Below are 55,327 nucleotides of genomic sequence, written 5' to 3'. Positions count from 1 at the left end.
TCTGGTGGACGCTATTGAAGGCGAGGACTTCGCCCCGCTTGAATGGGACTCCCTTAGCAAGTTTGCGGCCAATCGGGTGAGGAGCTTGAAAATCAAGGGTTTGGCGCAGGTTTCGGCGCAGTTGCCGCGAATGGACTGTAGTGAAATCGCTACAGTCTGGGCGGCCGAAAAAAGCGCAACGGGATCAAAGTCTTGTCAGAATTGGGACGGCAGTCGTTGTAGCGAAATCGTTCCGCTGTATCGCTTTCAGTACAGATGAGTGTCGCTTCTGGAGTGGTCGCAGGGGATGGTTGTTCCCGGAGGTCGGCCGCTGGCCGCCTGCTGGTGTACCCCGCGGGTCGGTTTGCAGCCAGGGATAGGGTTGCGGTTCAGGGCTTGCCGGGAATCCCGTACTTGCGCAGGCGATGGGCAATCGCCGTGTGGGAGGTCTGCAGGCGGTTGGCCAACTGGCGGGTCGATGGGTATTGGGCGTAGAGCTTTTCCAGCAGGTTGCGCTCGAAATCCTCGACCGCCTGTTCCAGGCTTTCGATTTCGCCGTCGCTCTCGCGTGCCACGGAGGTGCCGGCGATGTCCAGGTCGCCGATATCCACCAGGCTGCCCTCGCAGATCGCCGCCGCGCGGAAGATCACGTTCTGCAACTGGCGGACGTTGCCCGGCCAGCGGTTGCCCAGCAGCGCCGGGTAGGTGCCGGGGGCGAGCCGGCACACCGGGCGCTGGATCTGCGTGCAGGCCTGCTGCATGAAGTAGCGCGCCAGCAGCAGGATATCCTGGCCGCGTTCGCGCAGCGGCGGCACCTCGACGTTGAGGACGTTGAGGCGGTAGAACAGGTCTTCGCGGAAGTTGCCTTCGCTGACCATCTTCTCCAGGTCGCGGTGGGTGGCGCTGATGATCCGCACATTGACCTTGATCTCGCGATCGCCCCCCACCCGGCGAAAGCTGCCGTCATTGAGAAAACGCAGCAGCTTGGCCTGCAGGTACGGCGACATCTCGCCGATTTCGTCGAGAAATACCGTGCCCTGGTTGGCCAGTTCCATCAGCCCCGGCTTGCCGCCGCGCTGGGCGCCGGTGAAGGCGCCGGGGGCATAGCCGAACAGTTCGCTCTCGGCGAGGCTTTCCGGGAGTGCCGCACAGTTCAGGGCGAGAAACGGCGCACCATGACGGGCGCTGATGGCATGGCAGGCACGGGCCACCAGTTCCTTGCCGGTACCGGTTTCGCCCTGGATCAGCAGGGGGGCATCGAGGGCCGCGACCCGCTGGGCCCGGGCCTTGAGGGTACGGATCGGCGCCGACTCGCCGAGCAGCGAGTCGAAGCCTTCGGCATGATCGTGATGCAGCGCGGACAGGCGTTCACCGATCCGGCTGGGCTGGTACAGCGTCAGCAGGGCACCGGCATCGGTGATCGGCGTGGCATCGAGCAGCAGCGTCTGGCCATTGACGGTGATTTCCCGCAGCGGCAGGCGAAAGCCGTTCTCCAGCAGGGCATCCAGCAGGCCGGGGTCGGCGAACAGCCCGGCGACGCTTTCCCCCGCCGGCTCGCGGCCGTACAGGGCGACCATGGCCGGGTTGGCCAGCAGCACCACGCCCTGGCTGTCCAGCGCCAGCACCGGATCGGTCATGGCCGCGAGCAGGGCGTCGAGCTGCAGGTGCCGGCGTTGTCCGGGCAGGATGTCCACCACCGTGACCGCCTGAACGCCACGCACACTGAACAGGGCATCGCGCAGCTCTTCCAGCACTTGCGGGCTGAGGGTCGGTGCGTCGATATAGACGTTGGGTGGCACCATCTCCACCGCATCCAGGTTCAGGTTGCGCCCACCGAGCAGCGCCAGGACCTCCTGGGTGATGCCGACGCGGTCGATGAAGCTGACGTGGATACGCATGGGACGGGATACGGTTCCTGGCGAGAAGGGCGCAATTATGCCATCTCCGCCGCAGGCTTCCCACGCGCAATGCTCCGCACCAGCCGCGCGGGCTACTCGAGGTGTTCGGGCTTCATCGGATCGCCGGACTTCACATGCAGTTGCGCGCGCACATCCTCGAACATCTCGTCGTAGTACCGGTGCAGCGCGATGATGTTGGCGCTCTTGGGCATGCCGTGCTGCTGGGCGAGGCGGGTGGCGTGGCGGGCGAAGTCGAAGGCCTGGTCCTTGGCCAGGAAGAACGACTCGTCGAGCGGCTTGTCTTCGATGGTGCCGTGCAGCCGGAACTGCATGCCCTGGCCCTCGCGCGGATCCTGGGCGAGTTCGTAGTCGATGCACAGGTTGTAGCTGAAGTCATCCCTGTTCAGCGCGTGTCGCTCGATATGCAGGTGACCGGGCTCGAACTTGGCCATGGTGATGTCTCCTTACAAGGCGTGAGTAGGGCAGACCATGGCCTGCCCCGAAGGTTCTCATGAATAGACGATGCCGGGTTGGGCGGTACTGACCCGGGTGCCCGCTTTACCTTGGACGATAGCCTCGATATCCGCCAGCGAGCCGATCACCGCAACCTTGCCGGTCTGCCGGGCGAACTCGCAGGCGGCCTCGACTTTCGGGCCCATGGAGCCGGCGGCGAAGCCGAGTTTTTCCAGGTCGTCGGGGTGCGCCTGGGCGATCGCCTTCCGGGTCGGCTTGCCCCAGTCGACGAAGGCCGCGCTGACGTCGGTGGCGATCACCAGCAGGTCGCATTCCAGCTGCCGGGCCAGCAGCGCCGAACACAGGTCCTTGTCGATCACCGCCTCGATGCCTTGCAGCTTGCGGTTTTCGTCGTACATCGTCGGAATCCCGCCGCCGCCGGCGCAGATCACGATGCTGCCGTTTTCCAGCAGCCACTTGATCGGACGGATCTCGAAGATGCGCTTGGGTTTCGGGCTGGCGACCACCCGGCGGAACCGGTCGCCGTCGGGGGCGATGCTCCAGCCTTTTTCCGCGGCCAGCCGTTCGGCCTCTTCCCTGGTATAGACCGGGCCGATGGGTTTGCTCGGCTGCTGGAAGGCCGGGTCGCCGGGGTCGACCTCGACCTGGGTCAGCAGGGTGGCGAAGGGCACTTCGAAATCCAGCAGGTTGCCCAGTTCCTGTTCGATGATGTAGCCGATCATGCCCTCGGTTTCCGCGCCGAGGACATCCAGCGGGTAGGGCGAAACCTGGGTGTAGGCGGCTGCCTGCAATGACAGCAGACCGACCTGCGGCCCGTTGCCGTGGGCGATCACCAGTTGGTTGCCAGGGTGGATTTTCGCGATCTGTTCGGCAGCGATGCGGATGTTGGCGCGTTGGTTGTCCGCGGTCATGGGTTCACCACGGCGCAGAAGGGCGTTGCCGCCCAGGGCTACGACGATACGCATGGTGCAGTCCTTCTTTGAGAGTCGTGTGGCCGGTTTTGGGGGAGTGGGCTTGGCCGCCAAGGGCTTCGCGGCGGTACGGCGTCCCGACAAGCCCGCTCCTGCAGGGTCAGATATCCGCCAACGCCGCCACCAGGATCGCCTTGATGGTGTGCATGCGGTTTTCCGCCTGTTCGAAGGCGATGTTGGCCGACGACTCGAACACCTCCTCGGTGACCTCCACGCCATTGGCCAGGTGCGGGTAACGGGCGGCGATGTCCTTGCCGACCTTGGTCTCGCTGTTGTGGAACGCCGGCAGGCAGTGCATGAATTTGACCCGTGGATTGCCTGCGGCCTTCATCAGCCGGCTGTTGACCTGGTACGGCAGCAACTGCTCGATGCGTTCATCCCAGGCCTCCACCGGCTCGCCCATGGAGACCCACACGTCGGTGTGGATGAAATCCACGCCCTTGACCGCCGCCACGGGGTCCTCGGTGAGGGTGATGCGTGCGCCGCTGTCCTCGGCGAACGCCTGGCACTGGGCGATGAAGTCGGCATGGGGCCACAGCGCCTTCGGCGCGGCGATTCGCACGTCCATGCCGAGCTTGGCGCCGATCATCAGCAGTGAGTTGCCCATGTTGTAGCGGGCATCGCCCAGGTAGGCGTAGCTGATGTCATGCAGCGGCTTGTCGCTGTGCTCGCGCATGGTCAGCACGTCGGCGATCATCTGGGTCGGGTGGAACTCGGCGGTCAGGCCGTTGAACACCGGCACGCCGGCGAACCGGGCCAGTTCCTCGACGATCTCCTGTTCGAAGCCGCGGTACTCGATGGCGTCGAACATCCGTCCGAGGACGCGGGCCGTATCCTTCATGCTTTCCTTGTGGCCGATCTGCGATGACACCGGGTCGATGTAGGTGACGTGGGCGCCCTGATCATGGGCCGCGACCTCGAAGGCGCAGCGGGTGCGGGTCGAGGTCTTCTCGAAGATCAGCGCGATGTTCTTGCCCTTGAGGTGCGGCCGCTCGGTGCCGGTGTACTTGGCACGCTTGAGGTCGCGGGACAGGTCGAGCAGGTAGTGCAGCTCGCGGTTGGTGTGGTGCATCAAGCTCAGCAGGCTGCGGTTGCGCATGTTGAAAGCCATGTTGGGTATCTCCCTGGATATATCGGTTGTCGCCACGATCGGCCGGCCTTTCTCGCCCTTCTTGTAGGAGCAGGGCTTGCCCGCGAATAGGCCCTCAAGCCTGGCGCTGCCTAAACGGACGCCTTCGCGGGCAAGCCCTGCTCCTACAAGGGCCGGTGCCCTGGGGAACCGTGGCGGGTTGTCGGTCAGTAGTCGATGGGGTCGCGGATGATCGGGCAGGTCATGCAATGACCGCCGCCACGGCCGCGGCCGAGTTCGCCGGCACTGATGGTGATGACCTCGACGCCGGCCTTGCGCAGCAGGGTGTTGGTGTAGGTGTTGCGGTCGTAACCGATCACCACGCCCGGCTCCACGGCGACCACGTTGTTGCCGTCATCCCACTGCTCCCGTTCGGCGGCGAAGCTGTTGCCGCCGGTCTCCACCACGCGCAGGGCCTTGAGGCCGAGGGCCTTGGCGACGGTGTCGAGGAAGCTGGTTTCCTCGCGGCGTACATCGATGCCGCCCGGCTTGCTCTCGTCGGGCCGCAGGCTGAAGGCGACGATCTGGTTCACCACTTCCGGGAAGACGGTCACCAGGTCGCGGTCGCAGAAGCTGAACACGGTGTCCAGGTGCATGGCCGCGCGGGACTTCGGCAGGCCGGCGACGATCACCCGTTCCACCGCCTTGTTCTTGAACAGGTTCAGCGCCAACTGGCCGATGGCCTGGCGCGAGGAACGCTCGCCCATGCCGATCAGGACCACGCCGTTGCCGATCGGCATCACGTCGCCGCCCTCTAGGGTGGCGTTACCGTGCTCCTGGTCCGGGTCGCCGTACCAGACCTGGAAGTCGGCGTTGACGAATTCCGGGTGGAATTTATAGATGGCCGTGGCCAGCAGGGTTTCCTGGCGGCGTGCCGGCCAGTACATCGGGTTGAGGGTGACCCCGCCGTAGATCCAGCAGGTGGTGTCCCGGGTGAACTGGGTATTGGGCAGTGGCGGCAGGATGAAGCTGGAGTGGCCGAGGAAGTCACGGAACATCTGGATGGTCTTGCCGCCGAAGCTGTCGGGCAAGTCGTCGGCCGATATCCCGCCGATGAGGAACTCGGCGGCCTTGCGGGGTTCCAGGCTGCGCAGCCAGGAGCCGACTTCGTTGACCAGGCCGATTCCGACCTGGTTGGCGGTGAGCTTGCGTTCGAGAATCCAGTCCAGGGCTTCCGTCTGGCCGACGATGTCGGTCAGCAGATTGTGCATTTCCAGCACGTCGATATCGCGTTCGCGCATCTTGGTGACGAAGTCGAAGTGATCGCGCTTGGCCTGGGCAACCCAGAGCACATCGTCGAACAGCAGTTCGTCGCAGTTGTTCGGGGTCAGCCGCTGGTGGGCCAGGCCGGGGGAGCACACCATCACCTTGCGCAGTTTGCCGGCTTCGGAGTGGACGCCGTACTTCACTTTTTCCGTGGTCATTGCAGATCCTCCAGAGGGAACGAACAGGGGGTTACAGCGTCAGGAAGCCGTCGTAGAGGCCGTAGGCGGCCAGCAGGGCGCCAGCGACCACTGCGGTGAAAATCAGCTTCTCGACGGGGGTGAAAATGGGTTTGCCCAGCTCGTGCTTGGCCTTGGCGAACAGGATCGCGCCCGGGGCGTAGAGCAGGGCGGACAGCAGCAGGTACTTCACCCCACCGGCGTACAGCAGCCAGATCGCGTAGAGCAGGGCGATGGCCGCGATCCACAGGTCCTTGCGGCGTTCGGCCAGGGCGTTTTCATAGGTTTCGCCACGTACCGCCAGCAGCACCGCATAGGCCGCCGACCACAGATAGGGCACCAGGATCATCGAGGTGGCGAGGTAGATCAGCGACAGGTAGGTACTGGCGGAGAACAGCGTGATGACCAGGAATATCTGCACCATGGCGTTGGTCAGCCAGAGGGCGTTGGCCGGCACGTGATTGGCGTTCTCGCGGCGCAGGAACGCCGGCATGGTGTGGTCGCGGGCGGCGGCGAACATGATCTCGGCGCACAGCAGCACCCACGACAACAGGGCCCCGAGCAGCGAGATGATCAGGCCGACGCTGATCAGCAGCGCGCCCCAGTGCCCGACCACGTGCTCGAGCACGGCGGCCATGGACGGGTTCTGCAGCCTGGCCAGTTCTGGCTGGGTCATGATCCCCAGTGACAGCACGTTGACCAGCACCAGCAACAGCAGCACGGTGATGAAACCGATGACCGTGGCCTTGCCCACGTCCGAGCGTTTTTCCGCACGGGAGGAGAAGATGCTCGCGCCCTCGATGCCGATGAACACCCAGACGGTGACCAGCATCATGTTGCGCACCTGGTTCATCACACTGCCCAGGTCCGGGTTTTTCACCCCCCAGATGTCGGCGGTGAAAATGTCCAGCTTGAAGGCGAACAGGGCGATCAGCACGAACAGCAGCAGTGGCACCACCTTGGCGACGGTGGTCACCAGGTTGATGAAGGCCGCCTCGCGGATACCGCGCAATACCAGAAAGTGCACCGCCCACAACAGCAGTGAGGCTCCGACCACCGCCGTGACGGTATTGCCTTCACCGAAGACCGGGAAGAAGTAGCCCAGGGTGCTGAACAGCAGGACGAAGTAGCCGACGTTGCCCAGCCAGGCGCTGATCCAGTAACCCCAGGCCGAGGAGAAACCCATGTAGTCGCCGAAACCGGCCTTGGCATAGGCGTAGACCCCGCCGTCCAGGTCCGGCTTGCGATTGGCCAGGGTCTGGAACACGAAGGCCAGGGTCAACATGCCCACGGCGGTAATCGCCCAGCCGATCAGGACGGCGCCGACATCGGCGCTGGCGGCCATGTTTTGTGGCAGGGAAAAGATTCCACCGCCGATCATCGAACCCACTACCAGGGCAACCAGGGCGCCCAAGCGTAGTTTTCCGGGAGACTCAGCCATTGCATGACTCCAGTTCAGGAGAAGTGAGGCTCCAGAGTAGGGATGCAGGTTGAGGCGGGAACTGATTCAGATCAGGTTATGGGTGTATCGGATCTTGAATGTCCAACTGCATTTAATTGCGCGGCTATTTATTTTAAGTAATTGATTTTTATTGATTTTTTTATGTTTTTTATGGGCTTGCCGGTCAGGCTTTGTCGCTAATTTGAAAGTTTGTGGCGCCATGAGTTGGAACAGGGTTAATGGTGTAGGACCTACATGTTTCTCAGCGACTGAAATAACTGGAAATAAAAAGGCTGGCCATATAATGGCCAGCCCTCGAAGTCACCACTGGGGTGGGTGCTTGCCCAATTTCGTGGCCGGCAACCGCCAATGCAACGGCGTGCCCTCGATGTTCAGTGGCGGGATCAGGCGATGCGCCGGCCCCCAGGCGGTGTACTCGACCCAGGTGCTACGGTCTCTGGAGGTTTCCCGACGCAGGGGCTGCGGGTCATGGGCCGTCCCCTGCTCCAGCAGCAGTTTCGCCGTGCGTGCCAGCGACAGCCTGGCCGAGCCGCCACGTCCGCTGTGCAGCCGTTCGGTCAACGCGCGGATCGCCGTGGCCGCCATCAGGTAGCCGGTGCCATGGTCCAGTGCTTGCACAGGCAGTGGCGTCGGCACCTGCGCCGGCTTCCAGTGCATGCCGGCCTGGGCGATGCCGCAGCTCATCTGCACCAGGCTGTCGAAGCCGCGGCGGTTGCGCCACGGCCCGCTCCAGCCATAGGCATTGAGGCTGACATCGATCAACCCGGGCGACAGTTGCCGACGGTGCTGCGCAGCGTAGCCCAGCCGTTCCAGTGCGTCGGCCCGATAGCCATGCAGCAGGATATCGGCCTCGCCCAGCAAGCGGTCGAACACCCGTCGGTCGGCGCTGTCGTGCAAGTCCAGGCGGGCGCAGCGTTTGCCCCGGGTGACTTCCGGGACCAGGCTCGGCTCCTCCCAATGGGGCGGATCGATTCGCAACACCTCGGCGCCGAGCCCGGCCAGCATGCGACTGGCGACGGGGCCGGCGAGGATGCGGGTCAGGTCGAGGACCCTGACTCCGGCCAGCGGCTGCGTGGTCGAGCCGCTCCAGGCCCGGGGGTGCGGATCGTCGTCGGTACTGCGCTGGATCAGTGCCTCGGCGTTGACCGCCAGTCCCTGGGGGTGGTTTTTCCAGTCGTCCCAGGTGCGCATTTCGGCAGCGCAGCCTCCGCTGTCGACGATCGCCTGCTCAAGCTCGCCCTTGTTCCAGCGGGCGACGAGCTCGGCCATCACCGCGCGGTCGCCGGCCGGCCCGAGTACCCGCTCGGCGGCGGCCCGATGATGCGGCGCGTTGGTGTGCAGGCGAATCCAGCCATCGGCGGTGGCGTAGTCGCCGGCAATCGGGTCCCAGGGCTCTGGCAGGTTCCAGCCGATGGGGCGCAGGGAGCTGGCGAACCAGAACGAGGCCAGGCGCCGGTCGACGCTGACTCCCGGGTTTTGTCCGGTCTGTTGCCGGAGCAGTTCGGCCACCGCTTCGCCCACGGCCGCCAGGCTGGCGCTGGCCAACTCGGTGACGGCAAAGGCCGAGGGCAGGGCACCGGATTCGGTGAAGTCTGGAGTCGAGGCGGGTAGCTCGAGTGCGGCTTGAATGGATGTCAGCAGATCGGTCATCGAAAGGCCCTCCATGAGTAGAATCATTGCAGCGCAAATATTCGCGGCTGTCGATTTTTGCAGGTCCCTTCCGACGATTGTGCGCTGGACGCGATGGCTGAATCGGATACTTCGCAGAATTGGCTGGGGGCTTGAGGGCCCATTCGCGGGCAAGCCCTGCTTCTACAGGAAGGCGGGGCGTACATCAGTGCGGGGCTTCGCTGCCTTTCAGGGCAGCTCGATGACCGGCAGGCGTTCGGGGCGGGACCAGATCCACAGGTTGCCGAGGGTCATGCCGGCAATGGCCAGGTACACCGGCCAGTGGTGTTCGAGCATCACCAGCATCAGCGTCGCGCACAGCAGCATGCTGACGGTGGCGCTGACCTTGGCCCGACGGGCGATGATCTTGCCGTTGCGCCAGTTGCTCAGGATCGGGCCGAACAGCCGGTGGTTCTCCAGCCAGGCGCTGAGCCGCGGCGAACTGCGGGTGGCGGCCCAGGCGGCCAGCAGGATGAACTCGGTGGTGGGCAGGCCGGGCACGACGATGGCGATCAGGCCGATGCCGAGGCTGACATAGGCAAGCACGCCGAACAGGAGGCGGCTGAGCTTGGAGGACGAGGGTGTTTTGCTGGTCATGGTCTCAATTGTGGTGCGCCGGGCGGCTTGGCTCAAGCCTGGTGTTTCATTCACGTCGGGGCCCTTCGCGGGCAAGCCCTGCTCCTACAGATGTACGCCGTATCCTGGAAGGATGTACGACTTATCTCTGTAGGAGCAGGGCTTGCCTGCGAAGAGGCCTTCGAAACCACCGAAGGTCTTGCAGGCAGACCCGTATTCAGGCCAGCTCAGGCGCCGATTCGTAGGCTTGTTCCAGCAGCACGGTAAAGCGTACGAACGCATCGATGGCTCCTTTCTCCACCGCCGCTTCCTCCTCGGCGCTGAACTCCAGGCCGTCCAGGGTCCTGATGAAGCTCTTCCAGCCCTCGGCACGGCCACCAGCCGGCTCGCCCAGGTGACGGGCACCGAAGGTTTCGCTCAGGCCCAGGCCTACGGCACGCTTGATCAGGAACGCGGCACCGAGCTTGGAACCTTCGGAGACGAAGATCCAGCCCAGGGCTTCGGCCTTGCTCGGGTGCTTCAGGGCACCGGCCACCGGCTCCGGGACTTCGGTATCCAGGTCCGCCAGGTCGGCCTTGGCCGCTTCGGCACGGCAGCGCGCCGGCAGGTCGGGGACGATGGCGATCAGTTCCGGGTCGTTGTACAGCGCCACCAGTTCCGACTGGAACAGATACTGGGCGACCACGAAACGGGCGAAATTGGCCTGGTTCTCGAACGGTGCGTGGGCCTTCACCAGTTGATCGAGCTTGCTGTGTGGCTCGTGGGTGATCTGGTTCAGACGCTGGGAGCGCAGGCTTGGGCGTTGGGTATTGTCCTGGGAGGTCATTGGGGAGTCCTTGGGAATGAGAGGCGCTTTCAGTTACTAGACGAACAAGGAGACGCGCCACAGTAAAAAAACCTCACCCCGCCGTCTGGCAGTGTGGCGGGGGAGGCGGCGGTCGGTCAGATATCCCAGATCAGGTTGACCGAGAAGTTGCGGCCCGGAGCGGTCAGACGGTCGAGGTTGGCCGGGCTGAGCACACCGGCTTCGCCCACGCCGTCGTAGCCACGTACGTCATCCCAGTTCCAGTACTTCTTGTCGGTCAGGTTGTACAGGCCGGCATTGACCGTCACGTCGTCGGTGACCTTGTAGAAGCCGGTCAGGTCGAATACGCCATAGCCCGGGGTCTTGAACTGCTTGCTGCTGGTCAGGCCGTCTGGCGCGTTGAAGGTGCTGTCGTCGACCCGGTCCTTGCGCTTGACCAGGGTCCAGCTCAGCAGTGCCCCGTACTTGTCCTGGTCGTAGCCCAGGCCGAACACGCCGGTGAGCGGGTTGACGCTGTTGATCGGTTCGCCACTGTCATCGTTGCGACCGTAGGCGTAGGACACCGAGCCCTGGGTGTAGAGCCCTTGCGGTGCGCCGAAGTGGTCCAGGTTCAGCCGTCCCTTGACCTCCGCGCCCTTGATGGTGGCGTGCTTGATGTTGTTGGTCTGGAACGTCAGCTCGCTGTAGCCGGGAGCGACCGCGTCTTCGTTGATGAAATCGCGATACTTGTTGTAGAACACCGCCACGTCGAAGGAGCCGGCCTCGAATCGACCGCGCAGGCCGGTTTCGTAGCTTTTGCTTTTTTCCGGCTCCAGGTTCGGGTTGGGTTCGACGTTATAGCCGGTGGTACCGTTCTGGAAGCGACCGTACAGGGCCTTGGCGGACGGGGTGCGGAAACCTTCGGCGTACTGGCCGTACCAGGTGTACTGGTCGGTCAGGGCGTAGGTCAGGCCGAACTTGGGCGAGACGCGGTGCCAGGTCTTTTTCGAGCCGTCGATGTCGCCACCGCCTGCGGCGGTGATGGTATTGATGAATGCCTGGGTGATGTGCGGCTTGAGCTGGGTGTAGTCATAGCGCAGGCCGGGCAGGAAGGTCCACTGGTTCCAGCTGATCTGGTCCTGGGCGAACAGCGAGTAGGTGTCGATGGTCGGATCGGGGAAGTCGCTGGATTTCACCAGGCGATCCAGTGGGCTGTTGCCGCCGACCGCGGTGCAACCCTGGCCGGGTACGGTGCTCACCGCCAGACAGGTGCCACTGCCGCTACGCGAGCCGGTGACCTTTTGCTGCTTGATGGTGCTGCCGTAGGTCAGCAGGTGATCGGTTTCACCGAGGTTGAAGGCCTTGTCCGCCTGGGCGTCGAGTACCCATTGCTGCTCCTTGTAGACCGTGTCCCGGCTGCGCAGCACACGACGCACGAAGGGGAAGTAGTCTTCCAGGGTGCTTTCATCGGTCTTGGCGGTTTGATAATTCAGGCTCAGCTTGACGTGATCGGCCACGGCGCTGTCCAGACCGAAACTGTTCTCGATGCCAAAGCGTTCGCGGGTGACGGTATCGTTGCCGGTACGCGAACGGTACATGCCCACTCCCGTACCATTGCTGAACGGCCCACCCACGGCGCTGCGCTGGTTGGTGTCGATATCGCTCTTGTAGCGCTCGTAGGTCAGGCCCAGGCGCGAGTCATCGTTGTAGTTCCAGCCCAGCTTGGCCAGCACGTTGGTGGTGCGGTTGGTTTCCGGGTTGGCTTCGGTGCGTTTCAGGCCGGTGCCGCCGGTGTCGCCGTAGGACTCGGTTTCGCGGCCGTTGCGCTGGCTCAGGTGCAGCAGGCCATCGAAGTCGCCGGTACGGCCGGCGACGGTGCCGGAGGTCAGCCAGCTGTTGTCGGAGGAGCTGTAGCCGCTCTTAAGGCGGGCGCCGACGTCCTCGCCGGGCTTGATGATGTCGCTCGGATCGAGGGTGTAATAGCTGACTGCGCCACCGATGGCGTTGCTGCCGTAGAGCACCGACGCCGGGCCGCGGAGGATTTCCACGCGCTTGACGATTTCCGGGTCGACGTAGTTGCGGTGGGTCTGTGCATAGGGGCCATTGAAGAAACTGTCGGGAATCTCGACACCATCGACCTGGGTCAGGATGCGGTCGCCATCGATACCGCGGATGTTGTAGCCGCTGATACCGCCGCCGCGCAGGCCCGCGCCGCTGACGGAAACGCCCGGCTCATAGCGCACCAGTTGCTTGATGGTGTTGACGTTCTGCCGGTCGAGCTGCTGGCGGTCCTGCACAGTCACGGTGCTGGGGACCGAGGACACGTCCTGCTCCTGGCGGGTGGCGCTGATGGTCACCTGTTGCAGATTGAGCGTGGTGCCATTGGCCCGCTTTTCCAGGACGACGTTGTTGTCGCCGAGCTTGCGGTAGCTCAGGTTGGTGCCGGTCAGCAACTGCTCCAGGGCCTTTTCCGGGGGCAACGCACCGTGTACGCCAGGCGATGCCACGCCCTGGCCGAGCTCGGCGGGCAAGCCGACCTGCCAACCGGTCACCGCGGTGAACGCATTCAGCGCCGAAACCAGCGGCTGCTGGGCGATGGCGAAATTGTAGTTGGCGAGGCTGCGCGCCGGTTGCGTGGCGCCGCTGGCCGCCAGTACGGGTGTCGCCTGGGCGCCGGCGAGCAGCATGGCGGCGGTAAGCAGGGACAGGGTGCACTGTTGCAGGCCGCCACTGCGGGCCTTGGAGGTGAAACGAGTGGGCATCGATAGCGCTCCGATCTTCGAAACTTATAGTTGCGATGCGATTCGTTATGAGAATCACTTTCATTGGCTATGACGAGACGAATGATCGAGTGCTATCGAGTAAAAAAACTTTCGGTCAGTTGAGAATGACCAGCGCTGGGTACTCCGAGACCCTTGCGGAAGTGATGTGGGCCAGTGAGCGGAGCACGTCCAGCGGCTTGTCCAGGCGGTAGTTGCCGGTCACGGCGACCTTGTCCAACTGCTCGTTGTTGTTGACGATCCAGCCCGGGTAGTAGCGTCGCAGTTCGGCCAGCACCTGGCCCATCGGGCAATTCTCGAACACCAGGCGGCCCTGGATCCACGCCAGGTCCTTCTGTGCATCGAGTTTTTCCGGAGGCCCGAAACCATGCGGGCCGACCCGCACACTGCTGCCGGCGGACAGGCGCAGGCGGGCACTGTCGTCGCGGGTACGCAGGTCGACATCGCCGCGCTGTACCTGCACCTGCGCCTCACCGTCCAGGTAGCGCACGGCGAAGGCGGTATCCTGTACGCTGGCCTGGACCGGCCCGGCATCGATCTCCAGCGGATGTTCGCGCTGGCCGGATACCTCGAAGAACGCCTCGCCCTTGTACAGTCGGGCCAGGTGTTGCTGGTCGGTGAAACGGCTGGAGAACGCCGAGTTGGTGTTGAGCAGGACCTTCGAGCCGTCTTCCAGTTGCAGGTGCTGGCGCTCGCCGGCCACGGTCAGGTGATCGGCCTGCAGGCGCAGGGCCAGGTTGCCGTAGGTGCCGATGGCGATCAGCAGCACGGCGGCGGTTGCCAGCGGTTTCCAGTGTGGGCGCAGGCGCCGCAGCAGGGACGGTCGCCGGCGGGTGGTTGCCTGCAGCGCCTGGGCGGCGGCGATCACCGCTTGTGCGTTCCAGGCGCCACTGGCCCGGGCATAGGCCTGGGCATGGGCCGGATCGGCGGCAAGCCAGGCGTCGAATTCGGCGCGTTGCCCGGCTGTCGGGCATTCCATCACGATCAGCCAGTCCAGTGCCTGATCCATGGCGTCGTCTGGCAACACTGGCCGAGCGGCTGCGGGAGGTGGCTGGTTGGGGCTGTCCGTCACGGGTGTTCCTCGGCAATCGTTGTCACGGTTTGGTTCGGTGATCCGCCTCCCGTGGGCTGGCGGATCTTGTAGGTCTTGGCGCTGAGGGCAAGCTTAAGGGCGATCCAGGCGTTCGGCCACCCCGACACAGATGGCCATGATCAGTTTCAGGTCCTTCTGCACGGTGCTCAGGGACACTTCGAGGCGTTCGGCGATCTCCTGGTAACTGCAGCCATGCAGGCGGCTGAGAATGAAGATCTGCTGTTGGCGGGCAGTCAGTTGACCCAGGCTCACGCTCAGGCGCTCCAGCAATTGTTCGGCATGGGTGGCATCTTCTGGAGTACTCAAGGGGGCGACGACACTTTCCACCACCTCCAGCGGCACATCCTCCATCAGTGTGCGGGCCTGGATACGCCGTGCACGCAGGTGGTCGAGCGCGAGGTTGCGAGCGGTCTGGAACACGAAGGGTTCAAGATGATCGATGGAGCGTTCGCTCAGGGCACGGGTGACCCGCAGGTAGGTCTCCTGCAGCAGGTCCTCGGCGGTGCTGGGGTTCTGCACCATGCGTTGCAGCGTACGCAGCAACGTAAGCCGCTGGGTGAGGAAGACCTGGTTGAACTGGGATTGCGTCACGACGGCACCTGACGGGGTTATGCTAATGATAATAATTAGCATTTGACCTTTCGGTCAAGGGGCCGGTTTCCCGGTCCTCAGTTTGGAAGAGTCGCTGTCTTGCCCAAGTTGCATGAGCCTGCGTGGCGTGAGGTAGCTGAATATCTGAGTGCTGTTTTCTATACTAAGGATTGGTTTTGAGTATCGAGGTTTTTACCCGTGGAAAGTTTTCGGAGGGAGCCGGGTGACGAAGGCGTTACTTATTTTTGAGCGTTTTCGGGGTTCATTCCGACCTTCCGGAGCTGCGGAAGTTCTTTTTTGCTGGCTTGGCTGTGTAAGCCTTTACTTACGTGTTGCGTAAGCGATCGAGGATGAACACGGCAGCAGATTGCCGAGAAATCTGTTTAATTGATTGAAATATAAGTGCTTTTTAAAACTTCCAATGGATCCGAAAACTCTCTGTGTGCTTCTGGATCCACTTGCGGGCGATCTGAAAGTCATTAATATCAGCCCTGTGTCGACGGATAGACACGGCGATCATGGAAGATCGCTAAGAGGAACATCGCGGGATGCGATTCATCAGGATGATGAAAGGGAAAAAAGGGACTAGGGAAAAAATGTGGGCGGGTTACACCGCCCCTTTTTTTTGCCTGTAGAAAAGTGCTGGCCCTGGCCCAACAACGCAAAAAGGCCCGCAAGGGGCCTTTTCGGGAGTACGCAGGACTCAGCGTTCGAGATACTGCAACTTGTCCTTTTCGCCATCCCACTTCTCGGCGTCCGGCAGCGAATCCTTCTTCTCGGTGATGTTCGGCCAGATCTCGGCCAACTCGAGGTTCAATTCAATGAAGGTTTTCATTTCCTCCGGGACTTCATCTTCGGAGAAGATGGCCACGGCCGGGCATTCTGGCTCGCACAGTGCGCAATCGATGCACTCATCCGGGTGAATCACCAGGAAGTTCGGGCCTTCGTAAAAGCAGTCCACCGGACAGACTTCTACGCAGTCGGTGTACTTGCACTTGATGCAGTTGTCGGTGACGACGAAGGTCATTTCTAATTCTCTCCTCAGGCGGCGGCGGCGAAAACCCTATCAGGACGGGCTCGCTGGGCTTGGGAACGGCTCTGCGAACCAGGCTAATAGCCCGCAGCTTCCCAAGCCGCGCGAGATTCTAGCAGCTTGCGGCCGTCTGCGTTAGATCCGTGTCTTCAATGTGTAAAGCATTTCCAGCGCACGGCGTGGTGTCAGGTCGTCCAGGTCGAGCTTGGCCAGTTCGTCGAGCACCGGGTGCGGCAGGCTGGCGAACAGGTCGCTCTGCTGCGGCACCGCCGGCTTGCCGGGCTTGGCCACCGGCGCCTCGTGGGGCAGGCTGGTGGTCTCCAGGCGGCTCAGGTGTTCGCGGGCACGGCGGATCACGTCGCCGGGTACGCCGGCCAGTTGCGCCACCGCCAGGCCGTAGCTCTGGCTGGCCGGACCGGGGAGCACGTGGTGCAGGAAGACGATCCGTTCGTTGTGCTCGGTAGCATTCAGATGCACGTTGGCCACCAGCGGTTCGCTCTCCGGCAGCACCGTCAGTTCGAAGTAGTGGGTGGCGAACAGCGTATAGGCCCGCAGGTGCGCCAGGCGCTCGGCGGCGGCCCAGGCCAGGGACAGGCCGTCGAAGGTACTGGTGCCGCGACCGACCTCGTCCATCAGCACCAGGCTGCGCTCGGTGGCGTTGTGCAGGATATTGGCGGTTTCGCTCATTTCCACCATGAAGGTCGAACGACCACCGGCCAGGTCGTCGCTGGAGCCGATCCGGGTGAAGATCCGGTCCACCGGCGACAACTCGCAACTGGCGGCAGGCACATAGCTGCCGATGTGGGCCAGCAACACGATCAGGGCGGTCTGGCGCATGTAGGTGGATTTACCGCCCATGTTCGGACCGGTGATCACCAGCATGCGGGTGTTGTCGTCGAGGGCCAGGTCGTTGGCCACGAACGGCGTGGTCAGCACCTGCTCGACCACCGGGTGGCGACCCTGGCTGATGCGCATGCACGGCTCGTCGACGAAACGCGGGCAGTTCAGGTCGAGGTTCAGCGCGCGTTCGGCAAGGTTGCTCAGCACATCCAGTTCAGCCAGCGCGGCAGCGGTGTCCTGCAGCGGTGGCAACTCGCCGATCAGGGTTTCCAGCAGCGCCTCGTAGAGCATCTTCTCCCGTGCCAGGGCGCGGCTCTTGGCCGACAGTGCCTTGTCTTCGAATTCCTTGAGTTCCGGGGTGATGAAGCGCTCGGCGCCCTTGAGTGTCTGGCGCCGGATGTAGTCGGCCGGGGCCGATTCGGCCTGCTTGCTCGGCAGTTCGATGAAGTAGCCGTGCACGCGGTTGTAGCCGACCTTGAGGTTGGCCAGGCCCGTGCGCGCCTTTTCCCGGGCTTCCAGGTCGATCAGGAACTGGCCGGCGTTTTCGCTGAGCGACAGCAGCTCGTCCAGCTCGGCGTCGTAGCCGGTCTTCAAGACGCCGCCGTCACGGATCACCGCCGGCGGGTTATCGATGATGGCGCTCTCCAGCAGGATCGCCAGTTCCGGGTAGGTGCGGGCAGTGGCGGCCAGTTGCTTGAGGTGCGGGGCGTCCAGTTCGAGCATCGCGTCCTGCAGTTGCGGCAGGGCCCCGAGGGCATCGCGCAGGCGCGCCAGGTCGCGTGGACGGGCATTGCGCAGGCCGATCCGGGCGAGAATCCGCTCGATATCGCCGATTTCCTTGAGCTGGGGTTGCAGCCGTTCGAAGCGGTAGCCTTCCAGCAGGCAGCCGATGGACACCTGGCGCGCGGTGAGGATCTTCAGGTCGCGCAACGGGCGGTTCAGCCAGCGGGTCAGCAGGCGGCTGCCCATGGCGGTCTGGCAACGGTCGACCACCGACTGCAGGGTGTTGTCGCGACCGCCGGCGAGGTTGATGTCCAGCTCCAGGTTGCGGCGGGTGGCGGCGTCGAGCACCACGGTATCGTCCAGCCGCTCATGACGCAGGCTGCGCAGGTGCGGCAGGGCGGTGCGCTGGGTTTCCTTGGCGTAGGCTAGCAGGCAGCCGGCAGCGCCGATGGCCAGGGTCAGGGTTTCGCAGCCGAAGCCCTTGAGGTCCTGCACGGCGAATTGCTGGCAGAGGCTCTTGTGCGCCGAGTCACGTTCGAAATCCCAGGGGGCGCGACGACGAGTGCCTCGGCGTTTCTCCGCCGGCAGGCCTTGTGGCCAGTCGTCCGGGATCAGCAGTTCCACCGGATTGATCCGCTCCAGCTCGGCCAGCAGGTTTTCCCAGCCCTTGATTTCCAGCACGGTGAAGTTGCCGCTGGTGATGTCCAGCACCGCCATGCCGAACAGCCGCTCGTCGCCGAGCACGGCGGCGATCAGGTTGTCGCGGCGCTCATCGAGCAGCGCTTCGTCACTGATGGTGCCGGGGGTGATGATCCGCACCACCTGGCGCTCCACCGGGCCCTTGCTGGTCGCCGGGTCGCCGATCTGCTCGCAGATCACCACCGATTCGCCGAGTTTCACCAGCTTGGCCAGGTAGCCTTCGAGGGAGTGAAACGGAATCCCGCACATCGGAATCGACTGCCCGGCCGACTGGCCGCGGGCGGTCAGGGTGATGTCCAGCAGCTTGGCGGCCTTCTTCGCGTCTTCATAGAAAATCTCGTAGAAGTCGCCCATGCGGTAGAACATCAGCTGATCGGGATGCTGGTTCTTCAGGCGCCAGTATTGCTGCATCATCGGGGTGTGCGAGGACAGGTCGGAAATTGGCTTATTCATCAGTGGGGTAGGTGATAGCTTGAATAAAGTGTGGGGGCAAAATCGGGCTGTTTGCCTGGCAATGGGCGCAAGGTTAACACGGGTGCTCCGGGTCCGCAGACATGGCCTTTTGCTTTTGATGTTATATTTATGCACTGAATATGCAAATTAGCATTTGCTATTCACGCAAAGCCCAATCAATATGCGCGTTATGCAAATACGCAATGTTTCTACCGTCCTCCGAGCGCTGCTCGACCGCCACGGGATCTCCCCCACGGAGCTTCACCGTCGTACCGGCGTGCCCCAATCCACCCTGTCGCGCATACTCAGCGGGAAGATCGTCGATCCTTCGGACAAGCACATTTCGAAGATCGCCGAGTATTTCCAGGTGAGCACCGACCAGTTGCGCGGCCGTGCCGATATCGGCGCCGCCCGCGACCAGGAGCAGGGCCCGCTGCACTCTGAACTCAAGGATATAAGCCTGTGGGACGACGACACCCCCGTCGATGAAGACGAGGTGTCCGTGCCCTTTCTTCGCGAGGTTGAATTGGCTGCTGGATCAGGAAGATTCGTCATCGAGGAAAGCGAGAAGGCCAGCCTGCGCTTCGGCAAGCGCAGCCTGCGCCACAACGGCGTGCAGTTCGACCAGGCCAAGTGCGTGACCGTGCGCGGCAACAGCATGTTGCCGGTACTGCGCGACGGTGCCACGGTCGGGGTCAACGCCGGCAAGAGTGCCATCGGCGATATCGTCGACGGCGATCTCTACGCGATCAACCACAACGGCCAACTGCGGGTGAAGCAGCTCTATCGCCTGCCTACCGGTATCCGCCTGCGCAGCTTCAACCGCGACGAGCACCCGGATGAGGACTACACCTTCCAGGAAATCCAGGAAGAGCAGATCGCCATCCTCGGGCACGTCTTCTGGTGGGGCATGTACGCCCGTTAATCCTCTCTGATTCGGAAAAAACCCACAGCCATGTGGGTTTTTTTTCGCCTGCAAAAAAGACCAACCCCTTGGTCGGCGGGGCCTCCATGCATTCGTGCATTGTTCGTGCAAAAATAAATGCATTTGTGCATTGACTGGATATGCATACATGCATATTCTTTGTTCCAAGCCGGCCGGAAAGGCCAGCCAAAGGCAGCGATGCCAGGGGGATGACCCCGAAGCTCTTTAGTCGTACCGCTTCAAAGAACAGGCAGCGATGGATCGGCCTTGATGGTCCAGAGGGTTGGCAACTGACCCGGGTGTGCAGCGTAAAGCACCGTAAGCAGTTATCCGGCGGGCAGGGGCCGCGGTCGGAGGAACAATTTGAATCGATCCGTACCGCGCCAGTAGCGCCGAAGGATCGGGTGTCCGCTTCGCGTATCCCGCGCTCGCCCTGATGGCGTGCGGGGCCGGAGCCGACACCGGCATTACCAAAGGGCCTGGCACGAGCCGGGCCTTTTGGAATGCCCACGGAACCGGGCTCCCACGAGAATCCTTCACCTTGAACTACAAGCCAAACCATTACCGGCCAGCCAATGGCCATTTTCTTCCACAGGAGGCGTGACATGACGAACGAGCAACAAGCGTTGGCGGACATGCCTATCTGGCTGGTCATCGTACTGGCCGTGATCGGCGGAGTGTCCGGCGAGATGTGGCGCGCCGACAAGGAGGGCGCCCGCGGCTGGCCACTGCTGCGGCGGCTGGTACTGCGCTCCGGCGCCTGCATGGTCTGCGGCGTGTCGACCATCATGCTGCTGTACGCCGCCGGCGTGTCGATCTGGACCGCCGGTGCCTTCGGCTGCCTGACGGCCATGGCCGGGGCGGATGTCGCCATCGGTCTCTATGAGCGCTGGGCGGCCAGGCGCATCGGGATCGATGAGCCGGTCGTGCGCAATTCTCAATCGGATCGGCCGTGACGCTGCAACAGGAATCGTTTATGTCTTCAAACACTATCGACACGCCCTCGATGCTGTTTAGCACCCTCAGGAACGTGATCAAGGCTGCTTACCCACAACTCAAGGTGGGGACTCGTCGCGAGTTCGATGGCGTGGTGGTACCTGCCTGGGTGCTGATAGGCATCGACGGTGACAGCGCGGGTAGTCGCGCCCACGACGGTCGCCGCGCCCACGAGTTCAGCCTTTCGCTGCAGACAGTCGTGTCCACCCAGGAGATGGATGCGACCTTGTCGGCCTGCAACCTCGCCAGCCAACTGATCGATCTGGTGATCGATAACCGCTGGGGAGCAGCAGGGCAATGCGAGTTGCCGAGCAACATCCAGGGGGTGCCCTCGACCTTCGCCGATGCCGGCCAGGTCTACGGCGGCTGGACCATTTCCTTCAAGCAGATGTTCTATTTCGGCCAGCCCCTGCTGGACGATCCGACCGGTATTCCCAGGTTCGCCCGCAGTTGGGAAGTGACCAACCTGGACGACCCCGATCAATACCTGCCGCTTCCCTAGAAAACCCACAAGGAGCTCATCATGTTCGAGGCGCTGCTACGCCTGCAACTGAGCCCGATCATCGAGCGTCTTGCCGAAATGGAGGCGGAAATCGACGACCTGCATCGCCGGGCCGAGAGTTTCTGCCGTATCGGCGTATGCGCAGCGGTGGACGCGGCGAGCCATACCTGCAAGGTCAGCCACGGCGAGCTGCTGACACCGGCGATCCGTTTCTTCAATCCCAGCGCTGGCGAGCAGAGCGAATCGCGCATCCCCTCGGTGGGCGAGCAATGCCTGCTGCTGAACTACGGCGCCGGCGAGGGTGGTAGCCAGTCGGTGGCGCTGTTTGGCATCAACTGCGATCGCTTCCCCCCGGCTGCGACGACGGCCAACCTGACACGCCGGCTGCACAGGGACGGTACCGAGAGCAGCTACGACGATAGCGCTCATGTCCTGAGCTGGAAAAACGCCGAAGCCACTTTTCGAGGTTCCCGCGAAACCATTGAGCTGACCCTGGGACCGGCGCGCCTGGCGCTGACACCGCAGTCCATCGAACTGAAGCTGGGCGCGGTGGGCCTGACCCTCGATGCCGCCGGCGTTCACCTGCTCGGCCCGCTGGTGGATCACCAGGGCCGGGTCATCAGCACCGCATAAGGAGCCCGTCTTGATCGGAGTCGACAGAAACAGCGGAGCCACGGTCGACGACTGGCTCCAGTTCGTGCAGCGCGCCACCCGCGCGCTGACCACGCCCCTGGGCACCCGCCAGAAGCGGCCTCTCTATGGCTCGCGGATTCCCGAGTTGCTGGGGCAGAACCTGGGCGACGATCTGCTGCTGCTGGCCCAGAGTCACGCGGCACAGGCGTTCTACAACCCGGCCAATGGCATCGGCGATTTCGCTCCGCAGGTGATCGTCGCCAGTCGCCAGGATGCCGGCCTGTTGCTGCGTTTCGCCGGGACCTGGAAGAACCGTCAACAGACATTCGAGGTAGTCACATGAGCATGTTGATCCCTGGGCAGAACCAGTTGGCGGAACCGGAGATCGTCAACGTCGACGTCTTCGAGGACCTGCTCGCCGAGTTCAAGACCTTTGTCGTCGAGTATGTCGGCGCCCGTTCCCCCGACAGTGCGGCCAAGCTGAAAGTCAGCCTCGAGAATGAAAGCGAGTTGCTGACCATGGCCCTCGAAGCGTTCTGCGTGCGTCTGCAAACCCATGAGCGCAAGTACAACGCCCGTATCAGGCAGATGTTGGCGTGGTGGGCCACCGGCAGCAACCTTGACGCTCGCCTGGCGGACATGGGGCTGGAGCGACAGTTGCTGGATCCGGGCGACCCGACGGCGTTTCCGCCGGTTCCACCGATCCATGAAAGCGATGACGATGCGCGCCTGCGCTACTACCTGGCACCCCATGCGCCGGCCGCAGGGTCGCGCATGCAGTATCGTCGTGAGGTGTTCACGCTGGGTGAGCGGCCATCGGTCAAGGTACAAAGCACTTCACCGGGCGTCGTGGCGGTCACCTACACCTTCGACCCGGATGGTTACGCCGCTCAGGTCAAGGACGGCAACGGCCGGCGCACGGCGCCTGGCGAGGTGATGGTGACGGTTCTCGCACGCCGTGGCGACGGCACGCCGTCGGCCGACCTGCTTGAGCGGGTGCGCAGTCATTTCTCCCGCCCGGATGTCAGGCCGGAGACGGACCTCGTGAGTGTCCAGGGGGCCGAGATCAAGGGCTACAAGATCCGGGTGGTGGCCAGGATCAATGGTGGGCCGGATTCGGGGCTGACGCAGTTGGCGGCAAGCCGTCAGCTCCAGGCTTATGCCGAGGCCTGCCATCGCCTGGAAGGGCGGGTCGAGCCGAGCTGGATCGACTACACCCTGCACAGTGCCGGGGCGGTTCAGGTCGAGATTCTTGAGCCGCGCGAGCCCATCGTCACGACGGCCTTCCAGGCACCCTATTGCACAGGGGTCGAGGTGGAGGTGCTGACGTTATGACGCAGCAAACACGATCCGGCAGCCTGTTGCCCGCGAACAGTTCACCCTTGGAAAAGGCCCTCGACCTGGCTTTCGGCAAACTGCTCGAACGTGTCGTCCCGCCGTTTCCCGAACTGATGAATCCGTTGCAGACCCCTGCCGGGTTCCTGCCCTATCTGGGCGCGGATCGAGGAGTCAGCGAGTGGGATGCCCAGGCCAGCGAGACCGAAAAACGCCTGACGGTTTCTCTTTCCTGGCAGATCCAGCGCCAGGCCGGGGTGCGCCAGGCGTTGAGTCATGCGGTGGAGTCGCTGGGCTTCACGCCGAACATTTTTGCCTGGTACGAACAGCATCCCCGAGGCACGCCATACTCCTTCGATGTGCAGGCGATCATCGGCCGCAGTTGGTCCAGTGGCGATCACAACCGGCTGATCCGCCGCATCAATGCGGCCAAAAGCGAGCGCGACCTGGGGACGATCACCCTCGTGCACGAAACCCGCGGGGATGTGCGGGTCGCCGCTGCCGTCGACAGCCCGCTCAGTATTCACGACGACAGCCTCGAAGGCGCGTTGCCTGACCTGAGGCTGCAGGCATCGCTGGGCGTCGGCAGTGGCACTCACCAGCCGTTCGGCGAGGGTGAGCTTTTCCTCAGTGCGGTCCTGCCCTGAACGGATGGGCAGGCGCAATCGATGGGCCCCGTCGGAGCCCTTTTCACACGACAATTTCAAGGCGCAGCCATGACACAAGACATTACGCGCCTGGTTCGCTTCACCTCAGCCGGCCTGGCTGAAGTGCTGCAGGCAAGAAACCAGGGCTTGAAAGGAAGCATCACCCATATCGGCGCCGGGACGGCGCGCTACGACCCGAACGGCAGCGAGACCACCCTGCGCGACGAACGCCAGCGGGTGGCGATCGTCGACTACGAGGACCTGGGCTCCCGGCAACTCCGGATGGCTGCGCTGTTCGATGGGCCTGAGGAATACGAAATCGGCGAGTTCGGCTTCTACCTCGCCAGCGGGACCTTGCTGGCGGTGTATTCGGTGGCAGGCACCCTGCTGACCTACAAGGCCGCGGCGGCACGTGTGCTGCAGAAGTTCACGCTGGATCTATCGTCCCTACCGGCGCAAAGCGTGCAGGTGGTGCTGGGCTCCAACAACCTCAATGTATTGATGGCTGAAGAGCTGGCAGCAGTGGCTACTGCCAATATCAACAACATGGCTCGGCACCTCGGTGTGCTGTTTCGAGTGATGGCATTGGAAGCCAACTAGGCGTGGCAGCAGTTTCAGGAATTTCAGAGGCAAACATCTGGGTAGATGTTGCCATTCCAGGAAAAACTCATGAGGGAAGAGGTTCTTTAAATGGGTATTGAACAGAAAATTGGTGAGCTTGTCAGCGCAGCTGATGGTCTGACCAAAGTTGTTGACGGAAAAATAGCGCAGATCGATGCGCGGATGGATGTCGCACGGGCCGAATTCGACGACTTCCGGAACCGGAAAGATATGGTGGGTGCGCCTGGTGTACAGGGCACGTTGCTGATGAACATCTTCCAGGGTGGTGTCTGGGGTACTGGCGGCGCTGTCGGTAAAGGGGTTTCAGGTGGATTCTCGCAAGTCGACCTGGGCAGCTCCGTCAATGTCTACATGCACTTCAGGCTGCCATTCAATATCAACAAGCATGATCAGATGTTCTGGTACAACATTCGCGGCTACAGCTACGGGGGGGCCGCTATTGTTGACGAAACGATCGTTGGCTACTGCTACTCCCCACAGCGAGCAGTGATCAATCAGGCTGTTTTCGGCAACATGTCGCCAGCTATCTACACCGACTCCCTGGGCAATGTGGTGATCAGGCTGAAGTTTCCGAATATTTATGTGACGACGGTCCGTATCGACACCATGCAGGTGGGTGTTGGAGGGATGACGCCAGTTGGAAGTCTCCAGGCGAAACTGTCCCTTACTGAAAAGGTGGAATTCAATTGAGTGAAGATAACGCTGTGACAATAGAGTTTCGTCCTAGCGCCGAGGCCATCGCCATCGCCGAGTGGGCATCCATCCGCACCCGTCGTAGCCAGTTGCTCGTCGCGGCAGACTCGCTGCAGGGGGCGGACAGCCCGCTGACTGAGGCGCAGTCGAGCGAGTTGGCGACGTATCGCCAAGCCCTGCGCGACATTCCGCAGGACGTTGGTGATCCGTTCACGATTACCTGGCCCGAGGCACCGGCCTTTCTGAAGTAACCCAACACCGCGAAAGCGGTTTTTTTTCGCCTGCACACAGCCCCTGCCCAGGGGCTTTCGTGTTTTTGCGTCTGGAGAAATTCGCAAATGTCCAACCGCCAGAAATACACCGTCATCGTGCCGTTCCCCATCGGGGGCGGGCACTGGTCGAGCGTCGGCCAGGAGCTCGAGCTGCTCGATGTCGAGGCCAGCGCGCTGCGTAGCGCCGGGCGCCTGGAACTGTCCAGCGTCCTGGCCCAGAACACCCACCCGGCCAAGAAGGCCAACACCCGGAAGGTAGAATAACCATGGCTGAGGTTTTGAACTTCGAGCACAACGGCATCACCGTCAATGCCACCGAATCGCCGGAGGCCATGGGTGGCCTGGGCGACAACGTGATCGGTCTGGTCGGTACTGCACCGAATGCCAGCGCCCTGCTGCCGCGCAACACCCCGCTGCGGCTGAACAGCTTCACCACCCAGGCCCAGCTGGACCCCACCGGCGCGGAGGCCGGCACCCTGTTCCAGGCGGTGTACCAGATCCTGAAAGTGGTCAAGGTACCGGTCTACGTGGTCATCGTCGAAGAGGGCGCAACCTTTGCCGACACCCTGAACAACGTGATCGGCGGTGAAGATCCCGCCACCGGCCGCAAGCTGGGCCTGGCTGCGCTGAGCAGCGTTCCCGAGGACCTGACCATCATCGGCGCGCCGGGCTTCACCGGCTCCAAGGCCGTCGCCGGCGAGTTCGCCGCCTTCGGCAAGCGCATCAAGGCCCGGGTGGTACTCGATGGCAAGGATGCCCCGGTCGCCGACCAGGTGGCCTACAGCAAGGAACTGGGGGGCGCCGACCTGGGCTTCGACCGTTGCCTGCTGGTGCACAACCTGCCGGCCGTCTATTCCAAGGCGGCGAAGAAGAACGTGTTCCTGGCGCCGTCGAGCCTGGCCATCGCCGCACTGGCCAAGGTCAAGCAGTGGGAAAGCCCGGGCAACCAGGCGACCTTCGCCGAGGACGTGTCCCGCGTCGTCGAATACAACATCCTCGATACCTCCACCGAGGGCGACCTGCTCAACCGCTACGGCGTCAGCTACTACGCCCGCACCGTGCTCGGCGGCTTTTCCCTGCTGGGCAACCGTTCGGTCACCGGCAAGTTCATCAGCTACGTCGGCCTGGAGGATGCCATCAGCCGCAAGCTGGTCAAGGCCGGCCAGAAGGCCATGGCGCGCAACCTCACCAAGTCCTTCATGGAACAGGAGGTCAAGCGCATCAACGACTGGCTGCAGACCCTGGTGGCCGACGAGACCATCCCCGGTGGCAACGTCTACCTGCACCCGGAGCTGAACAGCGTCGAGAAGTACAAGAACGGCACCTGGTTCGTGGTCATCGACTACGGCCGCTACGCCCCCAACGAGCACATGGTTTACCAGCTCAACGCCCGCGATGAAATCATCGAACAGTTCCTGGAGGACGTTCTCTAATGTTTACCAACCGCGTAAGACAGGCCATTGCGGCCACCCTCCAAGGCCTGCCGCTGTCGGCCACGGTGGAGACGTTTACCCCACCGAAGATCGAATTCGAGATGGAGACGATGCAAGGCGGGCGCTTCATCGGCGAGGAAATGGCCAAGAGTGGCAAGCCGCTGACCGCCAAGCTGGAGTTGCAGGGCGCAGGTCCGGAACTGATGCTGGCCCTGGGCGTGACCGTGGGCGACGACATCCTGCTCAATGTCCGCGAGGCGGGCCAGGACCAGGATGGCAACACCTACTTCATCTACCACACAGTCGGCGGCCGGCTGAAATCCCTCGAGGAAGGCATGCTGAAAATGGGCGACAAGCCCAAGACCACCCTCGAGTTCTCCTGCCGTACCTACAACCGCCTGGAAAACGGCGTGTCTGTGATCGATGTCGACGTGCGTACGCAGAAGTTCGTGCTCAACGGCGTGGACATCCTCGGTAGCGCACGCCGTGCCGTGCTGATGCCTTGAGCCGCGTTTCGCCGCTTCCTGTTGGCCGTCCCGACGCATTCCATGGCGTCGCTGGCGGCCCCATCCGTCATCAAGGAGTTCACTACATGTCCTGGCTGCCCCCCAAGCATCGCCTGCTTTCGCCAATCAACGCCGATGACGGCTCGCAGATCGCAGAGATCCAGCTCAAGCCGCTGTTCTACGCCGCGCAAAAGGAGGCCCTGGCCCGTGCCGGCGAGGATGAGGACGATCAGTTCTTCGAACTGGCCAAGCTCGCCACCGGCCTCTCGGACAAGCTGCTCGACCAGCTCAAGCGTCCGGACTACGTGAGCATCGCCCAGTACGTTCACGACATGTCGACCCGCCCGAGCCGCTACTTCCTCGAGCAGGCTGAAGATGCGGCGCTGGAGTCGGACCCTGACCAGGTGCACCTGCTGCAGCCGCTGGAACTGGCGGGGCGCAGCATCACCTCATTGAGCCTGGAAATGCCCGTGCTGCGGGCCACCAAGGTGATGAAGACGCTGAAGACGGCCAAGGAGCGGGCCGAGTTCATCACTGCCCATTGTACCGGGTTGATGATCCCGGACCTGGCTCATCTCACCGTACCCGACTGGACCCAGCTGCAGGTACGTATTGACGATTTTTTAAACAAACCGGCGGCCTTCTTTCAGAGCGCGACATCGAGCTGATCCTCGACATCGTGCCGCTCGTCTACCTGGCGAGCGAGGCGGAGATCCTCGAGTGGGACGCCGCGAAGGCGCTACGCCGCTACGACATAGCGGTGGCACGCCTGGGGTTGAAAGAGGAGTAGCGCCGGATGGCACAAGATAGCATTTCCTGGCGACCCACCGCGGTCAGCGAAGGCTGGGCCGCACTCGATCTGTCACTGGGCAGCCAGATTGCCCTGTTGACCGCCGAACAGCGACAGTTGCGCACGGCGATCGAATCGCTGAACAGCTCGCTGGCCGCCTCGCGCACGCTGTCGGCGCCGGCCTCCGGAGCAGGCAAGCCGGCGTCGGGCGATGAGCGCAAGCCGCCCCCACTGCTCCAGTCGGCTGTCTCGCTGGATGCGGCGATGGCTGACTTGGCCGTGGTGATGAAGCTCGAGCACAGCGAGCGTGAGGCCCTGTCGCAGGCCAATCTGAAGATGGCCAGCGAGCGCCCATTGGCCGCCAGGGGAATCAGCGCTGCGGACCTGGCCAGGGTGGAGAGGGGCGCGGTTACGGCAGGCATCGGCAGGGAGTTGAACGACCCCGGCGAGCGGCGCGAAGCCGTGCTGGGTTTTACTCGTGATGCTGCACTCATGGCTTCGGCCTTCCGTATCGATGCCGAGCAGTCCGCCGAGCTGATGGCCGGCTGGCGCACCGAGCTGAAACTCAATCAGGTCCAGATACGGGATCTGGCGGATGCCTCCAGCCTGTTGGCGCAGACGTTCGGAGTCATGCCTACGGATATTGGCGCGGTGGTTCGGCAAGCGGGCACCGCTCCTGCCGAGGCGGGCCTTTCGCCGGAGCAGACGGCAGCGTTTTCTGCCGTGCTGTTGCAGGCCGGCATGAACAAGGACCAGGCGAGCGGCAGCTTGAAGACCTTCAGCACTGCCCTGGGTACGCAGGCTTCCCCGCAACAGCAGGCAGCGTTTGCCGAACTCCGGTTGGATCGCAACGAGTTGTCCCTGGCGATGAAGCAGGATGCACCGGCCGCGATGGTTTCTCTGCTGGAGGCCTTGGGTAAGGCGCCTGCCGACCGGCAGGCTGGTCTGGCCAAGAGCCTGTTCGGCAATGACGAGGCGCTGCTGGCCCTGCAGAAGGATCCGGCACCGCTGAAGACGGCTTTTGCCGAGGTTGCCGACAAGGGGCGTTATGCGAGTTCCGTGCTGGGGGACAAAAGCGCCCTGAACCAGGCGGCGGAAAATGGCAGCGATTCCCTGTCGGGCAACTGGAACCGGTTTTCGGCCAGCCTGAGTCGATTTTCGACGACGCTGGGCAACGCCTTTGCGCCTGTGGTCGAAGGGCTGTTGGTGCCGCTGGGTGAGCTGTTCGACGGCTTGAGTGGCCTGGCCGAAAGCATGCCCAAACTGGCGGTGGCGGCTACCGCCAGCGTCGTTGCGTTGACGGCAGTGGGGCTCAAGGCCCTGGCAGGGGGCATGCTCGCCAATGGCCTGGAGACCGCGGCGGCGATCAATCGGCGTATCGCCGAAAAGCTGGGGCCCGAGAGCACCGACAAGGCTGATTCGTCCGGGCAACCCGCTCGCCGCAGGAACCCGAGGAATCGCCGAGGCAAGCGCGGTCCCAGGGCCGGGATCGGATCTGTGAAGAAACCGCGGAACGAATCTCGGGGTAAACTCGACATCAAGGTTCAGAAAAAGGCACCGACCGACCGCAAGGCTGCTCCACCGGCGTCGGCTTCACAGCGTAAGCCGACTGGCTCTTCCCTGACGCTGGGCTTCGCCGGGGCGCGTCCGATGAACACGCTCGCCTCGACCACGGGTGAACGCCTCATGGCCGGAACACGCGCCTTGCGTGGCCGCCTGCCGGGGCCCCTGAGAGTGATGGACGCCGGCATGCAGGTATTCGACGCAGTACGCGAAGGTGATACCCGATCCATGCTCAGCGGCCTCGGCGTGGCCGGCGGTGGCTGGGCGGGTGCCTCCGCCGGGGCTTCGGCGGGTGCTGCTCTCGGCACGCTGATTTTTCCGGGTGTGGGTACAGCCGTTGGCGGTGCCTTGGGCGGCGTGCTTGGCGGTATTGCCGGCAGCGATATCGGCTCGTGGCTGGGCGACAAGTTGGGCAACAGAATCAGTGGCCCTGGCAACCGCCTGCCCGATCCGGGTGCGGTCGGCAGCGAGCTGACCGCCAAGCCCGCGGACAACCGCCAGGTCACCTTCGCCCCGGTGATCCAGATCAACGGCCTGGACCAGGCCACTGCCCGACAACTGGCCGATACCGTGATGCAGCAGATGCAGGCGCAATTCGTCCCGATGATGATGGCCGATCCCCTTGCCGCACGGCGCGGTACGGCCCTGACCGATGGAGGTGACTGATGCGACAGCAAATGGCGTTGGGCGATTTCATTTTCGGCCTGTCCCGGGATTTCGCCTACAGCTCGCTGATCCGCAAGACCACCGGCGGCTGGGTCGAACTGAACATTCTGCAGAGCAAACCGAAGTCCAGCCAGACCGGTCCCGGTTTGGAGAGCCTGACCATCGGCGGCAAGGCCATGGGCGCTGCCGGCATGGAACGGCTCGACCAGTTGCGTGCCCTGCAGGCCCGTGCCGTGCCCCTGCCGCTGGTCGATGGGATCGGCCGCAACTGGGGTCTGTGGCGAATCGACAATGTATCGGAGACCCAGGGCCTGATCATCGATGACGGCACCGCGATGATCGTCGACTGGACGGTGGAACTGAAGGAGTTCGTCAATGCGTAGGGTACGAAGCGTCGCCGGCGATTCGGTGAACCTGTTGCTGTACCGCGAGCAGGGGCGTTGTGACGATGTGATGGAAGAGGCGCTCTGGCGCCTCAATCCGCGACTTGCCGAATATGGCGCGGTATTGCCGGCCGGTGTCTGGGTGACCCTGCCCGAGGTCGAGGCGCGGAACCTGATTGCCGCGCCCGTGTCGGCCTGGGATTGAGGAGGACGTCATGAGCCTGGGATTTACCCCTGAGGTACAGCTGTATGGCGCCAATGCCGCGCGGCTCAACGAACGCCTGATCGACTGGGAATACACCGATGCCGCGGGTATCGAATCCGACCAGCTCAAGCTGACACTGGATATCGAAGGCCTGTCGGGGCTGCCCAGCCTCGGTGCAAGGGTGGGGCTGCGCATCGGCTACCGAGAGTCCGGGCTGGTCGACAAGGGTGAGTTCATCGTCACCCGGCGTACACCGATGCTGTTCCCCCTGCGTCTGACCCTGCTGGCTACCGCGGCACCGTTCAAGGTGAACGATGAAACCGGCTTCAGGGCCCGCCGCAGCGTCAGCCATGGCCCGACCACCCTGGGTGCGCTGTTTCGGCAACTGACCTCCCGGCATGGCTTTTCGCCGAGGGTGGCGCCGGAGCTGGATGCCATCCGCATCACTCACCTGGACCAGTCCAATGAGACCGACATGGGCTTTCTCACGCGGATTGCCCGTCGCTTCGATGCGGTCACCAAACCGGTCAACGAGCTGTACGTGCTGGCCCGGCGTGGCCAGGTCAAGTCGCTGTCCGGCAAGCAGTTGGAAGACGTGCGCCTGTCGGTGACTCGCGACAATCGTCCGGGCGATCCGGCCTTTGTCGCCGCCACCCTGGACGACAGCAGCCGTGGCAAGTACCAGGGCTGCCAGACCACCTGGTGGGACGCGGCAGCCGGGCGCGAACGTGTGGTCGAGACCGGTGTGAAACCCTTCAAGAAACTTCGCCAGCGCTACCCCTCCGAGGACGAGGCGCGAGCTGCCGGTGAAGGCGAGGTGCGGCGCATGGAGCGCGAAGCCCTGAAGCTGCGTATCGACTGCCCGGGAAATCCGGCGTTGGCGGCCGAAGGCCTGATCCTGCTGGACAGCAGTTGGCCGGATTTCATGCAGGGGCGTTGGTCCATCGACAAGGTGACGGCCAGCGGCAACCGCGCCAACAGTTACCGCTGCAGCATTTGCGCCAGTTGCCTGGACCGCTAGCGAGTTCGGCTCCCGCCGCCCGATAGTCGGACTGGGCCCTGCATCATGCGCCCGGCCTGTGCCGGGTCTTTCCAGACGAATTGGAAACTCCCCATGAACATTACCCCGATCATCACGCAACTGCGTGCTGAATGCCCCAGCCTTGCCCAGCACATTTCCACCGGCCTCGACCTGGACCTGCTGCAAGGCGATACCACGCTGCCGACCCCGTCGGCCTTCATCACCCTTCGTTGCGACCTGGCCGCCGAGAACACCGCACAGAACGTTTCCCGGCAGACCCTTCGCGACCGCCTGGAACTGACCCTGGTGCTCGACGCCAGCAATGGCCAGGCGCCTTTCGATCGACTCCACGCCCTGCGCGCCGAACTGTGGCGCGCGCTGGTGGGGTTCAAACCCGACACCTTCTACACGCCCCTCCAATACGGCGGCGGCCGGTTGGTGTCGATCAACGCCACTCGCTTGCTTTATCGCCTGCGTTTCTTCGCCGAGTTCCAACTGGGGCGCAACCACGCCACCGACCCGGCGGAAACCTGGCATGAGCGTGAACTGGACGGCTTGCCGTCCTTTACCGGGGTGACGGTACGGGTCGATGCCATCGACCCCGCCGACCCCAATCTGCAACGCCCAGGCCCCGACGGGCGCCTGGAGCTGGCCTTTTCAGGGAACGTAAAACCATGACTCAACGCATCACCGTAGTACCGGCCGCCGGCCGTGCCGTACCGGACCCGGAGGCGGGCGACCTGCTGCCGGCCGCCGGTCGCGAAGTGGCCGACAGCGCCTGGTGGCGCCGCCGCCAGGCCGATGGCGATATCACCCTTTCCGCCGTGCAAGCGGCACAACCACAGGAAGCCCAGTAATGGCTATCGGATTCAGCAACATCCCCGCGGACCTGCGTGTTCCGCTGTTCTATGCCGAAATGGACAACTCGGCGGCCAATAGCGCGTCGTCGACCCTGCGTCGACTGATCGTCGCCCAGGTCAACGACAACGCCACCAGCCCGGAAATCGGCAGCCTGGTACTGGTCTCCAGCGTCGCCCTGGCAAAAAGCATCGGCGGTCAAGGCTCGATGCTCGCCGCCATGTACGACACCTGGCGCAAGGCCGACCCGGTCGGCGAGATCTGGTGCCTGCCAGTGCGCAACACCACCGGCGCGATCGCCAAGGCTGACCTGAAACTCACCGGCTCCGCCACCGAAAGCGGCGTGCTCAACCTGTATGTCGGCGGTGTCCGCGTGCAGGCCGCGGTGGTCAGCGGCCAGACCGCCGCCCAGGTCGCCACCACCCTGGCGCTGCAGGTGAATGCCGCCGCCGACCTGCCGGTCAGCGCCGTGGCCACTGATGGCACCGTCACCCTGAGCTGCAAGTGGACCGGTGACAGCGGCAATGACATCAGCCTGCAGTTCAATCGCCTGGGCAAGAGCAACGGCGAGGAAACCCCGGCCGGCCTGACCATCGTCAGCGCGAAGATGGCCGGTGGTGCCGGCGTGCCGGACCAGGTCGCGGCCCTCGCGGCCCTGGGCGACGAGCCGTTCGAGTTCATCTGCCAGCCCTGGTCCGACGTTGCCTCGCTGAACGCCTGGCAGGCGGCGATGGATGACAGCGTCGGTCGCTGGTCGTGGTCCAAGCAGCTGTTCGGCCATGTCTACACCGCCAAGCGTGGCACCGTCGGCACCCTGGTCGCCGCCGGCCAGGCGCGCAACGACCAGCACGTCACCGTGCTGGCGATGGAACAGGGCGTACCGCAACCGGTGTGGGTCCAGGCCGCTGCGCTGGCTGCACGGACCTCGGTGTTCATCTCGGCCGACGCCAGCCGTCCGACCCAGAGCGGCAGCCTGCCGGGTATCGATCCGGCCGCGGCCAGCGAGCGCTTCACCCTGACCGAGCGCCAGTCGCTGCTCAGCTACGGCATTGCCACCGCCTACTACGAAGGCGGCTACGTGCGCATCCAGCGGGCGATCACCACCTACCAGAAGAATGCCTACGGTCAGGCGGACAACTCCTACCTGGACAGCGAGACCATGCACCAGTCGGCCTACATCGTGCGCCGCCTGCAAAGCGTGATCACCAGCAAGTACGGCCGCCACAAGCTGGCTGCCGATGGCACCCGCTTCGGCGCCGGCCAGCCGATCGTCACCCCGAGCACCATTCGCGGTGAACTGATCGCCCAGTACGCCAAGCTCGAACTGGAAGGCCATGTGGAAAACGCCGAGCTGTTCGCCGAGCACCTGATCGTCGAGCGCGACAGCCAGGACCCGAGCCGGGTCAACGTGCTGTTCCCGCCTGACTACGTCAACGGCCTGCGCGTGTTCGCGCTGCTCAACCAGTTCCGCCTGCAGTACGACGCGGCGGCCTGACTGGAATGTAAAAAAGATTGCTGCAACGGGCCTGTTCGACATGAGCAAAACAGGTCTTTTCAGCTTTACCCGTAACGTTGATTCGATAGGTCAAAAAATGAATGTACTGAAGAAATATCTGCGTCAATCCCTGCTGTCCGCCCTCATCCTGGGGGCGGCGAACTCCGCTTGCGCTGCCAACCTGCTGGTCAACGGCAGTTTCGAGTCGCCAGGTTGCGCGGTCAGTTGCGTGCTGGACACGCCTGAAAAAGCCAACTTCATCACCGGATGGACAACCTTTCTGTCCGGCGCCGAGTATTTCAACATGGCGGCCTCGATTCCGTACGGCGTCGCTGCCGATGGTGCGGTGATCGTCGACCTGGCCAACTACATCTACCAGAACGGCGGCGGCATCCAGCAGAACTTCGCGACGGTCGTGGGTGCCAAGTACCGGCTGAAGTTCAGCGCGGGCAACGTCATCTATGGTGGCCGCTCGGGTAATGGTGTGATTCAGGTCAAGGTGGCCGGGCAAACCGTCAACTTCAATACGCCGGTCGCCACTTCGTCGACCGTGGTATGGGATGTCATCACCTACGACTTCACTGCGACGACGCCGCAAACCACGCTGGCGTTTTCCAATGAACAGAACCCCTACAGCCATTACGCCTTCATCGATAACGTGAGTGTCGAAAGCATTCCGTAATGCCTGCCTCGATTTTCACTCGTCAATTCCAGCCCGCCATTGAGCGGGCTTATTTTTTGGAGATACATCATGGGTCAACTGATTGCGGGCACCTGCTACGTCAAAGTGGACGGCGCTCAACTGACCATCAACGGCGGCTGCGAAGCCCCGCTGATGGCCGTCAAGCGGGAAACGGTGGTACCGGGTTTCTACAAGGAAACCGACATCGCTCCCTCCTTCAAGGTCACCGCGCTGCACACCGCGGACTTTCCGCTCAAGCAACTGATCGCCGGTTCCGACATGACCGTCACCTGCGAGTTCAGCAACGGCAAGGTCTATGTCCTGGCCGGTGCCTACCTGGTCGAGGAGCCGGTCATCAAGGGTGATGACGCCGCCATCGAACTGAAATTCGAAGGCATCAAGGGGACCTGGCAATGAGCGAGCCGATGAAGCTGCAGGTGCCCATCGAAGCCCACGGTGCGACCCTCGACGAACTCACCCTGCGCCGTCCGACGGTGCAGGAGGTGCGGGCGATCAAGGCGCTGCCTTACAAGATCGACAAGAGCGAAGAGGTCAGCCTCGACATGGATGTCGCGGCCAAGTACATCGCGGTCTGCGCCGGTATCCCGCCGTCGTCGGTCAACCAGTTGGACCTGTCCGACCTCAACACCTTGAGCTGGGCGGTGGCCGGTTTTTTCATGAGTGCGGCATCGCAGCCATCGGCGAACTGATTGCGGTCGCCTATGACCTGGCCTGGTTCTGGAAGGTTGACCCCGAACAGATGATGGCAAGGCCCTTGGATGTGCTCCGGGAGTCCCTGGAGCACGCGCAACGGATCAATGCGATGCAGCAGGTGGAGTGATGGCTACGACAATCAACAACACCCAGCAAAATGTGCTGCGGGTGCTGAATACCCAGACCCTCGTCAACATGGCTGTGGTCATCAACGGTGTCCAGAAAATGGAGACCGAAATGGCCAAGGTCACCACGAAGGTCGAGACATTCAAGAAACGCCTGGAGGACAGCGGCCTGGGCACGCTGGACATTTCCGCCGTATTCAAGGGCGGAGGGCTAGCAGCCCCCTTTGTGGCTGGTGTTCAGGCCGCCATTGAGGAAGAAAACAAACTGACCACGGCGCGCAAGCAGGCCGAGAGCACTGGGGCCAAGGAGCGCGCGCTGGGGAATACCGCACAGAATCTGGCGAACTTGGATGACGCCCTCGGCAGTGTTTCCGTCAAGTTCGGTCAGGCGTTGTTGCCAGCGGTCAATGCGGTGGTCACCGCGCTGGTGCCGTTGGTCAACCGGGTTGCCGAGTTCGTGGCGGCGAACCCGAACCTTGTCCAGGGACTGGCTGCAGGAGCCCTGGCGTTTACGGCCCTACGGGGCGCGGTGACGGGCGTAATGGCGGCAATGGAGTTGGCCAAGGTCGCCATGCTGGCCTCGCCGATTGGCCTGGTTGCCTTGGGCATTGCTGCGGCGGCTGCACTGATCGTTGCTTACTGGGAGCCGATTTCAGGCTTTTTCGGTCGACTGTGGGAGGGCATCAAGAGTGCTGCTGCGACCGTCATGTCGGTACTGCCCACGGTGCTCGCCTGGTCGCCGATGCCGCTGCTTACTGCAGGATGGGGAGCGATCAGCGATTTTTTCACCGGGCTCTGGGATTCGCTCAAGGGCCCGGCAACCACTGTGGTCGACTTTTTCGAGACGCTGTTTTCCTGGAGCCCGCTGGGCATCGTCATCGCCAACTGGGAGCCGCTGACGGCGCTGTTCGATTCGATCTGGCGATTACTCAAGGCGTTGGCGGTTCCGGTGACGGATTTTCTGAAGACGCTGTTCGACTGGTCGCCGCTGGGCATGGTCGTCAACAACTGGGGACCGATCAGTGGATTTTTCGATGGCCTCTGGACAGCGCTCGTGGCGGCCGTCGCTCCGGTGCCGGGTGTTCTGAAGACACTATTCGACTGGTCTCCCATAGGCCTGATCATCGCCAACTGGCAACCGCTCACTGAGGCGTTTGCGGCCTTGTGGAATGTGCTGCGTAGTCTGGCGGAACCGGTGGTCGCATTTCTCCAAGGGATGTTCGAGTGGTCGCCACTGGGGCTGATCATCAAGAACTGGGAGCCGATCGTTGGCTGGTTCGGTGAGTTGTGGAACCGCCTGCAGAATTTTATCGCGCCAATACGGGAGCTGTTCAGTGGCGGCTTTGGTGGCTTTATCGCCCAGGTCACCGGTGAAGTCGACAGCCTGGCGCAGCAGCAGGAGGTGCGCAACGCCCAGGCCCGTTCCGGTCTGATTCAGAGTTCAGGTTCCCTCATTCAGCAAGCCGCCACCAATAACCGTACTCAACTCGAAGGCGGCCTGACCGTGCGTTTCGAAAACGCACCGCAGGGCCTGCGCGTCGACCAACCCCAGACCAACCAGCCGGGCCTGAATCTGACGCCTGCCGTCGGCTACCGCTCGCTTTCCTTCGGAGGTGCCTATGGCGACTAACTGGCGTGATCGCCTGTTGCCGGCGTCGTTTCGCGGCGTGCCGTTCTGGGTCGACCAGGCGAAAACCCCGGTCGGCCAGAAAGGCCAGTTGCATGAATATCCCCAGCGCGACCAGCCGTTTTTCGAACGGCTTGGTCAGCAGGCGAAAATCCATGACCTGACCGCCTTCATCGTCGGTGCCGATTGCCTGGAGCAGCGTGACAACCTGCTCAAGGCATTGGAGGAGGGCAGCGGCGAGCTGGTCCATCCATGGCTGGGACGGATGCAGGTCAAGGTTGGCGAATGTGACATGACCCAGACCCGCCAGGATGGTGGACTGGTGACCTTCAACCTGAAGTTCTACCCGGACGAGCCGTTGCAGTTTCCCAAGCCGGTGGTCGACACCCAGGAGCAACTGCAGGTGGCGTCGAGCAGGTTGCTCGACGCCTCGGTGGGCCGTTTCGACGAGGCGATGAAGCTGGTCAACCAGGCCCGGGTCGGCGTAGAGAACCTGCGCAAGGGCATCACCCAGGCGTACCAGGTGATCGAACAGCAGTTGCAGCCGCTGATCGAGACCTACGCGAATGTCTACGCGCTGGTCCGTACGGTCAAGGAGTTTCCTCACCAGGTCAGCGCGGCGGTCAAGGGCGTACTCGGCGAGGTCAAGGCCGAGTTCAACGGCCTGGTCGGCGAGGTCCGTGGGCTGGTCGGTGAAGTCCGTGGATTGAAGGACTTCGCCGTCCAGGGTTATCACGGGATGCTGGCCGACCTGTCGAAACAGGTCGAGGACGCCAAGTCCCTCGACGCTTCGCAACTGGCGATCGGCAAGGACACCGCCGCGGCCTCGCAGGCCACGGTGAACCTGATCCAGGATGCCTTGCTGGTGCAGATCGCCCAGTTGGTGTCGGTGATACCCGCGGCGACCCAGGCGGTGAAACTGGCCGTCACCCCGTCGCTGGCGCAACAGGCCCAGCAACCGGTGCAACGCGCCGACGTGCCGGTGGTCGATGACGTGCTGGCGCTGCGTGACAGCCTCAACGAGGCGATCTGGCAAGCGGCACTCAAGGCCGATTCGGTGCATTACCAGGCGCTCAACAGCGTGCGCCAGGCGCTGGTGCAGCATCTCAACGCGGTGGCCTCCAACGGTGTGCGACTGATTGATCTGGTGCCCAAGAGCAACCTGCCGGCGCTGGTGGTGGCCTACAGGAACTTCGGCGACGCCACGCGGGTCGGGGAAGTGGTGCAGCGCAACCGCATTGCCCACCCCGGTTTCATCCCGCCGGCGCCCCTGCAGATCTCCCGGGAGTAAGCCATGAACGACATCGACAACGCCGTCGTCCTGCTGGTCGACGGCCTGAGCTACGAGGGCTGGAAGGCCATCGAAATCAGTGCCGATCTCGAGCGCCAGTTCCGCACCTTCAAGCTGGGCATCACCTGGCAATGGCCGGGGCAGACCCTGGCTGTGCCGATCAAGGCCGGGGCCCGCTGCCAGGTGCTGATCGGCTGCGACCTGGTGCTCACCGGGCATGTCTACCAGGCGCCCATCAGCTATGACGGCAAGCAGATCAGCCTGACCATCGAGGGCAGTTCGCTGACCCGCGACCTGGTGGACTGCGCGGCCATCAACCAGCCGAGCCAATGGCGTCAGCAGGGCCTGCTGACGATCGTCGAGGCGCTCGCCAAACCCTACAAGGTCAACGTGCGCAGCGAGATCCCGGAGACCACCCGGCTGCAGACCCACAGCATCGTGCCGGGGGAAACGGTGTTCAAGTCCATCGACCGCCTGCTGACCCTGTATCGGGTGTTCTCCACCGATGACGCGAGCGGCAACCTGGTGCTGGCCAAGCCTGGCAGTGCCGGGCGCGCCAGCGATGTGCTGGAACTGGGCAGAAACATTCTCTCGGCCAGTACCGCGAGGGATTTCAGCGCGGTGTTCTCCGAGTACCGGGTGATCGGCCAGCACAAGGGCAGCGACCAGAAGAGCGGCAGTGCGGTGAGTGAAGTCAGCGGCGTGTCCAGCGAGAGCAATCCGCAGCGCAGGCGCGTCACGGTGATCAGCGAAAGCGTCCAGCTCACCCCGGAGCTGGCCCAGCAACGGGCCGACTGGGAACGGGCCACCCGTGCCGGCAAGGCCCTGGCCACCACCTACACCGTGCAGGGCTGGCGACAGTCCAACGGTGACCTGTGGCGGCACAACCTGCTGGTGCGGGTAAAGGACCCGGTGCTCGACGTCGACCAGGACATGCTGATCTCCAAGATCACCTACTCGCTGTCCGGGCAGGGCTCGCTCACCACCCTGGAAGTGGCACCGCCGGAAGTCTTCGAGGCGACGCCGACGAAGGCCCGGAGCCAGGCCAGGTAACCCCCCTCTTCGCGGCACCTCTTTCGCGGATAAATCCTGCTCCCACAGTGTTCCGGCATTCACATCCCTTGTGACAACCGCTGAACCTTGTGGGAGCCGGATTTATCCGCGAAAGGTGCCCCTCTGACACACCGCTCGCCCAAGGAACCCCTCATGAGCCTACTGACCCGCCTGCTGGCGCGCGGCACCGTCGTGCTCGCCAACTCGGCCAACAAACTGCAATCGCTGCAAATGCGCCTGACCGCCGGTGAAGTGAACGACGACATGGAACACTTCGAACCCTACGGTTTCACCAGCAACCCGCTGGCTGGCGCCGAAGGCATCGCCACTTTCCTCGGCGGCGACCGTTCCCATGGCATCGTGCTGGTGGTCGCCGACCGCCGCTACCGCCTGCAGAACCTCGCCCCCGGCGAAATCGCCCTCTACACCGACGAAGGCGACCGGATCCACTTCAAGCGCGGCCGGATCATCGATATCGAGACCGGCACCCTGAACATCCGCGCCAGTACCGCCATTCACCTCGACAGCCCGACCCTGACCCAGACCGGCAGGATCGTCTCCCAGGGCGACCAGGTCGCCGGCGGCATCAGCCAGATGCAGCATGTGCACGGTGGCATCCAGCCAGGCAACGGCCAGACCGGCGTACCGGCGGGAGGTGCGTGATGTTCGTGTCCAACGACCTCAAGGCGGCGCTGACCCGCTCGGTGCTGATCAGCCTGTTCACTTGGCGCCGGGCCAACAGCGACGACCCGATCGACGACGATGAGCGCTACGGCTGGTGGGGCGACAGTTTCCCCATGGTCGCCAACGACCGCATCGGCTCGCGGTTGTGGCTGCTGCGGCGGGTCAAGCTGACCGCGCAGACCCGGCTCGATGCCGAGTTCTATGCCCGTGAAGCCTTGCAATGGCTGATCGACGACGGCCATTGCAGCGCCATCGAGATTCAAACCGAACGGCTCGACGCCCAGCGGCTGAACCTGCGCACGGTTCTGACCCTGGCCAACGGCGAGCGCCTGGATATCAACCCGAACCACAGTTGGCAGGTGACTTATGCCGTTTGAAACCCCTTCGCTGCCGGTGCTGATCAACCGCACCCAAAGCGACCTGGCCAGCGATGCGCTGCGCCAGTCCGATGCCCAGGTCCTGGCCCGCACCCTCAGCGGCGCGGCCTTCGGCCTGTATGGATACCTCGACTGGATTGCCGCGCAGATCCTGCCCGACACCGCCGATGAATCCACCCTGGAGCGCATTGCCGCGCTTCGTCTGCACCAACCGCGCAAGGCCGCCCAGGCGGCCACCGGCAGCGTGAGTTTTACCGCTGCCGCCGGTGCCGTGCTGGACGTCGACACCCTGCTGCAGAGCAACGACGGCCGCAGCTACAAGGTGACCCAGGGAGGCACCACCCGCGCCGGTAGCAATACCGCGCAGATCCAGGCGCTGGATGCCGGCAGCCTGGGCAATGCCGACGCCGGCCTGGCGCTGTTTCCGGTCCAGCCGGTGCAGGGCATCGGCAACACCTTCACCGTGCTCGCCCCCGGGCTGAGCGGCGGGGTGGCGGCGGAAAGCCTCGAGTCGCTGCGCTCGCGGGTGATTCGTTCCTATCGGATCATTCCCCATGGCGGGGCGGCCTCCGACTACGAGACCTGGGCGCTGGAGTGTCCGGGGATCACCCGGGCCTGGTGTCGCGGCAACTACCTCGGGCCGGGCACCGTCGGCCTGTTCGTCATGCGTGACGACGACCCGGTACCGATTCCCGATGCCACGCAACTGGCGGTGGTCCAGGCCTACATCGAGCCGCTGCGGCCGGTGACCGCCGAGTTGCATGTGCTGGCGCCGGTGCAGGTGCCGGTGACCTACACCCTGCGCCTGGTGCCGGATACCAGCGCGACCCGTGCCGCGGTGGAAGCGCAGTTGCGCGACCTGCACAAGCGTGAGGGCGGTCTCGGCGAGACCCTGTTGCTGACCCATATCGCCGAATCCATCAGCAGCGCCACGGGCGAGAACGACCACTTGCTGGTCAGCCCGTCCGCCGATGTGCCAGCAGCCACCAACCAGTTGCTGACCTTCGGAGGCTGCGTATGGCTGGAATAAGAACTGCCGCGCAATACCAGGAGCAACTGCGCAGCCTGCTGCCGGCCGGTCCCGCCTGGGACCCGGAGCTGGTGCCGGAGATCCAGCAGGTGCTGCTGGGCATCGCCCAGGAACTGGCCCGGGTCGATGCCCGGGCGGTGGACCTGCTCAACGAAGTGGACCCGGTGACCGTCAGCGAACTGGTGCCGGACTGGGAGCGGGTAATGAACCTGCCCGACCCGTGCCTGGGCCCCAAGCCGCTGTTCGACGACCGCCGCCTGGCGGTACGTCGGCGCCTGCTGGCGGTGGGCGACCAGAGCATCGGCTACTTCCTGGATATCGCCCGCAGCCAGGGCTACCCCAACGCCACCATCACCGAACAGCAGACCCCGCGCATGGGCCGCGCCCGCTTCGGCCGGGCGCGGTTCGGCACCTGGCAGGCGCAGTTCATGTGGACGCTCAACACCGGCGGCCGCCTGCTCATGGGCCGTCGCTTCGGCGCCAGCTATTGGGGCGAGCGCTTCGGCGCCAACCCGGGCAGCGCCCTGGAATGCCTGATTCACCGCACAGCGCCGGCGCACACGCTGGTGCACATCAATTACGACTGAAGAGGACGGATACGTGGATTATCCAAAAAGCACGCCCAGCGTTGGGTTGGTCAATGGCAGGTTTGTCGATGAGAACCCGGTCAATGGTTCGCCTGGGTCGCTGATTCCGGCGGTGTGGGGCAATGCGGTGACCGAGGAATTGCTCAATGTGGTCCAGGCCGGTGGGCTGGAGCCTGCGGAGGCGGAGCATGACCAACTGCTGAAAGCGATCCGGACCATCATCCAGAGCTCGCTGCCGCCGGAGCAGATTCGCACGACGTTGGCGGCGTACGGGATTACCGATGCCTATACCAAGACGGAGGTCGAGGCGCTGTTCAAAAACGCCACCGCGTTGCCGGTCGGGGCGATGATGGCGTTTCCCAAGGGCGTGGTGCCGAATGGGTTCCTCGAGGTCGATGGTAGTGTGCAGAGCATTGCTACTTATCCGGACCTGGCGGCGTATCTGGGGACGACGTTCAACAAGGGGGATGAAGGGGCGGGGAATTTCCGGTTGCCGGAGTCGCGCGGGGAGTTTCTGCGTGGGTGGGATCATGGGCGGGGGGTGGATGCTGGGCGTGGCCTTGGCACATACCAGCTTGACGCCTTTCAGGGCCATTATCACGACATCACCAGCAGTCCGGCTGGCGGCGATGCTGCGTCGGGGACAGCGGTAAACACGCTTCAGGGTAGTGACGGCGTTGTCATGCCTGGCGAGAAAGTCACCTCTCCTAAAACTGACGGTGTAAACGGTTCGCCGCGGACGTCTTCAGAAACTCGGCCGCGCAACCTGTCGGTGATGTGGTGCATCAAGGCCTGGAATGCACCAGTTAACCAAGGTCAGATCGATGTGGGAGCCCTGGTCGACGAAGTGCAGAAGTTGAAAGCTTCGGTGCCTATCGGTTCCATGTTGTCATTCCCCAGAGGTGTGGTGCCTCCAGGTTACCTGGAGGCCGATGGCAGCTTGCAGAGCAGTGCGTCCTATCCGGACCTGGCGGCGTATCTGGGGAGCACGTTCAACAGGGGCGATGAGCCTACTGGCTATTTCCGCTTGCCGGAGTCGCGTGGGGAGTTTCTGCGGGGTTGGGATCACGGACGAGGTGTGGACTCTGGCCGAACCATAGGATCCTGGCAGAACTTTGACATTCAGTCGCACGACCATGCGCAGAATGGCGTTAATAACCTTCCTAGTAATCAGGGGACCGGAGGGCTTAACGCCTTTGGCAGAGGTGTGGTGGGGGTTGCAACAGAAAAAACCGGGGGGGTAGAAACGCGCCCGCGGAACATTGCTGTCATGTGGTGCATCAAGGCCTGGAATTCTCCGGTCAATCAGGGAAATATCGATGTGGCGGCATTGTCCGCTCAAGTCCAGAGTGTGCAGAAGATAGCTGTTACGGGCACCCATAAAGGACTGAGTCTCTCTGCGTCTGGACTGAGTTCCTTGGTAAGTATTGCCGCAGACCAATTAGTGGTGAGCAACGATGCTGCGTCCAAGACATTGAGTGCTGTGACGTTGAGTATTAACACTGCCGTAGTGGGGACCAACGGCCTGGATAGCGGCGCTTTGGCTGCCTCCACCTGGTACAGCGTCTGGGTTATCTGGAATGGCACCACAACTTCGGGACTTGTTTCCCTGAGTGCCACAAACCCGGCGCTGCCCTCCGGCTACACACACAAGGCACTGGTTGGTTGGATCTTCACTGACGCGACTGCCAACAAATATCCCCTCGGATTTATCCAGAAGGGACGAAAATCCAAATGGGTCGTCAGCTCGGGCTCCAATCTTTCTGCCTTGCGTATTCCTGTATCTGGAGTTGCCGGTACATGGAGCGCAACGGCCCCTGTCTGGGCTGCCGTGTCCCTCACCAACTTTGTTCCGCCCACGGCGATATCCGTCTCCCTATCTGCAATTGCCAGTTATAACGGCGGTGCCCAATCGAATGTCTATGTAGCTCCAAGTTCGAGTTATCTGGGCTCCAGAAGCAATTGCGTCCCGCCGTTGTCGACGACATTGGCGGGAGGAACGGGATCTGCCCCAGATGTCATTTCAGGTGAAATATTTCTTGAAAGCATGAATATCTACGTGGTCTCACAAACTGCTGCTGGCGCAGTAGCGGTACTGGGTTGGGAGAATAATCTATGAGTGGTTACGCCGTAAGAGTTGATGGGCAAGGTTGGCGCGCAGTCGACAATCCGAACGAGGTAATGGCCGATGAGCGATATACAACTGATACGCCTTCCGCGCCTGTCCCGCTGCCACTTGTTCTAGAGGAGGTACTCAAACTCACGAAGGTAAAGCGAGACCAACTGCTCTCCTTTGCCGCCAACCAGATGGGGCCGCTACAGGATGCTGTGGACTTGGAAGAGGCAACGGCAGATGAGGCGCGACTTCTCAAGGAATGGAAACAGTATCGTATTGCCCTAAGCCGTTTGGAGCAGCAAATGGGGTTTCCAACTGACGTTGTCTGGCCGATATCGCCGGAGTGATCGTGTCCACATTCGTGTGAATGTTTGGCCGGAAAATCTGTTGTTCTTTACTTGAGGTTATAAATATGTGGGTAAAGATTTTCAGGGTGGATATACCCGGAATAACGCACCTTTTTATCAAGCAGGGGGTGTATATCAATGATAGCTAGAGGAAATGTAAATGGATTATCCGAAAAGTGTGCCCGGTGTCGGGCTGTCGAATGGCAAATTTGTAGACGATAACCCGATTACCGGCGCTCCCGGTTCGCTGATTCCGGCGAGTTGGGGGAACCTGGTTACCGACGAGTTGCTGAGTATTGTCCAGGCCGGTGGGCTTGAACCGTCCGAAGCGGCTCACGACCAGTTGCTGACCGCCATCCGGACGATCATTCAAAGCTCGCTGCCGCCGGAGAAGGTTCGTACGACGCTGGCCGAATATGGTATTACCAATGCCTATACCAAGGATGAGGTCGAGGCGCTGGTAAGGAAGGCGTCGTCGCTCCCTGTTGGCTCCATGGTGCCGTTTCCGAAAGGTACCGTGCCGCCAGGTTTTCTGGAGGCCGACCACAGTGTGCAGAGTGTTGCGACCTACCCGGATCTTTACGCCTACCTGGGAACGACGTTCAACGATGGCACGGAAGCGGCAGGGTACTTTCGGTTGCCGGAGTCACGTGGCGAGTTTCTGCGTGGTTGGGACCATGGGCGCGGAGTGGATGCTGGTCGAGGAGTCGGAACCTGGCAAGACAGTCAGAACAAGGCGCACACGCATACGGCGCAGGGTACTGCATATGCTTATGGATTTCTCGCTGCTGGTCCTGGACGCGATTTTCAAAGTGGGGCTATTACTACGTCGTCATCGGGTGGCGATGAAGCTCGCCCACGTAATTTGGCGGTCATGTGGTGCATCAAGGCCTGGAATGCCCCGATCAATCAAGCGAACATCGATATTTCGGCACTAGCGCAACTAGTGGCTTCTGCGACTGAGGGGCGGCCAGGAACAGCGAAGGTTGCAACTCAGGAGCAGGTTGTCGCCGGCGTGGACAACGAGTCGTTCGTGACCTCGAAAAAACTCCGGTTTGGCTTCGCGATGAGTCTTGCGCCGAGTGGTTTCGTGGCTTTTCCATCCTGGTTGGGTGGTTTGGTCATTCAATGGGGCACGACCAACTCCACGAGTGTGACGTTTCCCTTGCAGTTTCCGGCGAACCTTCACTACCTGTCACTGGTCGCTGCCAACTACGACAGCACTGCGGCAGTTGCGGGCCAATATCAATCATACCGATCTTCTTCGACGACCGGGTTTACAGCCTCAGCGGTTCTGGCTGCCCCTGGCTCGTTGAAATGGCTCGCTATCGGAAACTGAATCAAGGAGTAACTATGATCTACGCGAAATGGATTGAGGCTGACGCGCGATTTGCTTTCTCGCTCGTTGACAACGGTGGACAGCAGATCACGGAGGGCATGCGAGATGCCCTGCTTTCCGATGAGTCTGCCGGCAAGGTGATCGTGCCTGATGCAAATGGACTGCCTATTGCCACGGCCCCAAGCCTGACGGCAGAGCAATCTGCCGCCCTGGAGCGGGGATGGCGGGATGGTGCTCTGTCGGCTGTCATGGGGATTCGTGATCGGCACCGTGATCAAAAGGAAATCGACGTGACCACCACGCTTTCAGACGAACAGTTCAATGAACTGCTGGTGTACATGCAGGCGCTGCGCGATTGGCCCCAGTCGGCCGATTTCCCGGCGTCCGGTGACCGCCCTGCTGCACCTGAATGGCTCGCCTCATTGAACTGGCAGGCCTAGCTGCAGGCAGCGACTGCGCTTACCGTTTGGGCAAAACCCAGACTTCATCCACCGCCATCGAGCGGTTTTTTTGGGCCCGGAGAAAGCCATGCCCGTTACCGAGCAGCAACTGCTGCAAATCCTGCCCAACGCCGGCCCCAAAGCCGGCGTTTTCGTACCCGTTCTCAACACCGCCATGTCTCGGCACGGCATCACCACCCCCAAGCGCATCGCCGCCTTCCTGGCCCAGATTGGTCATGAATCCGCGCAACTGCGCTACGTGCGTGAGCTGGGCAGTGACCAGTACCTGAGCAAGTACGACACGGGCGCCCTGGCCCTGCGCCTGGGCAACACGCCGGACGCCGACGGCGATGGCCAGCGCTATCGCGGTCGCGGGCTGATCCAGATCACCGGTCGCAGCAACTATCGTCAATGCAGCCTCGCGCTGTTCGGCGACGAGCGTCTGCTGCAACAGCCGGAGCTGCTGGAGCAGCCGCAATGGGCCGCCGAGTCGGCGGCCTGGTTCTGGGAGCAGCAAGGGTTGAACGGGCTGGCCGACGCCGACCAGTTCAACAGCATCACCCGCAGGATCAACGGCGGCCTCAACGGCCTCGATGACCGCCTGCAACTCTGGGCACGGGCGAGGGCGGTGCTATGCGCCTCCTCGACCTGATCCCGGCGCCTTACCGTCTGTTCGCTGTCGTCGTGCTGCTGGCCCTCGTGGCCGGTGGTTCGGCGACACTGGCCTGGCGGATTCAAGGCTTGCGTTACGGCCTGCAACTGGAGCATCAGGCCCGGTTGCAGGCCAATGCGCTGCAACAGATTTCCCTGGCTGCGGCGACGCAACAGCGTGCCGAGCAGGACAAGCGCCTGGCCCTGGAGCAGCAGCTCCAGGCCAGCGACCAGACCCATTCCAAGGAGTTGAACGATGTGCAACAGGATCAGGCTCGCCTGCGTGATCGCCTGGCTACTGCCGATCTGCGGCTGTCAGTCCTCCTCGACCGCAGCGACCCCGCCAGCGGCTGTGCGCTGCCTGCCACCACCGCCACCGGCGGCGTGGTTCATGCAGCCCCACGCGCCCGACTTGACCCGGCGCATGCTCAACGAATTATCGCCATCACCGACGACGGTGACCGCGCCCTGATCGCCTTGCAGGCCTGCCAGGCGTATGCCGGGAAGGTTTCGCGCTGACATTCGGATGCAAAGTGCGTCTTGAAAGCCCGATTGGCTCGTGTAGGGTGTTTATTTCGCGGCGCCGGCGACAGGTTTTTGCGGGCGATTGCCGGTTTGTGGGTAAGGCTTGCGGCCGCTTTCGCGGGCAAGCCCGGCTCCTACAAGAGCTGGGTTGTACGCAGCATGGGGGTTCGACGCGAATCCTGTAGGAGCCGGGCTTGCCCGCGAAAAGGCCAGATGAGCCTCTCTCGAATCAGGAGAGGATGCGGTTTATCTTTGGACAGGAGAGCAACGTGGACGACATCACCCGGCTTGCCGCCGAACTCGGCAAGCGCCTGCAGACCCTCAAGGCCCAGGTCACCACCGCCGAGTCCTGCACCGGCGGCGGCATCGCCGAGGCGATCACGCGGATTCCCGGCAGTTCGGCCTGGTTCGAGGCCGGCTACGTGACCTACTCCAACCAGCAGAAGACCCGTCAGTTGCAGGTGCCCGAGGCATTGTTCGGCCAGGTCGGCGCGGTCAGCCGCGAGGTGGTCGAGGCCATGGTCCGTGGCGCCCGGGCCCACAGTGGGGCGCGTTTCGCCGTGGCGGTCAGCGGCGTCGCCGGGCCGGATGGCGGTTCCGCCGAAAAACCGGTGGGCACCGTCTGGCTGGCCTGGGGCGTCGGCGATGAACTGACCACCGAGCGCCGCCAGTTCCCCGGCGACCGTGACGCGGTGCGTCGGCAGACGGTGCAGGCCGCCCTGGAAGGGCTGTTGCGACGGGCGGAAGCAGAAATCGCAAATCAGGGGTAGGCGAGTCGCCAAGGCTGTGGAATAATACTGTCTACTTATACAGGTGTTGGCCGTCACAGGCCTTATTGATTACGTGAGGACTTTAATGGACGACAACAAGAAGAAAGCCTTGGCTGCGGCCTTGGGTCAGATCGAACGTCAATTCGGCAAGGGTGCCGTGATGCGTATGGGCGATCATGAGCGCCAGGCTATTCCTTCGATCTCCACCGGTTCCCTGGGCCTGGACATCGCCCTGGGTATCGGCGGCCTGCCGAAAGGCCGGATCATCGAGATCTACGGTCCGGAATCCTCGGGTAAGACCACCCTGACGCTTTCCGTTATCGCCCAGGCCCAGAAAGCCGGCGCCACCTGCGCCTTCGTCGACGCCGAACACGCCCTGGATCCGGAATACGCCGGCAAGCTGGGTGTGAACGTCGACGACCTGCTGGTTTCCCAGCCGGACACCGGCGAACAGGCCCTGGAAATCACCGACATGCTGGTGCGCTCCAACGCGGTTGACGTGATCATCGTCGACTCCGTGGCGGCCCTGGTACCCAAGGCCGAGATCGAAGGCGAGATGGGTGACATGCACGTGGGCCTGCAGGCTCGCCTGATGTCCCAGGCGCTGCGCAAGATCACCGGCAACATCAAGAACGCCAACTGCCTGGTCATCTTCATCAACCAGATCCGCATGAAGATCGGTGTGATGTTCGGTAGCCCGGAAACCACCACCGGTGGTAACGCGCTGAAGTTCTACGCTTCGGTTCGCCTGGACATCCGCCGTACCGGCGCGGTGAAGGAAGGCGACGAAGTGGTGGGCAGCGAAACCCGCGTGAAAGTCGTGAAGAACAAGGTGGCTTCGCCGTTCCGTCAGGCCGAGTTCCAGATCCTGTACGGCAAGGGCATCTACCTCAATGGCGAGATGATCGACCTGGGCGTGCTGAACGGCTTCGTCGAGAAGTCCGGTGCCTGGTACAGCTACAACGGCAGCAAGATCGGTCAGGGCAAGGCCAACGCGGCCAAGTTCCTGGCAGAGAACCCGGACGTCGCTGCGGCGCTGGAGAAGCAACTGCGTGACAAGCTGCTGAACACCAATGCTCCTGCGGACTTCAAAGGCAGTGCCACTGCCGACGAAACCGAAGACGATCTGGCTGACGCCGATATCTGAGTGAGCCGATGAGCGCCGTGCTGGATACCCCGGTCGCCGTACGGCGTGCTGCAATGGACCTGCTCGCGCGCCGCGAGCACGGTCGAGTCGAGCTGACGCGCAAGTTGCGTCAGCGCGGCGCCCCGCCTGAAATGATCGACAGCGAACTTGACCGCCTGACGGAAGAGGGGCTGCTGTCCGAATCCCGTTACCTCGAAAGCTTCGTTTCCTACCGTGCCCGTTCCGGCTATGGACCCCTGCGTATTCGCGACGAGTTGAGCCAGCGTGGCCTGCAGCGTTCCGATATCGAGCTGGCCCTGCGTGAAAGCGGCCTCGACTGGCAGGCACAGTTGGAAGAAACCTGGCGGCGCAAGTTCGCCGGGCGCCTGCCGGCTGATGCCCGCGAGCGTGCCCAACAGGGTCGCTTCCTCAGTTACCGGGGTTATTCCATGGACATGATCGGCCGCCTGTTGAGCGGCCGAGGGCTGGATGACTGATCAGGTCGCCTTGATCGGTTCCCGTACGCGCGGCTGCGCGGTCACCGCCGGCTTGCTCCAGTTTTCCGGCAGGTTGATGAAGTCCACCAGTTCCCGCAAGCGTCCCTGATCCCGTGCCGTAAAGTGAAACGCCAGCCGTGACAGATGGCTGAATTGTGCTTCGTCGTGTTCCTGGCCCGCATAGCCGTGCTGATGGAAACCCCCACTGACACACAGGTCGGCGAACAATTCGTCGAGTCGGGCCAGGGCCTGCTCGTTGAGCGGATGATTCATGCGGATCACGAACTGGTTCTTCAGCCAGCGGCTGGAGTGGAAGTTGCTGTAGAACTGGTTGATTTCCGCCACCGCCTCGTCGGCGCTGTACACCAGGCGGGCCAGCTTCAGGTCGTTGGGCAGGATGTAGCGGTTGGCTTCCAGTTGGTTGCGGATGAAGTCAATGGCGCTCTGCCAGAAGGTTCCGCCGGGTGCATCCAGCAATACCACCGGTACCAGCGGGCTCTTGCCGGTCTGGATCAGCGTCAGCACCTCCAGGGCTTCGTCGAGAGTACCGAAACCGCCCGGGCACAGCACCAGCGCGTTGGCTTCCTTGACGAAGAACAGCTTGCGGGTGAAGAAGAAGTGGAAGGACAGCAGGTTGACGGTACCGTCGACGGTCGGGTTGGCATGCTGTTCGAAGGGCAGGGTGATATTGAAGCCGAGGCTGTGCTCCAGGCCGGCTCCGGCGTGGGCAGCGGCCATGATGCCACCGCCGGCACCGGTGATGACCATCAGGTCGGACTTGGCCAGGGCGGCACCCAGCTCACGGGCCTGGGCATACAGCGGATGTTCGATGGGCGTGCGGGCGGAGCCGAACACGGTGACCTTGCGGCGGCCCTTGAACTGGTCGAGCACGCGGAAGGCGTTCTCCAGTTCGCGCAGGGCCTGCAGGACGATCTTGGCGTTCCAGCGGTTGCGGTCGTCCTGGGCCATGCGCAGGACGGTCAGCATCATGTCGCGATAGAGCGGAAGGTTGGGGCTGTCGGGGGCAATCTGTTGGAGTTGTTCTTCGACCTGTTTCGTCAGGTCGACACCGTTGTTCTGGAAATGACGGGACAGCAAGTCATTCGGTTCGTAGGGCATGTAATGTCTCCTTCTGCACGGAACCTCTGGCGCGGCCGAAATCGTCACCGGCGCCGCGACACTGCATGTGTCGCTGTACATCCAGTCTGATGCCTGCGCATGACAACTGGCGAATTGATCATGGGCCCAGCAGGCCTTGTCGGCAACCGCTTGTTGTTTCATTGCGGATGATTTGTGCCGCTCGTCAGAAACCCTGCCTCGGGGGCCCGGCTCTGATTTACTTAATCTCGGGTCGAGCGGAAACGTCGCATCGGGGTTGGCCGGTTCAGGTGCGGCGCACGGAGGCGGGTAATGGAGAGAGTGACACTGGAAGTCGATACCGAGTTGTATCAGCTGTTAAGAATGGCCGCGCAGGCCAATCACCTCAGCCTCGAGGAGGAATGCCTGCGGCGCCTGGAGGGCGCTGACCGGCGTTCGCGTTACCTGCAGGCCCTGGTGGCGGAACTGCGCGCCGATGATGAACAGCGGCGCCAGGCCCGGCAGTAATTACTTCTTCTTCGCCGGTGGTTCTTTCGGGCAGTCGCTCTCCACGAAGCGGACCGAGGCGACGGGGCGATTGCTCTTATTCTCGGTGAATTCGTAGCGCATGATCGCGCCCTGGGCCATCAGCTTGCGGTAGTTGACGTTGCGGCAGACGCTCGCACCCATTTGCAGGTAGACCACCTTGGGGTTGTCACGCATGCTCTGGGCGTAGTCGGACTGCACGCTCAGGTGGTCGATCAGTTGATTGTCTTCGACCGTGTAGGCAACTTCCAGGATGTGCTCGTTGATCTCGCGAGGCAGGGTTTCGTTGCTCTTCTGCGCGACGTCCTTGAGCATCTTGTTCAGTTCGAAATCCTTCAGCGATGCCGCCTGGACACTGAAAGGCAACGCCAGCAAAAGGGCGATGGACGGTACGGTAAGGCGCAGCATGCAACTCTCCTGGTTCGGTAACTGGTGCTTCGACCCATTGTCGGGCTGTGCGTTCAGTGGTCGCGAAGTATAGAGGGCCGTTGTCGGACCTACTAGCTCGCTGCTGAAGGAAAATGCCGAGATCAAGCCGCGCAAACCCGTTGGCGGCCTCTGTTAGACTGCGCGGACTTTTCACCGCTGTGAGCCGTACTCCTCGTGTCCAATCCTTCCTGCCGCCAGCGTGGCCCCCTATGAGCCACGCTGTTTCCCGTCTGCGCGCCGAGCGCCTGGCCCGCGCGAAAGCGCCATTCACTGCCCGCGGCTCGCGAGCCGAGCGTTGTGAACGGTGTCGTGTGATCCCGCAATACTGCCTGTGTGGCTGGCTTGCGCGGGTACCGGCACGCTCGGCGATCTGCCTGCTGATGCATGACGTGGAACCGATGAAACCGAGCAATACTGGCTGGCTGATCGCCGACGTGCTGGCTGATACCACCGCCTTCAGTTGGTCGCGTACCGAAGTCGACCCGCAATTGCTGGCGCTGCTGGACGATCCGCAATGGCAGCCGTTCATTGTGTTTCCCGGCGAATTCGTCGCCCCGCAGCGGGTGGTGACCGAGGTACAGCCGGTGGAGGGCAAACGGCCGCTGTTCATCCTGCTGGATGCGACCTGGACCGAGGCACGCAAGATGTTTCGCAAGAGCCCGTACCTGGAGCGTTTCCCGGTGCTGAGTCTGGAATCGGAACAACTGTCACGCTACAAGCTGCGCCGCTCCAAGCGTGACGATCACTTCTGCACGGCGGAGGTCGGCGCCCTGTGCCTGGAACTGGCCGGCGATACCCGCGCTGGCGAGGCGGTGAGCGCCTTGCTGGAGGTCTTCACCACCCATTACCTGGGCGCCAAGTTCCAACTGCCGATCGATTTCGACGACGAAGCCCACCGGCGACTCAGGCCTTTTCTCCCGGCGCCGTAGCCGTTGCCTGCGGCCACAGTTGGGCGACCAGCATGCCGGCCAGCATCAGGGCGCAGCCGATATAGCCGCGCAGGTGCAGCGACTCGTTGAGCAGCCAGGCCCCGGCGATGGCGGCGAATACCGCCTCCAGCGAGAAAATGATGGCGGCATGGGAAGCGATCGCGTCCTTCTGGGCGATGACCTGCAGGGTGTAGCCGATGGCGACCGCGACGACGCCACCATAAAGAATCGCCGGGCCGGCCGCGACGATGGCCGGCCAGTGGATCGGCTCCAGGCACAGGGCCAGCACCAGGCTGGCCACGGCGCAGGTGGCGAACTGCAGGAAGGCCAGGCGGATCACGTCGTGGCGCCTGGCGAACACCCCCACCAGAATCACGTGCCCGCCCCAGACGAAGGCGCCGATCAGTTGCAGCCAGTCTCCCGGCGACACCTGGAACTGCTCGCCGACGCTCAGCAGGAACATGCCGACCACTGCGAGCAGCGCTCCCAGCCAGGTACCGATACCGGTCTTGTGGCCGATGAACAGTCCCAGCAGCGGCACTACAATCACATAGAGGCCGGTGATGAAACCGGCGTTGGTCACGGTGGTGAACAGCAGGCCGACCTGCTGCAGGTTGATGCCCAGTGCCAGGGCCAGGCCCATGAGCATGCCGCCGAGCAACAGGCCGCGGGTGAGAAACGGCTCGGGCCGGATCTGCTGGGGAGGGCGGCGCAAAACCAGCGGCAGCAGGCACAGCGAGCCGAGGGCGAAACGCAGGCCGGAATAGAGGAAGGGGCCGACATGTTCCATGCCCGAGGTTTGCGCGACGAAGCCGGAGCCCCAGATCATGGCGGTCAACAGCATCAGGATATCGGCACGCAGGGCTTGGCTTCGCATAAGGGCACTCTTGTCAGATAGCCGGTGACTTTGCCGTAAAGCATCGAACTTGACCACCCCGCCCGTGCTGGGCATGCTTGGCGCCGATTCGGGTGCGGCAGAATGTTCGAACGCCGGTTCCTCCGGGCCCCAGGCGTATCACGTGCCCTTTGACGCATGGCCTTCTCAGGCCGTCGCTTCGAGATGCCTCGGCGTGTATCGACCCGATCGATGCCGCCTAGAAAACAGGATCATTTGAAAAATGACCACATACGAAATCCTGATCGCCGATGACCATCCTCTCTTTCGCAGTGCACTGCGCCAGGCCTTGACCCTCGGGCTCGGCCCCGAGGTGCGGCTGGTGGAGGTGGCGAGCATCGCCGAGCTGGAAACCCGCCTGACCGAGAAAGCCGACTGGGACCTGGTCCTGCTGGACCTGAACATGCCCGGCGCCTATGGCTTCTCCGGCCTGGTACTGCTGCGTGGCCAATACCCGCAGATTCCGGTGGTGATGGTTTCGGCCCAGGAGGAAGCCGCGGTGGTAGTGCGTTCCCGCGAGTTCGGTGCCAGCGGTTTCATCCCCAAGTCCAGTTCCCTGGAGGTGATTCAGCAGGCCGTGCGCAATGTGCTTGACGGCGAAGTCTGGTGGCCGCCCCAGGCGTTCGAGGCGGTCAGCGTTTCCGATGAGGCCAAGGCCGCCAGTGCCGGCCTGTCGAGCCTGACCCCCCAGCAGTTCCGGGTGTTGACCATGGTTTGCGAAGGCCTGCTGAATAAACAGATCGCCTATGAGCTGAGTGTGTCCGAGGCGACCATCAAGGCCCATGTGACGGCAATCTTCCGCAAGCTGGGGGTGCGTACCCGAACCCAGGCGGCGTTGCTCCTGCAACAACTTGAGTCAATTTCGAGCCAGTAAAAACGCCTGTTATTCACGCTTTTTTGACTTTGGTTGAACTAGCTTTCCCACACCATTTTGCTCAGTTGCCTACCTATGTCGTCGCCTTTTAAAGGTCAAACCGGTTTAAAACGTATCCTCAACGCGTCGGGATATTCCCTGGATGGCCTGCGTGCCGCCTTCACCGGGGAGGCGGCGTTCCGCCAACTGGTGTTGTTGAACGTGATCCTGATCCCGGTGGCGTTCTTCCTCAACGTCAGCCGGGTCGAGCGTGCTTTGCTGATTGCCGTGTGCCTGCTGGCGCTGATCGTCGAGTTGCTCAACTCGGCGGTGGAGGCGGCCATCGACCGCATTTCCCTCGACCGCCATCCCTTGTCGAAAAACGCCAAGGACATGGGCAGCGCCGCGCAGTTCGTGGCCCTGAGCATGATCGCCCTGGTCTGGGCGGTGATCCTGCTCTAGGCTATGTACGAAATCG

62 protein-coding genes (1 of these 62 running past the window's edge) are annotated in these 55,327 nt (G+C 62.9%); 45 read left to right on the top strand and 17 right to left on the bottom strand.

The features are described from left to right. Positions 1 to 259, top strand: partial view of a hypothetical protein gene (locus PF66_RS02440; protein ID WP_054061812.1) — the 3' portion only. The gene continues 29 nt to the left of window position 1, outside the view; the window shows 259 of its 288 coding nt (coding positions 30-288); its start codon lies beyond the left edge, outside the window; it ends in the stop codon at positions 257 to 259. A gap of 109 nt (positions 260 to 368) precedes the next feature. On the opposite strand, the gene PF66_RS02435 is transcribed toward PF66_RS02440, so the two are convergent. The 14 genes from PF66_RS02435 to mutS all read right to left on the bottom strand — a co-directional run bounded on the left by PF66_RS02435 (position 369) and on the right by mutS (position 18,583). Next, positions 369 to 1,877, bottom strand: a complete 1,509-nt coding sequence (locus tag PF66_RS02435) for a sigma-54-dependent transcriptional regulator (protein ID WP_054061039.1) — start codon at positions 1,875 to 1,877, stop codon at positions 369 to 371. 92 nt (positions 1,878 to 1,969) lie between these two features. Next, positions 1,970 to 2,329 (bottom strand): DUF5064 family protein, encoded by a 360-nt coding sequence (locus PF66_RS02430; protein WP_054061038.1) that lies wholly within the window; start codon positions 2,327 to 2,329, stop codon positions 1,970 to 1,972. Positions 2,330 to 2,386: 57 nt separating this feature from the next. After that, positions 2,387 to 3,316 (bottom strand): carbamate kinase, encoded by a 930-nt coding sequence (gene arcC, locus PF66_RS02425; RefSeq protein ID WP_054061037.1) that lies wholly within the window; start codon positions 3,314 to 3,316, stop codon positions 2,387 to 2,389. Between the two features lie 106 nt (positions 3,317 to 3,422). Then, positions 3,423 to 4,433, bottom strand: coding sequence for an ornithine carbamoyltransferase (locus PF66_RS02420; protein ID WP_054061811.1), 1,011 nt, complete (start codon positions 4,431 to 4,433; stop codon positions 3,423 to 3,425). Between the two features lie 185 nt (positions 4,434 to 4,618). Continuing rightward, the gene (gene arcA / locus PF66_RS02415; protein ID WP_054061810.1) at positions 4,619 to 5,875 is read right to left on the bottom strand and encodes an arginine deiminase; all 1,257 of its coding nucleotides are present in this window, start codon (positions 5,873 to 5,875) and stop codon (positions 4,619 to 4,621) included. Between the two features lie 31 nt (positions 5,876 to 5,906). After that, positions 5,907 to 7,334, bottom strand: a complete 1,428-nt coding sequence (arcD, locus tag PF66_RS02410; protein WP_054061809.1) for an arginine-ornithine antiporter — start codon at positions 7,332 to 7,334, stop codon at positions 5,907 to 5,909. Between the two features lie 321 nt (positions 7,335 to 7,655). Next, on the bottom strand, positions 7,656 to 9,005 hold the full coding sequence (locus PF66_RS02405) for a CoA transferase (RefSeq protein WP_054061945.1): 1,350 nt from the start codon (positions 9,003 to 9,005) through the stop codon (positions 7,656 to 7,658). 207 nt (positions 9,006 to 9,212) lie between these two features. Beyond that, positions 9,213 to 9,620 (bottom strand): YbaN family protein, encoded by a 408-nt coding sequence (locus PF66_RS02400; protein ID WP_054056822.1) that lies wholly within the window; start codon positions 9,618 to 9,620, stop codon positions 9,213 to 9,215. Positions 9,621 to 9,816: 196 nt separating this feature from the next. After that, positions 9,817 to 10,425 (bottom strand): biliverdin-producing heme oxygenase, encoded by a 609-nt coding sequence (locus PF66_RS02395; protein WP_054056789.1) that lies wholly within the window; start codon positions 10,423 to 10,425, stop codon positions 9,817 to 9,819. 116 nt (positions 10,426 to 10,541) lie between these two features. Next, positions 10,542 to 13,145 carry a TonB-dependent receptor gene (locus PF66_RS02390; RefSeq protein ID WP_054061808.1) on the bottom strand — a complete coding sequence of 868 codons (2,604 nt, stop codon included), beginning with the start codon at positions 13,143 to 13,145 and terminating at the stop codon, positions 10,542 to 10,544. Between the two features lie 115 nt (positions 13,146 to 13,260). Beyond that, positions 13,261 to 14,235 (bottom strand): FecR family protein, encoded by a 975-nt coding sequence (locus PF66_RS02385; protein ID WP_054061807.1) that lies wholly within the window; start codon positions 14,233 to 14,235, stop codon positions 13,261 to 13,263. Positions 14,236 to 14,328: 93 nt separating this feature from the next. Beyond that, positions 14,329 to 14,847, bottom strand: coding sequence for an RNA polymerase sigma factor (locus PF66_RS02380; protein ID WP_054056792.1), 519 nt, complete (start codon positions 14,845 to 14,847; stop codon positions 14,329 to 14,331). Positions 14,848 to 15,550: 703 nt separating this feature from the next. Then, positions 15,551 to 15,874, bottom strand: coding sequence for a ferredoxin FdxA (gene fdxA, locus PF66_RS02375; protein WP_054061806.1), 324 nt, complete (start codon positions 15,872 to 15,874; stop codon positions 15,551 to 15,553). A 141-nt stretch (positions 15,875 to 16,015) separates the two neighbouring features. Then, positions 16,016 to 18,583, bottom strand: a complete 2,568-nt coding sequence (gene mutS / locus PF66_RS02370; protein ID WP_193394186.1) for a DNA mismatch repair protein MutS — start codon at positions 18,581 to 18,583, stop codon at positions 16,016 to 16,018. Between the two features lie 193 nt (positions 18,584 to 18,776). On the opposite strand from mutS, the gene PF66_RS02365 reads away from it, so the two are divergent. From PF66_RS02365 to recX, 40 genes are all read left to right on the top strand, one after another. Further along, positions 18,777 to 19,520 (top strand): LexA family transcriptional regulator, encoded by a 744-nt coding sequence (locus tag PF66_RS02365; protein ID WP_081009781.1) that lies wholly within the window; start codon positions 18,777 to 18,779, stop codon positions 19,518 to 19,520. 605 nt (positions 19,521 to 20,125) lie between these two features. Beyond that, positions 20,126 to 20,476 (top strand): phage holin family protein, encoded by a 351-nt coding sequence (locus tag PF66_RS02360; RefSeq protein ID WP_054056796.1) that lies wholly within the window; start codon positions 20,126 to 20,128, stop codon positions 20,474 to 20,476. Positions 20,477 to 20,526: 50 nt separating this feature from the next. Further along, positions 20,527 to 21,018 (top strand): hypothetical protein, encoded by a 492-nt coding sequence (locus PF66_RS02355; protein WP_054061944.1) that lies wholly within the window; start codon positions 20,527 to 20,529, stop codon positions 21,016 to 21,018. A 21-nt stretch (positions 21,019 to 21,039) separates the two neighbouring features. Beyond that, positions 21,040 to 21,651, top strand: a complete 612-nt coding sequence (locus tag PF66_RS02350; protein ID WP_054061803.1) for a phage baseplate assembly protein V — start codon at positions 21,040 to 21,042, stop codon at positions 21,649 to 21,651. 10 nt (positions 21,652 to 21,661) lie between these two features. Further along, the gene (locus PF66_RS02345) at positions 21,662 to 21,994 is read left to right on the top strand and encodes a phage baseplate protein (protein WP_054061802.1); all 333 of its coding nucleotides are present in this window, start codon (positions 21,662 to 21,664) and stop codon (positions 21,992 to 21,994) included. Then, positions 21,991 to 22,986, top strand: coding sequence for a baseplate J/gp47 family protein (locus tag PF66_RS02340; protein ID WP_054056799.1), 996 nt, complete (start codon positions 21,991 to 21,993; stop codon positions 22,984 to 22,986). The genes PF66_RS02345 and PF66_RS02340 overlap by 4 nt, the downstream gene beginning before the upstream one ends. Further along, complete coding sequence (locus PF66_RS02335) at positions 22,983 to 23,633, top strand: phage tail protein I (RefSeq protein WP_054061801.1); 651 nt, start codon at positions 22,983 to 22,985, stop codon at positions 23,631 to 23,633. Before PF66_RS02340 ends, PF66_RS02335 begins: the two co-directional genes overlap by 4 nt. Positions 23,634 to 23,702: 69 nt before the next feature. Beyond that, entirely contained in the window at positions 23,703 to 24,233 is a 531-nt protein-coding gene (locus tag PF66_RS02330; RefSeq protein WP_054061800.1) for a phage tail protein, read from the top strand. Positions 24,234 to 24,323: 90 nt separating this feature from the next. Beyond that, the gene (locus PF66_RS02325) at positions 24,324 to 24,944 is read left to right on the top strand and encodes a hypothetical protein (protein WP_054061799.1); all 621 of its coding nucleotides are present in this window, start codon (positions 24,324 to 24,326) and stop codon (positions 24,942 to 24,944) included. Then, on the top strand, positions 24,941 to 25,198 hold the full coding sequence (locus tag PF66_RS02320; RefSeq protein WP_081009780.1) for a tail fiber assembly protein: 258 nt from the start codon (positions 24,941 to 24,943) through the stop codon (positions 25,196 to 25,198). The genes PF66_RS02325 and PF66_RS02320 overlap by 4 nt, the downstream gene beginning before the upstream one ends. An 87-nt stretch (positions 25,199 to 25,285) precedes the next feature. Then, positions 25,286 to 25,483, top strand: coding sequence for a hypothetical protein (locus PF66_RS02315; RefSeq protein ID WP_054056803.1), 198 nt, complete (start codon positions 25,286 to 25,288; stop codon positions 25,481 to 25,483). 2 nt (positions 25,484 to 25,485) lie between these two features. Further along, positions 25,486 to 26,652, top strand: a complete 1,167-nt coding sequence (locus tag PF66_RS02310) for a phage tail protein (RefSeq protein WP_054061798.1) — start codon at positions 25,486 to 25,488, stop codon at positions 26,650 to 26,652. Further along, positions 26,652 to 27,158, top strand: a complete 507-nt coding sequence (locus PF66_RS02305) for a phage major tail tube protein (protein ID WP_054061797.1) — start codon at positions 26,652 to 26,654, stop codon at positions 27,156 to 27,158. The genes PF66_RS02310 and PF66_RS02305 overlap by 1 nt, the downstream gene beginning before the upstream one ends. Positions 27,159 to 27,244: 86 nt before the next feature. Continuing rightward, positions 27,245 to 27,826 (top strand): phage tail assembly protein, encoded by a 582-nt coding sequence (locus PF66_RS02300; protein WP_054061796.1) that lies wholly within the window; start codon positions 27,245 to 27,247, stop codon positions 27,824 to 27,826. Between the two features lie 128 nt (positions 27,827 to 27,954). After that, complete coding sequence (locus tag PF66_RS02295) at positions 27,955 to 30,177, top strand: phage tail tape measure protein (protein ID WP_081009779.1); 2,223 nt, start codon at positions 27,955 to 27,957, stop codon at positions 30,175 to 30,177. Continuing rightward, positions 30,177 to 30,560 (top strand): phage tail protein, encoded by a 384-nt coding sequence (locus PF66_RS02290; protein ID WP_054056807.1) that lies wholly within the window; start codon positions 30,177 to 30,179, stop codon positions 30,558 to 30,560. Before PF66_RS02295 ends, PF66_RS02290 begins: the two co-directional genes overlap by 1 nt. Then, entirely contained in the window at positions 30,553 to 30,765 is a 213-nt protein-coding gene (locus tag PF66_RS02285) for a tail protein X (protein ID WP_054061795.1), read from the top strand. The genes PF66_RS02290 and PF66_RS02285 overlap by 8 nt, the downstream gene beginning before the upstream one ends. Before the next feature lie 10 nt (positions 30,766 to 30,775). Then, positions 30,776 to 31,786 (top strand): phage tail protein, encoded by a 1,011-nt coding sequence (locus PF66_RS02280; protein WP_054061794.1) that lies wholly within the window; start codon positions 30,776 to 30,778, stop codon positions 31,784 to 31,786. Positions 31,787 to 31,879: 93 nt separating this feature from the next. Continuing rightward, positions 31,880 to 32,464 (top strand): phage tail terminator protein, encoded by a 585-nt coding sequence (locus tag PF66_RS02275; protein WP_054061793.1) that lies wholly within the window; start codon positions 31,880 to 31,882, stop codon positions 32,462 to 32,464. After that, a complete protein-coding gene (locus PF66_RS02270; protein WP_054056811.1) occupies positions 32,461 to 32,643 on the top strand; it encodes a DUF2635 domain-containing protein in 183 nt (60 codons plus the stop codon). The genes PF66_RS02275 and PF66_RS02270 overlap by 4 nt, the downstream gene beginning before the upstream one ends. Beyond that, the gene (locus PF66_RS02265) at positions 32,643 to 34,139 is read left to right on the top strand and encodes a phage tail sheath subtilisin-like domain-containing protein (RefSeq protein ID WP_054061792.1); all 1,497 of its coding nucleotides are present in this window, start codon (positions 32,643 to 32,645) and stop codon (positions 34,137 to 34,139) included. The genes PF66_RS02270 and PF66_RS02265 overlap by 1 nt, the downstream gene beginning before the upstream one ends. A 97-nt stretch (positions 34,140 to 34,236) precedes the next feature. Then, positions 34,237 to 34,821 carry a DUF642 domain-containing protein gene (locus PF66_RS02260; protein WP_054061791.1) on the top strand — a complete coding sequence of 195 codons (585 nt, stop codon included), beginning with the start codon at positions 34,237 to 34,239 and terminating at the stop codon, positions 34,819 to 34,821. 69 nt (positions 34,822 to 34,890) lie between these two features. Next, positions 34,891 to 35,238: a phage tail tube protein gene (locus PF66_RS02255; RefSeq protein ID WP_010451233.1), complete on the top strand. Its 348-nt coding sequence runs from the start codon at positions 34,891 to 34,893 to the stop codon at positions 35,236 to 35,238. After that, positions 35,235 to 35,531, top strand: coding sequence for a phage tail assembly protein (locus PF66_RS02250; protein WP_026007905.1), 297 nt, complete (start codon positions 35,235 to 35,237; stop codon positions 35,529 to 35,531). Before PF66_RS02255 ends, PF66_RS02250 begins: the two co-directional genes overlap by 4 nt. A 130-nt stretch (positions 35,532 to 35,661) precedes the next feature. Continuing rightward, a complete protein-coding gene (locus PF66_RS02245) occupies positions 35,662 to 37,290 on the top strand; it encodes a phage tail protein (protein ID WP_081009778.1) in 1,629 nt (542 codons plus the stop codon). Then, complete coding sequence (locus tag PF66_RS02240; RefSeq protein ID WP_054061790.1) at positions 37,280 to 38,578, top strand: DNA circularization protein; 1,299 nt, start codon at positions 37,280 to 37,282, stop codon at positions 38,576 to 38,578. The genes PF66_RS02245 and PF66_RS02240 overlap by 11 nt, the downstream gene beginning before the upstream one ends. Before the next feature lie 3 nt (positions 38,579 to 38,581). Beyond that, positions 38,582 to 39,631 (top strand): phage baseplate assembly protein, encoded by a 1,050-nt coding sequence (locus tag PF66_RS02235; RefSeq protein ID WP_054061789.1) that lies wholly within the window; start codon positions 38,582 to 38,584, stop codon positions 39,629 to 39,631. Between the two features lie 153 nt (positions 39,632 to 39,784). Beyond that, entirely contained in the window at positions 39,785 to 40,294 is a 510-nt protein-coding gene (locus PF66_RS02230; RefSeq protein WP_054061788.1) for a phage baseplate assembly protein V, read from the top strand. Next, positions 40,294 to 40,692 (top strand): phage GP46 family protein, encoded by a 399-nt coding sequence (locus PF66_RS02225; RefSeq protein WP_054061787.1) that lies wholly within the window; start codon positions 40,294 to 40,296, stop codon positions 40,690 to 40,692. Before PF66_RS02230 ends, PF66_RS02225 begins: the two co-directional genes overlap by 1 nt. Then, complete coding sequence (locus tag PF66_RS02220; RefSeq protein ID WP_054056816.1) at positions 40,682 to 41,722, top strand: baseplate J/gp47 family protein; 1,041 nt, start codon at positions 40,682 to 40,684, stop codon at positions 41,720 to 41,722. Before PF66_RS02225 ends, PF66_RS02220 begins: the two co-directional genes overlap by 11 nt. After that, positions 41,710 to 42,309: a YmfQ family protein gene (locus PF66_RS02215; protein WP_054056817.1), complete on the top strand. Its 600-nt coding sequence runs from the start codon at positions 41,710 to 41,712 to the stop codon at positions 42,307 to 42,309. Before PF66_RS02220 ends, PF66_RS02215 begins: the two co-directional genes overlap by 13 nt. 13 nt (positions 42,310 to 42,322) lie before the next feature. Then, complete coding sequence (locus tag PF66_RS31760; protein ID WP_081009777.1) at positions 42,323 to 44,428, top strand: phage tail protein; 2,106 nt, start codon at positions 42,323 to 42,325, stop codon at positions 44,426 to 44,428. Further along, on the top strand, positions 44,425 to 44,772 hold the full coding sequence (locus PF66_RS02205; RefSeq protein ID WP_054061786.1) for a tail fiber assembly protein: 348 nt from the start codon (positions 44,425 to 44,427) through the stop codon (positions 44,770 to 44,772). Before PF66_RS31760 ends, PF66_RS02205 begins: the two co-directional genes overlap by 4 nt. A 160-nt stretch (positions 44,773 to 44,932) precedes the next feature. Further along, on the top strand, positions 44,933 to 46,111 hold the full coding sequence (locus PF66_RS02200) for a phage tail protein (RefSeq protein ID WP_241494277.1): 1,179 nt from the start codon (positions 44,933 to 44,935) through the stop codon (positions 46,109 to 46,111). Between the two features lie 14 nt (positions 46,112 to 46,125). After that, positions 46,126 to 46,551 carry a phage tail assembly chaperone gene (locus PF66_RS32575; protein ID WP_241494276.1) on the top strand — a complete coding sequence of 142 codons (426 nt, stop codon included), beginning with the start codon at positions 46,126 to 46,128 and terminating at the stop codon, positions 46,549 to 46,551. 88 nt (positions 46,552 to 46,639) lie between these two features. Then, the gene (locus PF66_RS02190; protein ID WP_054061785.1) at positions 46,640 to 47,203 is read left to right on the top strand and encodes a glycoside hydrolase family 19 protein; all 564 of its coding nucleotides are present in this window, start codon (positions 46,640 to 46,642) and stop codon (positions 47,201 to 47,203) included. After that, positions 47,185 to 47,721, top strand: a complete 537-nt coding sequence (locus PF66_RS02185) for a lysis system i-spanin subunit Rz (RefSeq protein WP_054061784.1) — start codon at positions 47,185 to 47,187, stop codon at positions 47,719 to 47,721. Before PF66_RS02190 ends, PF66_RS02185 begins: the two co-directional genes overlap by 19 nt. Before the next feature lie 245 nt (positions 47,722 to 47,966). After that, positions 47,967 to 48,497, top strand: coding sequence for a CinA family protein (locus tag PF66_RS02180; RefSeq protein ID WP_162491330.1), 531 nt, complete (start codon positions 47,967 to 47,969; stop codon positions 48,495 to 48,497). Positions 48,498 to 48,582: 85 nt separating this feature from the next. Further along, the gene (recA, locus tag PF66_RS02175) at positions 48,583 to 49,644 is read left to right on the top strand and encodes a recombinase RecA (RefSeq protein ID WP_054060989.1); all 1,062 of its coding nucleotides are present in this window, start codon (positions 48,583 to 48,585) and stop codon (positions 49,642 to 49,644) included. Between the two features lie 8 nt (positions 49,645 to 49,652). Then, the gene (gene recX / locus PF66_RS02170) at positions 49,653 to 50,120 is read left to right on the top strand and encodes a recombination regulator RecX (RefSeq protein ID WP_054060990.1); all 468 of its coding nucleotides are present in this window, start codon (positions 49,653 to 49,655) and stop codon (positions 50,118 to 50,120) included. Here the strand turns inward: recX and PF66_RS02165 are convergent, their stop codons facing one another. Beyond that, positions 50,121 to 51,239 (bottom strand): LOG family protein, encoded by a 1,119-nt coding sequence (locus PF66_RS02165; protein WP_054061783.1) that lies wholly within the window; start codon positions 51,237 to 51,239, stop codon positions 50,121 to 50,123. 291 nt (positions 51,240 to 51,530) lie between these two features. On the opposite strand from PF66_RS02165, the gene PF66_RS02160 reads away from it, so the two are divergent. After that, positions 51,531 to 51,725, top strand: a complete 195-nt coding sequence (locus PF66_RS02160; protein WP_054060992.1) for a hypothetical protein — start codon at positions 51,531 to 51,533, stop codon at positions 51,723 to 51,725. Here the strand turns inward: PF66_RS02160 and PF66_RS02155 are convergent, their stop codons facing one another. Beyond that, entirely contained in the window at positions 51,726 to 52,151 is a 426-nt protein-coding gene (locus PF66_RS02155; protein ID WP_054060993.1) for a PA3611 family quorum-sensing-regulated virulence factor, read from the bottom strand. 230 nt (positions 52,152 to 52,381) lie between these two features. On the opposite strand from PF66_RS02155, the gene PF66_RS02150 reads away from it, so the two are divergent. Next, positions 52,382 to 53,101 (top strand): tRNA-uridine aminocarboxypropyltransferase, encoded by a 720-nt coding sequence (locus PF66_RS02150; protein ID WP_054061782.1) that lies wholly within the window; start codon positions 52,382 to 52,384, stop codon positions 53,099 to 53,101. Here the strand turns inward: PF66_RS02150 and PF66_RS02145 are convergent. Beyond that, positions 53,076 to 53,978: a DMT family transporter gene (locus PF66_RS02145; protein ID WP_054060995.1), complete on the bottom strand. Its 903-nt coding sequence runs from the start codon at positions 53,976 to 53,978 to the stop codon at positions 53,076 to 53,078. The genes PF66_RS02150 and PF66_RS02145 overlap by 26 nt on opposite strands. Before the next feature lie 241 nt (positions 53,979 to 54,219). On the opposite strand from PF66_RS02145, the gene erdR reads away from it, so the two are divergent. Continuing rightward, entirely contained in the window at positions 54,220 to 54,870 is a 651-nt protein-coding gene (gene erdR / locus PF66_RS02140; RefSeq protein ID WP_054060996.1) for a response regulator transcription factor ErdR, read from the top strand. A 75-nt stretch (positions 54,871 to 54,945) separates the two neighbouring features. Then, complete coding sequence (locus tag PF66_RS02135) at positions 54,946 to 55,311, top strand: diacylglycerol kinase (RefSeq protein ID WP_054060997.1); 366 nt, start codon at positions 54,946 to 54,948, stop codon at positions 55,309 to 55,311. Positions 55,312 to 55,327: the final 16 nt, after the last annotated feature.

The sequence above is a fragment of the Pseudomonas asplenii genome (genome assembly GCF_001293465.1).
In the GTDB taxonomy this organism is placed as follows: Bacteria; Pseudomonadota; Gammaproteobacteria; order Pseudomonadales; family Pseudomonadaceae; genus Aquipseudomonas; species Aquipseudomonas fuscovaginae_B.
The sequence above is the reverse complement of the archived record's forward strand: the minus strand, read 5'-3'. Positions and strand labels throughout refer to the sequence as shown.

Coding starts and splice junctions, on each gene's coding strand:
- PF66_RS02435 (WP_054061039.1), bottom strand. CDS start 1,877: ATGCGTATCCACGTCAGCTTCATCGACCGCGTCGGCATCACCCAGGAG.
- PF66_RS02430 (WP_054061038.1), bottom strand. CDS start 2,329: ATGGCCAAGTTCGAGCCCGGTCACCTGCATATCGAGCGACACGCGCTG.
- arcC (WP_054061037.1), bottom strand. CDS start 3,316: ATGCGTATCGTCGTAGCCCTGGGCGGCAACGCCCTTCTGCGCCGTGGT.
- PF66_RS02420 (WP_054061811.1), bottom strand. CDS start 4,433: ATGGCTTTCAACATGCGCAACCGCAGCCTGCTGAGCTTGATGCACCAC.
- arcA (WP_054061810.1), bottom strand. CDS start 5,875: ATGACCACGGAAAAAGTGAAGTACGGCGTCCACTCCGAAGCCGGCAAA.
- arcD (WP_054061809.1), bottom strand. CDS start 7,334: ATGGCTGAGTCTCCCGGAAAACTACGCTTGGGCGCCCTGGTTGCCCTG.
- PF66_RS02405 (WP_054061945.1), bottom strand. CDS start 9,005: ATGACCGATCTGCTGACATCCATTCAAGCCGCACTCGAGCTACCCGCC.
- PF66_RS02400 (WP_054056822.1), bottom strand. CDS start 9,620: ATGACCAGCAAAACACCCTCGTCCTCCAAGCTCAGCCGCCTCCTGTTC.
- PF66_RS02395 (WP_054056789.1), bottom strand. CDS start 10,425: ATGACCTCCCAGGACAATACCCAACGCCCAAGCCTGCGCTCCCAGCGT.
- PF66_RS02390 (WP_054061808.1), bottom strand. CDS start 13,145: ATGCCCACTCGTTTCACCTCCAAGGCCCGCAGTGGCGGCCTGCAACAG.
- fdxA (WP_054061806.1), bottom strand. CDS start 15,874: ATGACCTTCGTCGTCACCGACAACTGCATCAAGTGCAAGTACACCGAC.
- PF66_RS02365 (WP_081009781.1), top strand. CDS start 18,777: ATGCGCGTTATGCAAATACGCAATGTTTCTACCGTCCTCCGAGCGCTG.
- PF66_RS02360 (WP_054056796.1), top strand. CDS start 20,126: ATGACGAACGAGCAACAAGCGTTGGCGGACATGCCTATCTGGCTGGTC.
- PF66_RS02355 (WP_054061944.1), top strand. CDS start 20,527: ATGCTGTTTAGCACCCTCAGGAACGTGATCAAGGCTGCTTACCCACAA.
- PF66_RS02350 (WP_054061803.1), top strand. CDS start 21,040: ATGTTCGAGGCGCTGCTACGCCTGCAACTGAGCCCGATCATCGAGCGT.
- PF66_RS02340 (WP_054056799.1), top strand. CDS start 21,991: ATGAGCATGTTGATCCCTGGGCAGAACCAGTTGGCGGAACCGGAGATC.
- PF66_RS02335 (WP_054061801.1), top strand. CDS start 22,983: ATGACGCAGCAAACACGATCCGGCAGCCTGTTGCCCGCGAACAGTTCA.
- PF66_RS02330 (WP_054061800.1), top strand. CDS start 23,703: ATGACACAAGACATTACGCGCCTGGTTCGCTTCACCTCAGCCGGCCTG.
- PF66_RS02325 (WP_054061799.1), top strand. CDS start 24,324: ATGGGTATTGAACAGAAAATTGGTGAGCTTGTCAGCGCAGCTGATGGT.
- PF66_RS02315 (WP_054056803.1), top strand. CDS start 25,286: ATGTCCAACCGCCAGAAATACACCGTCATCGTGCCGTTCCCCATCGGG.
- PF66_RS02310 (WP_054061798.1), top strand. CDS start 25,486: ATGGCTGAGGTTTTGAACTTCGAGCACAACGGCATCACCGTCAATGCC.
- PF66_RS02305 (WP_054061797.1), top strand. CDS start 26,652: ATGTTTACCAACCGCGTAAGACAGGCCATTGCGGCCACCCTCCAAGGC.
- PF66_RS02300 (WP_054061796.1), top strand. CDS start 27,245: ATGTCCTGGCTGCCCCCCAAGCATCGCCTGCTTTCGCCAATCAACGCC.
- PF66_RS02295 (WP_081009779.1), top strand. CDS start 27,955: ATGGCACAAGATAGCATTTCCTGGCGACCCACCGCGGTCAGCGAAGGC.
- PF66_RS02290 (WP_054056807.1), top strand. CDS start 30,177: ATGCGACAGCAAATGGCGTTGGGCGATTTCATTTTCGGCCTGTCCCGG.
- PF66_RS02285 (WP_054061795.1), top strand. CDS start 30,553: ATGCGTAGGGTACGAAGCGTCGCCGGCGATTCGGTGAACCTGTTGCTG.
- PF66_RS02280 (WP_054061794.1), top strand. CDS start 30,776: ATGAGCCTGGGATTTACCCCTGAGGTACAGCTGTATGGCGCCAATGCC.
- PF66_RS02275 (WP_054061793.1), top strand. CDS start 31,880: ATGAACATTACCCCGATCATCACGCAACTGCGTGCTGAATGCCCCAGC.
- PF66_RS02270 (WP_054056811.1), top strand. CDS start 32,461: ATGACTCAACGCATCACCGTAGTACCGGCCGCCGGCCGTGCCGTACCG.
- PF66_RS02265 (WP_054061792.1), top strand. CDS start 32,643: ATGGCTATCGGATTCAGCAACATCCCCGCGGACCTGCGTGTTCCGCTG.
- PF66_RS02260 (WP_054061791.1), top strand. CDS start 34,237: ATGAATGTACTGAAGAAATATCTGCGTCAATCCCTGCTGTCCGCCCTC.
- PF66_RS02255 (WP_010451233.1), top strand. CDS start 34,891: ATGGGTCAACTGATTGCGGGCACCTGCTACGTCAAAGTGGACGGCGCT.
- PF66_RS02250 (WP_026007905.1), top strand. CDS start 35,235: ATGAGCGAGCCGATGAAGCTGCAGGTGCCCATCGAAGCCCACGGTGCG.
- PF66_RS02245 (WP_081009778.1), top strand. CDS start 35,662: ATGGCTACGACAATCAACAACACCCAGCAAAATGTGCTGCGGGTGCTG.
- PF66_RS02240 (WP_054061790.1), top strand. CDS start 37,280: ATGGCGACTAACTGGCGTGATCGCCTGTTGCCGGCGTCGTTTCGCGGC.
- PF66_RS02235 (WP_054061789.1), top strand. CDS start 38,582: ATGAACGACATCGACAACGCCGTCGTCCTGCTGGTCGACGGCCTGAGC.
- PF66_RS02230 (WP_054061788.1), top strand. CDS start 39,785: ATGAGCCTACTGACCCGCCTGCTGGCGCGCGGCACCGTCGTGCTCGCC.
- PF66_RS02225 (WP_054061787.1), top strand. CDS start 40,294: ATGTTCGTGTCCAACGACCTCAAGGCGGCGCTGACCCGCTCGGTGCTG.
- PF66_RS02220 (WP_054056816.1), top strand. CDS start 40,682: ATGCCGTTTGAAACCCCTTCGCTGCCGGTGCTGATCAACCGCACCCAA.
- PF66_RS02215 (WP_054056817.1), top strand. CDS start 41,710: ATGGCTGGAATAAGAACTGCCGCGCAATACCAGGAGCAACTGCGCAGC.
- PF66_RS02205 (WP_054061786.1), top strand. CDS start 44,425: ATGAGTGGTTACGCCGTAAGAGTTGATGGGCAAGGTTGGCGCGCAGTC.
- PF66_RS02200 (WP_241494277.1), top strand. CDS start 44,933: ATGGATTATCCGAAAAGTGTGCCCGGTGTCGGGCTGTCGAATGGCAAA.
- PF66_RS32575 (WP_241494276.1), top strand. CDS start 46,126: ATGATCTACGCGAAATGGATTGAGGCTGACGCGCGATTTGCTTTCTCG.
- PF66_RS02190 (WP_054061785.1), top strand. CDS start 46,640: ATGCCCGTTACCGAGCAGCAACTGCTGCAAATCCTGCCCAACGCCGGC.
- PF66_RS02185 (WP_054061784.1), top strand. CDS start 47,185: ATGCGCCTCCTCGACCTGATCCCGGCGCCTTACCGTCTGTTCGCTGTC.
- PF66_RS02180 (WP_162491330.1), top strand. CDS start 47,967: ATGCGGTTTATCTTTGGACAGGAGAGCAACGTGGACGACATCACCCGG.
- recA (WP_054060989.1), top strand. CDS start 48,583: ATGGACGACAACAAGAAGAAAGCCTTGGCTGCGGCCTTGGGTCAGATC.
- recX (WP_054060990.1), top strand. CDS start 49,653: ATGAGCGCCGTGCTGGATACCCCGGTCGCCGTACGGCGTGCTGCAATG.
- PF66_RS02165 (WP_054061783.1), bottom strand. CDS start 51,239: ATGCCCTACGAACCGAATGACTTGCTGTCCCGTCATTTCCAGAACAAC.
- PF66_RS02160 (WP_054060992.1), top strand. CDS start 51,531: ATGGAGAGAGTGACACTGGAAGTCGATACCGAGTTGTATCAGCTGTTA.
- PF66_RS02155 (WP_054060993.1), bottom strand. CDS start 52,151: ATGCTGCGCCTTACCGTACCGTCCATCGCCCTTTTGCTGGCGTTGCCT.
- PF66_RS02150 (WP_054061782.1), top strand. CDS start 52,382: ATGAGCCACGCTGTTTCCCGTCTGCGCGCCGAGCGCCTGGCCCGCGCG.
- PF66_RS02145 (WP_054060995.1), bottom strand. CDS start 53,978: ATGCGAAGCCAAGCCCTGCGTGCCGATATCCTGATGCTGTTGACCGCC.
- erdR (WP_054060996.1), top strand. CDS start 54,220: ATGACCACATACGAAATCCTGATCGCCGATGACCATCCTCTCTTTCGC.
- PF66_RS02135 (WP_054060997.1), top strand. CDS start 54,946: ATGTCGTCGCCTTTTAAAGGTCAAACCGGTTTAAAACGTATCCTCAAC.